This window comes from Sphingomonas sp. J315 (assembly GCF_024666595.1).
Taxonomy (GTDB): domain Bacteria; phylum Pseudomonadota; class Alphaproteobacteria; order Sphingomonadales; family Sphingomonadaceae; genus Sphingomonas.
The window spans coordinates 2736692-2794362 of sequence record NZ_CP088296.1 but is presented as its reverse complement, the minus strand read 5'-3'; the positions used below and the strand labels follow the sequence as shown (position 1 = coordinate 2794362).

General features: G+C 66.5%; 48 protein-coding genes and 6 pseudogenes (2 of these 54 running past the window's edge). 20 read left to right on the top strand and 34 right to left on the bottom strand.

The annotated features are described in order from the left end of the window. The 7 genes and pseudogenes from LRS08_RS14210 to LRS08_RS14180 form a co-directional block, all read right to left on the bottom strand. Positions 1-289: the 5' end (the start) of a TonB-dependent receptor gene (locus LRS08_RS14210; protein ID WP_257843073.1), read on the bottom strand. It extends 419 nt beyond the left edge of the window; the window shows 289 of its 708 coding nt (coding positions 1-289); the start codon lies at positions 287-289; its stop codon lies beyond the left edge, outside the window. A gap of 74 nt (positions 290-363) precedes the next feature. Then, positions 364-1473: an energy transducer TonB gene (locus LRS08_RS14205; RefSeq protein WP_257843074.1), complete on the bottom strand. Its 1110-nt coding sequence runs from the start codon at positions 1471-1473 to the stop codon at positions 364-366. A gap of 39 nt (positions 1474-1512) precedes the next feature. After that, complete coding sequence (locus LRS08_RS14200; RefSeq protein WP_257843075.1) at positions 1513-2313, bottom strand: SDR family NAD(P)-dependent oxidoreductase; 801 nt, start codon at positions 2311-2313, stop codon at positions 1513-1515. Further along, positions 2313-3078, bottom strand: a pseudogene (locus tag LRS08_RS14195) (SDR family NAD(P)-dependent oxidoreductase). Before LRS08_RS14195 ends, LRS08_RS14200 begins: the two are co-directional and overlap by 1 nt. A 115-nt stretch (positions 3079-3193) precedes the next feature. Then, positions 3194-4255, bottom strand: coding sequence for a phosphotransferase family protein (locus LRS08_RS14190; protein ID WP_257843077.1), 1062 nt, complete (start codon positions 4253-4255; stop codon positions 3194-3196). Further along, positions 4252-5337, bottom strand: a complete 1086-nt coding sequence (locus LRS08_RS14185; protein ID WP_257843078.1) for a Zn-dependent alcohol dehydrogenase — start codon at positions 5335-5337, stop codon at positions 4252-4254. Before LRS08_RS14185 ends, LRS08_RS14190 begins: the two co-directional genes overlap by 4 nt. A 139-nt stretch (positions 5338-5476) precedes the next feature. After that, positions 5477-6760: an acyl-CoA dehydrogenase family protein gene (locus tag LRS08_RS14180; protein WP_257843079.1), complete on the bottom strand. Its 1284-nt coding sequence runs from the start codon at positions 6758-6760 to the stop codon at positions 5477-5479. 248 nt (positions 6761-7008) lie between these two features. On the opposite strand from LRS08_RS14180, the gene LRS08_RS14175 reads away from it, so the two are divergent. Then, positions 7009-8160 (top strand): TetR/AcrR family transcriptional regulator, encoded by a 1152-nt coding sequence (locus tag LRS08_RS14175; RefSeq protein WP_374580120.1) that lies wholly within the window; start codon positions 7009-7011, stop codon positions 8158-8160. 17 nt (positions 8161-8177) lie between these two features. Here the strand turns inward: LRS08_RS14175 and LRS08_RS14170 are convergent, their stop codons facing one another. The 5 genes from LRS08_RS14170 to LRS08_RS14150 form a co-directional block, all read right to left on the bottom strand. After that, positions 8178-9488, bottom strand: a complete 1311-nt coding sequence (locus LRS08_RS14170) for a spinster family MFS transporter (RefSeq protein WP_257843080.1) — start codon at positions 9486-9488, stop codon at positions 8178-8180. A gap of 99 nt (positions 9489-9587) precedes the next feature. Further along, complete coding sequence (locus tag LRS08_RS14165) at positions 9588-12545, bottom strand: TonB-dependent receptor domain-containing protein (RefSeq protein WP_257843081.1); 2958 nt, start codon at positions 12543-12545, stop codon at positions 9588-9590. A gap of 277 nt (positions 12546-12822) precedes the next feature. Then, entirely contained in the window at positions 12823-13893 is a 1071-nt protein-coding gene (locus tag LRS08_RS14160; RefSeq protein ID WP_257843083.1) for an acyl-CoA dehydrogenase family protein, read from the bottom strand. A 118-nt stretch (positions 13894-14011) separates the two neighbouring features. Further along, positions 14012-15217 (bottom strand): acyl-CoA dehydrogenase family protein, encoded by a 1206-nt coding sequence (locus LRS08_RS14155; protein WP_257843084.1) that lies wholly within the window; start codon positions 15215-15217, stop codon positions 14012-14014. 190 nt (positions 15218-15407) lie between these two features. Then, positions 15408-16922 (bottom strand): MFS transporter, encoded by a 1515-nt coding sequence (locus LRS08_RS14150; protein WP_257843085.1) that lies wholly within the window; start codon positions 16920-16922, stop codon positions 15408-15410. A gap of 254 nt (positions 16923-17176) precedes the next feature. On the opposite strand from LRS08_RS14150, the gene LRS08_RS14145 reads away from it, so the two are divergent. Further along, on the top strand, positions 17177-18394 hold the full coding sequence (locus LRS08_RS14145; protein ID WP_260480862.1) for a TCR/Tet family MFS transporter: 1218 nt from the start codon (positions 17177-17179) through the stop codon (positions 18392-18394). Between the two features lie 48 nt (positions 18395-18442). After that, a complete protein-coding gene (locus LRS08_RS14140) occupies positions 18443-19147 on the top strand; it encodes a glutathione binding-like protein (RefSeq protein ID WP_257843086.1) in 705 nt (234 codons plus the stop codon). Positions 19148-19319: 172 nt separating this feature from the next. Here LRS08_RS14140 and LRS08_RS14135 read toward each other — a convergent pair whose 3' ends face one another. Together LRS08_RS14135 and LRS08_RS14130 are read right to left on the bottom strand one after the other, a co-directional pair. Further along, positions 19320-19577 carry a hypothetical protein gene (locus LRS08_RS14135; protein WP_257843087.1) on the bottom strand — a complete coding sequence of 86 codons (258 nt, stop codon included), beginning with the start codon at positions 19575-19577 and terminating at the stop codon, positions 19320-19322. A gap of 79 nt (positions 19578-19656) precedes the next feature. Next, the gene (locus tag LRS08_RS14130; RefSeq protein WP_257843088.1) at positions 19657-20451 is read right to left on the bottom strand and encodes an SDR family NAD(P)-dependent oxidoreductase; all 795 of its coding nucleotides are present in this window, start codon (positions 20449-20451) and stop codon (positions 19657-19659) included. Positions 20452-20578: 127 nt separating this feature from the next. Here LRS08_RS14130 and LRS08_RS14125 point away from each other — a divergent pair, with 127 nt between their 5' ends. Further along, complete coding sequence (locus LRS08_RS14125) at positions 20579-21070, top strand: hypothetical protein (RefSeq protein ID WP_260480861.1); 492 nt, start codon at positions 20579-20581, stop codon at positions 21068-21070. A 15-nt stretch (positions 21071-21085) separates the two neighbouring features. Here the strand turns inward: LRS08_RS14125 and LRS08_RS14120 are convergent, their stop codons facing one another. Continuing rightward, on the bottom strand, positions 21086-21700 hold the full coding sequence (locus LRS08_RS14120) for a glutathione S-transferase family protein (protein ID WP_257843091.1): 615 nt from the start codon (positions 21698-21700) through the stop codon (positions 21086-21088). A gap of 86 nt (positions 21701-21786) precedes the next feature. Here LRS08_RS14120 and LRS08_RS14115 point away from each other — a divergent pair, with 86 nt between their 5' ends. The 6 genes from LRS08_RS14115 to LRS08_RS14090 all read left to right on the top strand — a co-directional run bounded on the left by LRS08_RS14115 (position 21787) and on the right by LRS08_RS14090 (position 28027). After that, on the top strand, positions 21787-23328 hold the full coding sequence (locus LRS08_RS14115) for a class I adenylate-forming enzyme family protein (protein WP_257843092.1): 1542 nt from the start codon (positions 21787-21789) through the stop codon (positions 23326-23328). After that, positions 23325-24095 (top strand): thioesterase family protein, encoded by a 771-nt coding sequence (locus tag LRS08_RS14110; protein ID WP_257843093.1) that lies wholly within the window; start codon positions 23325-23327, stop codon positions 24093-24095. Before LRS08_RS14115 ends, LRS08_RS14110 begins: the two co-directional genes overlap by 4 nt. A gap of 256 nt (positions 24096-24351) precedes the next feature. Further along, positions 24352-25074, top strand: coding sequence for an EF-hand domain-containing protein (locus LRS08_RS14105; protein WP_260480860.1), 723 nt, complete (start codon positions 24352-24354; stop codon positions 25072-25074). Between the two features lie 83 nt (positions 25075-25157). Next, positions 25158-25880 (top strand): response regulator, encoded by a 723-nt coding sequence (locus tag LRS08_RS14100; RefSeq protein ID WP_257843095.1) that lies wholly within the window; start codon positions 25158-25160, stop codon positions 25878-25880. After that, positions 25877-27229 carry a sensor histidine kinase gene (locus LRS08_RS14095; RefSeq protein ID WP_257843096.1) on the top strand — a complete coding sequence of 451 codons (1353 nt, stop codon included), beginning with the start codon at positions 25877-25879 and terminating at the stop codon, positions 27227-27229. The genes LRS08_RS14100 and LRS08_RS14095 overlap by 4 nt, the downstream gene beginning before the upstream one ends. Before the next feature lie 252 nt (positions 27230-27481). Continuing rightward, a complete protein-coding gene (locus tag LRS08_RS14090) occupies positions 27482-28027 on the top strand; it encodes a hypothetical protein (RefSeq protein ID WP_257843097.1) in 546 nt (181 codons plus the stop codon). Between the two features lie 97 nt (positions 28028-28124). Here the strand turns inward: LRS08_RS14090 and ndk are convergent, their stop codons facing one another. The 3 genes from ndk to LRS08_RS14075 all read right to left on the bottom strand — a co-directional run bounded on the left by ndk (position 28125) and on the right by LRS08_RS14075 (position 30550). Next, a complete protein-coding gene (gene ndk, locus LRS08_RS14085; protein ID WP_257845413.1) occupies positions 28125-28547 on the bottom strand; it encodes a nucleoside-diphosphate kinase in 423 nt (140 codons plus the stop codon). Positions 28548-28629: 82 nt separating this feature from the next. Then, positions 28630-29067, bottom strand: a complete 438-nt coding sequence (locus LRS08_RS14080) for a DNA polymerase III subunit chi (protein WP_257843098.1) — start codon at positions 29065-29067, stop codon at positions 28630-28632. Between the two features lie 7 nt (positions 29068-29074). Continuing rightward, positions 29075-30550: a leucyl aminopeptidase gene (locus tag LRS08_RS14075; RefSeq protein WP_260480859.1), complete on the bottom strand. Its 1476-nt coding sequence runs from the start codon at positions 30548-30550 to the stop codon at positions 29075-29077. Between the two features lie 175 nt (positions 30551-30725). Here LRS08_RS14075 and LRS08_RS14070 point away from each other — a divergent pair, with 175 nt between their 5' ends. The 4 genes and pseudogenes from LRS08_RS14070 (at position 30726) to rsmA (ending at position 36385) form a co-directional block, all read left to right on the top strand. Then, positions 30726-32984, top strand: a complete 2259-nt coding sequence (locus LRS08_RS14070; protein WP_374580130.1) for an LPS-assembly protein LptD — start codon at positions 30726-30728, stop codon at positions 32982-32984. Between the two features lie 214 nt (positions 32985-33198). Next, complete coding sequence (locus LRS08_RS14065) at positions 33199-34545, top strand: peptidylprolyl isomerase (protein WP_257843100.1); 1347 nt, start codon at positions 33199-33201, stop codon at positions 34543-34545. Positions 34546-34581: 36 nt separating this feature from the next. Continuing rightward, positions 34582-35572: pseudogene (gene pdxA, locus LRS08_RS14060) on the top strand (4-hydroxythreonine-4-phosphate dehydrogenase PdxA). Further along, positions 35569-36385, top strand: a pseudogene (gene rsmA / locus LRS08_RS14055) (16S rRNA (adenine(1518)-N(6)/adenine(1519)-N(6))-dimethyltransferase RsmA). The pseudogenes pdxA and rsmA overlap by 4 nt, the downstream one beginning before the upstream one ends. 27 nt (positions 36386-36412) lie before the next feature. Here the strand turns inward: rsmA and LRS08_RS14050 are convergent. The 7 genes and pseudogenes from LRS08_RS14050 to LRS08_RS14020 form a co-directional block, all read right to left on the bottom strand. Next, positions 36413-36919 (bottom strand): tetratricopeptide repeat protein, encoded by a 507-nt coding sequence (locus LRS08_RS14050; RefSeq protein ID WP_257843103.1) that lies wholly within the window; start codon positions 36917-36919, stop codon positions 36413-36415. A gap of 32 nt (positions 36920-36951) precedes the next feature. Continuing rightward, positions 36952-38137 (bottom strand): annotated as a pseudogene (locus LRS08_RS14045) (RsmB/NOP family class I SAM-dependent RNA methyltransferase). A gap of 9 nt (positions 38138-38146) precedes the next feature. Beyond that, the gene (locus LRS08_RS14040; protein WP_257843105.1) at positions 38147-38680 is read right to left on the bottom strand and encodes a DUF4136 domain-containing protein; all 534 of its coding nucleotides are present in this window, start codon (positions 38678-38680) and stop codon (positions 38147-38149) included. An 18-nt stretch (positions 38681-38698) separates the two neighbouring features. Next, positions 38699-38908: a hypothetical protein gene (locus tag LRS08_RS14035; RefSeq protein ID WP_260480858.1), complete on the bottom strand. Its 210-nt coding sequence runs from the start codon at positions 38906-38908 to the stop codon at positions 38699-38701. Then, a complete protein-coding gene (locus LRS08_RS14030) occupies positions 38905-42222 on the bottom strand; it encodes a PAS domain S-box protein (RefSeq protein WP_260480857.1) in 3318 nt (1105 codons plus the stop codon). The genes LRS08_RS14035 and LRS08_RS14030 overlap by 4 nt, the downstream gene beginning before the upstream one ends. Before the next feature lie 118 nt (positions 42223-42340). Further along, complete coding sequence (gene guaB / locus LRS08_RS14025; RefSeq protein ID WP_257843109.1) at positions 42341-43798, bottom strand: IMP dehydrogenase; 1458 nt, start codon at positions 43796-43798, stop codon at positions 42341-42343. A 63-nt stretch (positions 43799-43861) separates the two neighbouring features. Next, positions 43862-44683, bottom strand: coding sequence for a CoA ester lyase (locus tag LRS08_RS14020; RefSeq protein ID WP_257843110.1), 822 nt, complete (start codon positions 44681-44683; stop codon positions 43862-43864). 46 nt (positions 44684-44729) lie between these two features. Between LRS08_RS14020 and LRS08_RS14015 the strand changes: the two genes are divergently transcribed. Genes LRS08_RS14015 through LRS08_RS14005 form a run of 3 tightly spaced genes read left to right on the top strand, consistent with a single transcriptional unit; the run spans position 44730 to position 46986 of the window. Then, on the top strand, positions 44730-45716 hold the full coding sequence (locus LRS08_RS14015) for an SPFH domain-containing protein (RefSeq protein ID WP_257843111.1): 987 nt from the start codon (positions 44730-44732) through the stop codon (positions 45714-45716). A 10-nt stretch (positions 45717-45726) separates the two neighbouring features. Beyond that, a complete protein-coding gene (locus tag LRS08_RS14010; protein WP_257843112.1) occupies positions 45727-46224 on the top strand; it encodes an NfeD family protein in 498 nt (165 codons plus the stop codon). 39 nt (positions 46225-46263) lie between these two features. Then, on the top strand, positions 46264-46986 hold the full coding sequence (locus LRS08_RS14005) for a hypothetical protein (protein ID WP_260480856.1): 723 nt from the start codon (positions 46264-46266) through the stop codon (positions 46984-46986). 4 nt (positions 46987-46990) lie between these two features. Here LRS08_RS14005 and LRS08_RS14000 read toward each other — a convergent pair whose 3' ends face one another. Both LRS08_RS14000 and LRS08_RS13995 read right to left on the bottom strand, forming a co-directional pair. After that, a complete protein-coding gene (locus tag LRS08_RS14000) occupies positions 46991-48556 on the bottom strand; it encodes a sulfatase (protein ID WP_257843114.1) in 1566 nt (521 codons plus the stop codon). Between the two features lie 45 nt (positions 48557-48601). Further along, positions 48602-49798 (bottom strand): alginate lyase family protein, encoded by a 1197-nt coding sequence (locus tag LRS08_RS13995; protein ID WP_260480855.1) that lies wholly within the window; start codon positions 49796-49798, stop codon positions 48602-48604. 96 nt (positions 49799-49894) lie between these two features. Here LRS08_RS13995 and LRS08_RS20115 point away from each other — a divergent pair. Both LRS08_RS20115 and LRS08_RS20110 read left to right on the top strand, forming a co-directional pair. Further along, positions 49895-50566 (top strand): annotated as a pseudogene (locus tag LRS08_RS20115) (DUF885 family protein); the annotation flags it as partial. 37 nt (positions 50567-50603) lie between these two features. Then, on the top strand, positions 50604-51710 hold the full coding sequence (locus tag LRS08_RS20110; RefSeq protein WP_312026687.1) for a DUF885 domain-containing protein: 1107 nt from the start codon (positions 50604-50606) through the stop codon (positions 51708-51710). 134 nt (positions 51711-51844) lie between these two features. Here LRS08_RS20110 and chrA read toward each other — a convergent pair. The 7 genes and pseudogenes from chrA to LRS08_RS13955 all read right to left on the bottom strand — a co-directional run bounded on the left by chrA (position 51845) and on the right by LRS08_RS13955 (position 57241). Continuing rightward, positions 51845-53205: pseudogene (gene chrA / locus LRS08_RS13985) on the bottom strand (chromate efflux transporter). Further along, positions 53202-53999 (bottom strand): chromate resistance protein ChrB domain-containing protein, encoded by a 798-nt coding sequence (locus LRS08_RS13980; protein ID WP_257843119.1) that lies wholly within the window; start codon positions 53997-53999, stop codon positions 53202-53204. Before LRS08_RS13980 ends, chrA begins: the two are co-directional and overlap by 4 nt. A gap of 126 nt (positions 54000-54125) precedes the next feature. Further along, the gene (locus LRS08_RS13975; RefSeq protein WP_257843120.1) at positions 54126-54482 is read right to left on the bottom strand and encodes a hypothetical protein; all 357 of its coding nucleotides are present in this window, start codon (positions 54480-54482) and stop codon (positions 54126-54128) included. A 40-nt stretch (positions 54483-54522) separates the two neighbouring features. Next, positions 54523-54972 carry a hypothetical protein gene (locus LRS08_RS13970; protein ID WP_257843121.1) on the bottom strand — a complete coding sequence of 150 codons (450 nt, stop codon included), beginning with the start codon at positions 54970-54972 and terminating at the stop codon, positions 54523-54525. 51 nt (positions 54973-55023) lie between these two features. Continuing rightward, positions 55024-55299: a DUF2384 domain-containing protein gene (locus LRS08_RS13965; protein WP_257843122.1), complete on the bottom strand. Its 276-nt coding sequence runs from the start codon at positions 55297-55299 to the stop codon at positions 55024-55026. Beyond that, positions 55293-55469, bottom strand: coding sequence for a hypothetical protein (locus tag LRS08_RS13960; RefSeq protein WP_257843123.1), 177 nt, complete (start codon positions 55467-55469; stop codon positions 55293-55295). The genes LRS08_RS13965 and LRS08_RS13960 overlap by 7 nt, the downstream gene beginning before the upstream one ends. A 158-nt stretch (positions 55470-55627) precedes the next feature. Next, positions 55628-57241, bottom strand: a complete 1614-nt coding sequence (locus LRS08_RS13955) for a phosphoenolpyruvate carboxykinase (protein ID WP_260480854.1) — start codon at positions 57239-57241, stop codon at positions 55628-55630. A gap of 230 nt (positions 57242-57471) precedes the next feature. On the opposite strand from LRS08_RS13955, the gene LRS08_RS13950 reads away from it, so the two are divergent. Then, positions 57472-57671 carry the beginning of a response regulator transcription factor gene (locus LRS08_RS13950; RefSeq protein WP_257843124.1) on the top strand. The gene runs 517 nt beyond the window's last position, so the window shows 200 of its 717 coding nt (coding positions 1-200); its start codon is at positions 57472-57474; the stop codon falls past the right edge of the window.

Sequence of the window (57671 nt, the reverse complement as noted above, 5' to 3'; positions counted from 1 at the left end):
CGGTCGCCAGCTCGACGCCGTGCCTGCCCGCCTGCTCGATCGCGCTGCGGACCATCGCATAGATTTCCTTGCGGCGCGTCGCCTCGTCGCGCGTGTCGCCGGTAATCGACACCCGCTGCACCGCGAAGTCGGCGGTGCGCCGCATCGTGATGATCGGGATCGACGTGCCCTGAAACCCGTCGCGATTGCTCGCCGAGCGGGTTGCGGTGACCACCACTTCCTGCGCGGGAGCGGGAAGGATGCACGCCACCATCAATGTAGCCGCCGTCAGTGCCCGAATGATCCGCATCGTTGCGCTCCTACTTGGTGTCGGGCGCAGGGTCGGCCTTCGGACGGCGTCGGTCAATCGCCTGTCAGAGCGCGTCAGAAATCGCCGTCTGCGCCTTCGACCGCGTAATCGTCGACCCGGGCAGGCATCCGGAATGTGACCTTGAGCACACAGCCTTGTGCTCCGCCCGATGGCGCATTGGCGCGGGCCGTAGCGAGCGACTGACGCGCCTGCGCCCCGAACGCCTCGGCGGGCTCGCTGGCGAGGACCTTGATCTGGCCAGGCTCGCCCCAGGGCGCGAGATCGAAGCTGAGCATCGCCCACCCCTCGATCGCGCGTCGCCGGAAACCATCGGGATAGTTCAACGCGATGGGGCGCGTCCATGTCAGCTTGTCCGGACAAGTCGAGTCCTGTGGCCGAAACGCCGACCTGTCGGGGGCGGGCGGCGCCGGGATCGGGTCGCCGGGCCCGAGCAGCACAGGCACGGTGCAGCGCGTGCGGGGCGCGTTACCGGCAAAGCGCGAACGCCCGGCGGCATCGACAGCAGCGCGATCGAGCCCCGCATTTCCACTGCTTGTCGCAATCGCAACATGGGCCGGCACCCCCGCCGGATCGATGTCGAATTCGACGATGCTGTAGGCCGGTGCGCCCGGCTCGCGGGCGATGCGCGACTTGTCGGGATAGGCACGCAGCAGCACCTGAGGCGGACGCTGACCGCCGCAATCGATCTTGCGCAGGCGCGTCGCCAATGCGGCCTGGTCGCCCATGACAGGCCGACGGAGCGCGATGACGCGGAACAGGTCGGACTTTTCCGCCTCGTCCACCGGCTTTATCCGGGGCGTGAAGACGATACTGCACGACGTTCCCGGGCGTCCCCCGGCAAAGCGCCACAGGCTGAGCGCGGGGGCGAGATCGGCGGTCGGCGTGAAACCAAAGGGCGGAGCGCTATCCTCGACCCGCTGGGTGATTCCCGCAGGTCGTCCGTCCCGATCGAGCGCAAAGGTCATCCGCACCGCGCGCGGAGGCGCGGCACCAAGCCGCGCGACCTCCGTAAACGGCTGAACCGCTCTCAGCACAGCGACCGAGCGCCCGTCGCAGTGCGCCTCGCCGGCGTCGAAATCGACCAGATGGGGCCGGTACGCCCGCGCCGACGACGGAGCCTGAAGCGTGGCGGTTTGTGCGACGGCGACGAGAAGGGTGAGCATCTGCGGATGCTCCCGCTTTTCCGTTACCGGATCAAGACATTACACCGCCGTCTTGCCATATTCCTGCCGCGTCACCGGATGGCTGGACGACAGGCCGCCGTCCACCGCCAGCGCCTGTCCGTTGACATAGCTGGCATCGTCCGACGCAAGGAACAGCGCCGCGCGCGCCAGTTCCTCGGGCTGGGCGCCGCGGCGGAGCGGATTCAACCGGCCGACGCGATCCATCTTCCCCGCCTCGCGCGCATAGTCGAAGGTCGGCTTGGTCATGCCGGTCTCGGTAAGGCCGGGGCACAGCGCGTTGACGCGGACATTGGAGCCGGACAGCTGCTGCGCGGCGACTGCGGCGAGGTTGATGACCCCCGCCTTGGACGCCGAATAAGCCGGACTGCCCGCGCCCGAACGGATGCCGGCGACGCTGGCGGTGAGGACGATCGCGCCCTTCCCGCGCTCCGCAATCGTCGGCGCGCCATGCTTGATCGCGAGCAGCGGCCCGATCAGGTTCACGCGCAGCACTTCCGCCATCAGCTCGGGCGTGGTGTCGAACAAATTGGCCATCCCGCCCGAAATCCCGGCATTGGCGAAGAGCACGTCGAGCCCGCCGAATTCGGCGACGGCGAGATCGACCGTGGCGATCACGTCCGGCTCACTGCCCGCATCCATGCGGATTGCCTGGGCCGTGCCGCCCGCCGCGGCGATCAGCGCGACGGTCTCGTCCGCGCCCTCGCTCTTGTCGGCGACGATCACCCGTCCCCCTTCGGCGGCGAACAGGATTGCGGCGGCGCGGCCGATACCGCTGCCTGCGCCGGTGACGATAACCGATTTGTCGGTGAAGCGTGCCATCAGATCGTCACCCCGCCATCGATCACCAAAGCCTGCCCGGTGGTGTAGCGCCCCGCCGCCGAGGCGAGGAACACGACGCCCCCCGCAATATCCTCCGGCTCGCCCAGACGACGCAGCGGGGTCTGCTTGTTCACCCGCGCCTCGGCTGCGGGGTCTTCCCACAGCGCGCGGGCGAAGTCGGTCTTGATCAGCCCCGGCGCGATGCAGTTCACGCGGACATTGTCGGGACCATATTCGACCGCATAGTTGCGCGCGAGCTGGAAGTCCGCCGCCTTGGACACGTTGTACGCCCCGATCACCGGCGACCCGCGCAGTCCCCCCGATCGAGGAGATGATGACGATCGCCCCGTCCTTGCGCTCGCGCATCTCGGGCGCGACCATCTGGATCAGCCAGTGGTTCGACAGGACGTTGTTGTCGAGGATCTTGCGGAACTGCTCGTCCGCAATGCCCGCCAGCGGCCCGTAATAGGGGTTGGACGCAGCGTTGCAGACCAGGATGTCGATCCGCCCGAACACGCGGCGCGTCTCGTCCACCAGATGCTGGAGCGCGTCCTTGTGCGAGATGCTCGCGGCAATGGCGATCGCGGTGCCGTCGCCATGCTTCGCATTGATCGCGGCGGCAACCTCGTCGCACGCATCCTGGTTGCGGCTGGAGATCACCACCTTAGCGCCCTGATCGGCGAGCGCTTCGGCCGAGGCTTTGCCGATCCCGCGCGAGGATCCGGTGACGATGGCGACCTTACCGGTCAGGTCGAACAGGCTCATCTAAAACTCCCCTCCCGCTTGCGGGGGGGGCCGGGGGAGGGCCTGTCCGCACACGTTGTATCTGACTGAGAGGGACAGGCCCTCCCCTAACCCCTCCCGCAAGCGGGAGGGGGACTTACGCCCCCGCCTTCCGCGCAAATTCCCAAGCACTCGCCGCCAGCCCCGGCACCCGCGCCGCTGTCTCCTCGGCATGCGCATTGCTGGCATTGCCGTCGAGCAGGCGGCGCTTGATCCCCTGGACGATGCTCATCAGCCGGAACTGGCCGAACGCGAAATACCAGTTGAGGTCGGGAATGCCGTCGCGCCCGGTCGCGGCGCAATAACGCTCAACCATCGCCTCGACGGTCGGGATGCCCGTCTCCGCCCCGGTAATCCCGCCAATGCCCGACGCGCCATTGGCCGGGATCATCCAGTTCATCAGCAGATAGCTGAAATCCGCCATCGGATCGCCCAGCGTCGACAGCTCCCAGTCGAGCACCGCCTTCACGCGCGGCGCGTCGGCGTCGAAAATCATATTGTCGATGCGATAATCGCCATGGACGATGCTGGTGCGCGTCTGCGGCGGCAATGTGCGCGGCAGCCACTCGATCAGCTTTTCGACATCCTCCAGATCGTCGGTCTGGGCCAACCGATACTGCTTGGTCCAGCGCCCGACCTGCCGCTCGAAATAGCTGCCCGGCTTGCCGTAATCGCCCAGCCCCGCCGCCGCGTAATCGGTCTCATGCAGCTGCGCCAACCGGTCGCAGATTTCGTAATAGATCGCGGTGCGCTGCGCCGGCGTTTTGTCGGGCAGCGACCCGTCCCAATAGGTCGCCCCCGCGACCAGCTCCATGATGTAGAAGGCCGATCCGACGACCCCATCGTCCTCGCATAGCCCATAGGGCTTCGCGACCGGGAAGCCGGTCGGATGCAGCCCGGCGATCAGCCGATATTCGCGATCCACCGCATGGGCCGAGGGCAGCAGCGGCCCGAACGGCTTGCGCCGCAGGACATAGGCGCCGCTCGCCGCGTCGATGCGGTACGTCGGGTTGCTCTGCCCGCCGGGGAATTTGGCGTAGCTCAGCGGCCCCTCGAAACCCGCGACATTGGCCTCCATCCATGCGGTCAGGCGCGCGGTGTCGAGATCGTCGACCTGCTCCATCGGCTGCCCGCCGCGATGTCCCGCCGGCGGGGTCATGCGAACTCGATCACGGAGCGCACCGCGTCGCCCGTGCGGAGGTTGTCGAAGGCGTGGTTGATGTCCTCCAGCCGGATCCGCTCGGCCACCATCGTGTCGAGGTCGAGCACGCCGTCGAGATACATCTGGACAAGGCGCGGGAGGTCGATCGGGAATTGCATCGACCCGGCAAGCGACCCCTGCAGCTTCTTGCCCGACAGGAAGGTCGGGCCGGGAATGCTGACCGACTGGCCCGGCGCGATCATGCCCAGGATCGTCGCGGTCCCGCCACGGCGCAGCACGTGCCACGCCGTCTCCGCCGTCTGCGGCCGCCCGACCGCCTCGATCGCATAGTTCACGCCGCCATCGGTGAGCTTCAGCACCTGCTTGACCAGATCGGGCGCCATCGCATCGAGATCGTGCGTCGCACCCATCTTCCGCGCCAGCGCGCGCTTCTCCGGCACCGGGTCGATCGCGATGATCTTGCCCGCGCCCGCGATCTTGGCGGCGTTGATCGCCGACAGGCCGATCCCGCCGCACCCGATCACTGCGACCGTCTCGCCCGGCGTCACCTTGCTGTCGCGGAAGATCGACCCCGCCCCGGTCAGCACCGCGCAGCCAAGCAACGCCGCACGGTCGAGCGGCATATCCTTGCTGATCGCGACACAGGCATTTTCATGGATCAGCATCTGTTCGGCAAACGCCGACAGGTTGAGGAAATGATTGACCGGCGTGCCATCGGCGAGCGTCAGCTTGGGGCTGGCATCGGCCGGGCGGCGCGTCGAATTGTCGAGACACAGCGACGGACGGCCCGAGATGCAGAACTCGCACGACCCGCAGAACACGGTGAAGAAGGTGATGACATGGTCGCCGGGCTTCAGCCGCGTGACCTCGCTCCCCACCGCCTCGACCACGCCCGCCGCCTCATGCCCCGGCACGGTCGGCATCGCGTGTGGATAGGCGCCGTCGACGAAATGCAGATCCGACCGGCACACGCCGCACGCCGCCGTACGCACCAGCACCTCGCGCGGGCCGGGCTTGTCGATGCGGATGTCGTGGATTTCGAGCGGCTTGCCGGCCTCGAACAGGACTGCTGCTTTCACCTGATCTCCCCAAAAACCTCAATCGTCACCCCCGCGAAAGCGGGGGCCCATCTCCTGCGCTATCCAAACACCTCACCGGGCGCAGCTGCCGCACGTCCGGGAGATGGGCCCCCGCGTTCGCGGGGGTGACGGCAAAGGCTTACCGCGTCACCGCCATATCGCCGCTGCTCGGCCGATCCGCCTTGAACTCACCATACTTGCCAAACTCCGACCGCGCGATCGCCCGGTTGTGGACCTCGTCCGGCCCATCGGCAAAGCGCAGCGTGCGCATGCTCGCCCATGCACTCGCCAGCGGCGTATCGCCCGATACGCCTGCGCCGCCGAACGCCTGAATCGCGTCGTCGAGGATCTGCAGCGTCATGCGCGGACCCATCGCCTTGATCATCGCGATCTCGCCCTGCGCCGACTTGTTGCCGGCCTTGTCCATCATGTCCGCCGCCTTGAGGCACAGCAGGCGCATCATTTCGAGGTTCGACCGCGCTTCGGCCACGCGCTGTTCCCAGATCGAATGATCCGCGATGCGCTTGCCGAACGCGACACGGCTCAGCAGGCGCTTGCACATCAGCTCCAGCGCCATTTCGGCAACGCCGATCGATCGCATGCAGTGATGGATGCGGCCCGGCCCGAGCCGGCCCTGCGCGATCTCGAACCCGCGCCCTTCGCCCAGCAGGATATTCTCGACCGGCACACGGACATTCTCCAGCACCACCTCGCCATGGCCGTGCGGCGCGTGATCATACCCGAACACCGAAAGCATCCGCTCGATCCGCACGCCCGGCGTGTCCATCGGCACCAGAATCTGGCTCTGCTGCGCGTGGCGCGAGGCGTCGGGGTTGGTCTTGCCCATCACGATCGCGACCGCACAGCGCGGATCGCCCACGCCCGACGACCACCATTTCCGCCCGTTGATGACATAATGATCGCCATCGCGGACCATCGAGGTCTGGATATTGGTCGCATCCGACGAGGCGACATCGGGCTCGGTCATCAGGAATGCCGAGCGGATCTCGCCATTCATCAGCGGCTTGAGCCAGCGCTCCTTGTGTTCCCGCGTGCCGTAGCGGTGGAGCACCTCCATATTGCCGGTATCGGGGGCCGAGCAGTTGAACACCTCGCTCGCCCATCCGGCGCGGCCCATTTCCTCGGCGCACAGCGCGTATTCGAGGTTGGTGAGCTGCGTCCCCTCAAATTCGAACGTGTCGTCGACATGGGTCTGGCCCGAATGCGGCGGCATGAAGAAATTCCACAGTCCCTGCGCCCGCGCGACCGGCTTCAACTCCTCGATCACCGGCAGCACCTTCCAGCGCTCGCCGGTATAGACCTGTTCGCGATACTCCTTCTGGCGCGGGGCGATATGCTGGTCGATGAACCCGCGCACGCGATCGCGGAAATAGGTCTCGCGCTCGGTCAGCGTGAAGTCCATCGGCTCTCTCCTTGTCCAATCCGTTTCGAGTCGATTAGGCCATACCCGATATTCGGTAAAGTGGGCAGCGCAGCATTTTTCGGCTACGGTTCCCTGTAGATCGCATTGCTACGCTTTAGGACTGTTCGTTCGAATCAAATTTGCTAATCTAAACGGATGAACGCCGAAGACGCAGTGCCCGAAGAGGCACGGGGGAAACAAAACGGTTCCGTGCCAAGCGCGACGCGATCCTCGCGGCGGCGGCGGACGTGATCAACGATCAGAGCGCGAAGGGCATGACCTTCGCCGATGTCGCGCAGCGCGTCGGCCTCAACACCACCAGTGTTACCTACTATTTCAAGCGCAAGGAAGACCTTGCCGCCGCAGCATTCGAGGTCACGCTCGACCGGCTCGACGCGATGCTCGACGAAGCGCATCGCGAGGCAACCCCCGAGGCCCGCGTCGCCCGTTACCTGGCGATCAACATGGAACGGCTGGCACGGATCGCGACCGGCGAGGAAAAGGCGTTCGCCATCCTGTCCGACCTGCGCGCGATGGAGGGCGAGGTAAAGGCCGCCTTGCTCAAGCGCTGGCAGCAGATTTTCCGCAAGACCCGCGCGCTGTGGGGCGAAGGCGGCACCCGCGCGGAGACCGACCTGCGCGGCGGACGCGCGCATGTGCTGCTCGAAAACACCTTCTGGCTCCCCGCCTGGATCACGCGGTACGAGGTCGACGAATATCCGCGCGTCGAGAGCCGCCTGATGGACGTGTTCCGTCACGGCATCGCCACCCCGGGCGATGTGTGGAAGCCCGAGATGCTCGACCTCACGCATGACGAGGCCGAGCCGGGCCGCGAGGCATTCCTGCTGGCGGCGACGCGGTTGATCAACGAACTCGGCTATCGCGGCGCATCGGTGCAGAAGATCGCGAGCGAGCTCAACGTCACCAAGGGCAGTTTTTACCACCATCTCGACGCCAAGGACGAGCTGGTGATCGAATGCTACAAGCGCAGCTTCGACCTGATCGCCGACGCGCAACGGCTGGCCGAGGAAGGTCCCGGCGACCATTGGCGCAAGTTGACCAGCATCATCGGGACTTTGCTCGACGTGCAGTTTTCCGAACGCGGGCCGCTGCTGCGCACCACCGCGCTGTCGGGCCTGCCGCCGCGCGTGCGCACCGCGTTGATCGACCGTTCGAACCGTATCGCGCGCCGTTACGCGGGCATGCTCTCCGACGGCATCGCCGAGGGTTCGATCCGCGCGATCGACCCGCTGGTCGCCAGCCAGACGATGATGGCGCTGCAGAATGCCGCGTTCGACATGCGCAAATGGGCCAGCACCATGCCGCGTGATCGGGCGGTAGCGTTCTACGCCTCGACAATCGTGTTCGGGCTGTTCGACGATCGCGTGCTGGAGTTTTAACCCGGCGGGAGCGCTGCTCAGACGGCCGCTTCGCGCCGCTTAAGCCACACTCCCGCGCGCCAATAGTGGAAGATCGCCCAAGGAGTGATCGCCGCGAAGATCAACATCGCATAGCGCAGCGAATCCTCGCCATAGGTCGGGTTGAGCGCATCGCTGAGCCGCCCCACCGCCACCGGACCGATACCAAGGCCAATCATGTTGATGACCAGCAATGTGATCGCCGCCCAGAGCGCACGTACCTTCTGCGGAGCGAGGCTCTGGATCATCGCGAAGCTGGGTCCGAGATATGAGTTCTGGAACAGCAGTGCGACGACATAGGCGCTAAGGGCCAGCTGCCAGCTGTCCAGCCAGTAGAACATCAGTGCGAAGGGCAGCGCGATCACCTTGAGCAGCGCGACCATATAGCTTTGCGCGTGCATTCCGCGAGTCTTGGCTAGCCAGTCGGCCAACCTGCCGCCGAGCACCGCAGACAGCGCGCCGACCACGCCCAGGATGGGCGCCACGATCCACGCGATCTGAAGCAGGTTCATGTCGAGCGAACGCTGCATGTAGCTCGGCCCGAATGCCGCCAGTCCATATCCGATCATGGAGGTGAGCGTGACACCGAGCACGACATGGACCGCGGCCTTGTTGCGCCACATCCCCGCAAATGCCTCGCCCAGCGACGGCATTGCTTCGCCTTCGGCGACCTTGACCGCGTCGGACAGGCCACGGCGCGGCTCGACCACGAGCTTCCATACGAAAAAGGCGAGCAGCACGCCGGGCAGGCCGACCGCGAACAGGGCGACGCGCCAGCCATAATAATGCGCGACCGTCCCGCCGATCATCGTTCCAAAGGCCGTGCCCAGCACGACGCCCAGCGAATAGATCGCCATCGCCCCCGCGCGCTTTTCCGGCGGGTAGAGGTCGGCGATGATCGAGTGGCTCGGCGGGCTCGACCCCGCCTCGCCAATGCCGACACCGATGCGGAACAACAGCAGCTGGACGAAGTTCTGCGCCAGCCCGCACGCTGCGGTAAAAGCGCTCCACACCGTCAGGCTGATCGCGATGATGTTGCGCCGGTTCATGCGGTCGGCCAGCCGCGCGACCGGGATGCCAAGCCCGGCATAGAAGACCGCAAAGGCAAGGCCCGTCAGCATCCCCAGCTGGGTGTCGCTGAGCCCCAGATCCTTCTTGATCAGCTCTTGCAGGATCGCGAGGATCTGCCGATCCATATAGCTGAAGAAATAGGTCACCGTCAGCAATGCGAGCGTCAGCCCGCGTCGCCGGATCGCGCGGTCGTCGGCCCCCTCGGGAACAGGGTCGGCCGGTGCGGAAATCATCGCCATGTCAACCTGCTCCTTCATACGCATCGAGTATACCCGTCAGACAAAAATCGAGGCTCCGCCGCGTTCCCCGCGCGACGGAGCCCCGAAAAGGTACCGGCTTCAGAACTTGGCGGAAACGCCAACCTTGAAGTTGCGGCCCAGAGGATTCCCGACAAAAGGTTCGTAGTTATAGTCTTCGCGGGCGAAGGGCGGATCCTGATCGAACAGGTTGTAGACGCTACCCGACAGGGTCACGCTGTCGGTAATCGCGAACTGGATGGTGAAGTCCACCGTGGTGAAGCTGTCGATGAACGCCCCCTGGGTCACCCGTGCGCCGCCCAGCGCCGGGTTGGGGCCGAACACGCCCGCCGTGGTCGTGTCGGCGCGCTGATCGTACAGCCCATCGATATAGGTGGCCGTCAGGCGCGCATCGATCGGACCCGCGCCAAATTCCAGGAAGCCCTGCCCCTTCCACTCGGGAACCGGATAGAGCGTCGTCTGGTAGTTGAGCAGCCCGACGCCGTCATAGCCCCCCTGCACCAGCGCGCCCGCGACGAAGATGTCGCTGATCCGGTTCTGAAGCGTGTAGGTGACGTTGCCGCCGATCGCGAACCGCGTGCCGCTGCCCAGCATGTCGGTTCCCCGATAGCTGGCCATCACGTCGATGCCCTCATTGGTGATCGACGCGCCATTCTGGGTCTCGGTCCGCACGCGCGAGATGGCGGTGCGCGCCGTCGTGGCGGTGCAGGGTCCGGTCGAGAAGGTGAAACGCGCCGCCAGCGCCGCATTGGTGGCGCAGGTATTGCCACCGGTGCTGGGGAACAGGGTGTTGACCATCGAGATCAGCGGGTCGGAGACGATCGCATCCTCGATGTCATAGCGGTAATAATCGATGCTCGCGCTGAACCCGCCGGCGCTGAGCAGCACGCCCGCGCCGTAATTCTTCGAGCTTTCGGGCACCAGGTTCGGATTGCCGAACACGTCGATCGGACGGAAGGTCGTGTCGATGATCTGGAGTGCGGTGATCGATCCGGGTGCCAGCTGGTTGAGCGTTGGGGCGCGGAAGGTGGTACCGAAGCCGCCGCGAACCGCGAGCCAGTCGGTGACCTGCCAGCGCGCGCGAATCTGGGGATCGAAGGTCGATCCGGTGGCCCCGCCATAGTCCTCGAACCGCGCGGCGAGCTGAAGGTTGAGCGTGTCGAGGATCGGCAGCTGAGCCTCTGCGAACAACGCCCAGACATCGCCCTGAAGGTCATAGTCGAGGTTGGTGCCAAGGAAGCCGAGCGCACCCGCAGCAGCGCGTCCCCCCGAACAGGCGGCAGCATTGGTATTGCCGTTCAACGGCGTCTCCCGGCACGGATTTTGCGCCAGGTTGTTGTTCGCGCCGTAGCGACCGGTGATCGAGGTATCGCGATATTGCGCGCCGACGCCGAACTGCACCTCGCCGCCCGGCAGGTTGAACCCGGTGCCACCGCTGAGCGATCCTTCGAAAACCAGCAGGTCGGTGGTCACTGCGCTGTGCGATTTGACAAAGAACCAGTCGGTCAGCTCGGCGCTGTTCGTCGGGCCATTGGCGCCCGGGTTGGTCTGGCCGGTTGCCGGGTTGACCGATACCGCGTTGCCGAACGGATTGAGCCACAGACAGCCATTGGCACCCGGCGTCGTGCCGGTGCAGCTCGCCCCGCCAAAGCCGAGGAGCGCGCGCTGGACGCGGTCACCGAATGAGTCGTATCCGTCGATATAGCGATAGTAATTATGGTAGGTCGCGTTGAGGTTGTAGTTCAGCCCGTCGGCGACCTCGCCGCGAAGCTCGGCGGTGAAGCGGGTCGATTCGCCCTTGCGCAGTCCGGTGGCCGACCCCGGCGCGAATTCATTGTCGAGCGTGGAGGGATTGCCGCCCAGCAGATGCGGACGGAACAGCAATGTCGGGAACAGCACGCCCGCACCCGCCGGCGTCGTATTGGCCGCGCGATAGGCGACCAGGCCGGGATTGGCACTGGGCACGAAGAACCCGCTGTTCAGCAACGCCGCGAAGGGCGCAAACGGCGTCCCGGCAATCGCGACGCCCGAGGGCGGCTGGGTCAGCAAATAGGAAGGCGAGCTGAGATAGTTCGGGACGGTGGTCCGACCGTACAGCGCGGTCATCTGGAACGTCGTATTCTCACCCACATCCCATTCGAAATCGATGAACGCCTGCCCGCGCATCTCCTTTTCGACCAGATTGTCAAAGGTCGAATATTGATTGTAGCAGCGCGCATCCGCGCCCACATAGCCGCCGAGCGGGGCGCACGCGGTGTCCGCCACGATGCCGGTGACCGGGGATCCGGTCGCGCCCAGGAACAGGAAGTTCGCGGGGTTGCCGCCGCCGGTCCAGCCGCCTTGGGGATTTTCGGGATAGGGCCGGACCGCCCAGTCGCGGTCCTTGGCCATCAGCTGGCCGCGCTGCTGGTATCCGCCCGCGACCAGCAGGCGGAAATTGTCGCCGACATGGCCAAAGCTGAGCGAGACGTCGAAATCGCCGTCCGACCCCTCGATAAAGCGGTAGCTGCCCGAACCCTGGAACCCGCGCTGATTAGTGCGGGTGATGAAGTTCACCACGCCCGCAATCGCTTCGGAACCGTAGGTTGCGGCGGCACCGTCCTTCAGCACCTCGACTCGGCCGATCGCGGCCTGGGGAAGGAGGTTGATGTCGACCGAGGGCACGCCGTTGCCCGACGTGGCGAGACGCTTGGAATTGAGCAGCACCAGTGTGCGCTGCGGGCTGAGACCGCGAAGGTTCACGGTGGCGATGCCTTCCGCCCCCTGCGATCGGCTGTCGAACTGGTTGGCGTCGCCCAGCGACGCGCTCGAGCTCGGCAATGCCTTGACCAGATCGAGTACGGTCGGATTGCCCTGCTTGGCGAGTTCCTCGGCACCGATCACGTCGACCGGCAGCGCCGCGTCTTCCGGCGTGCCGGCGATGATCGATCCGGTGATGACGATTTCGGTTTCGCCATCGCTGTCCTGCGCAAAGGCGGGCGCCGCGCCGCCGAGGACGAGCGCCGAAACCCCGCACGCCGCCAAAAGCTGCTTCTTCATAAGATCCCACTCCCGTTCGGCCGGAACGCTGTTCGGCTCCATACCGTAAACTCGAATAGATCGACTCTCTAGAGATCGGTCAAGAGTGGAAAACCGTTGCGAAACGCCACTTATCCGTAGCTGTTACATGGAGGACACGGTTCGAATCGGTACCGTGGAAATATCTGCGAGTATGCTGAACCGATCTTCTAAAGACAAAAATTCATGCCGCAGATGCGAAAAGGGGCGCTTCCGCCTGTCGCGGAAGCGCCCCTTTCAATTTCAGCCGCTTGACGGATCAGAACCCGCTGAGCCGCGCGAAGCGCTCGCGATGCCAGGCAGTGTTGCCCCACATCTGCTCCAGCACGCGCATCCGCTTGAGGTAAAAGCCGGCGTCATATTCATCGGTCATGCCGATACCGCCATGCAGCTGGATCAGTTCGCGGCTCATCAGATGCCCGACCTCGTTCGCCTTGGCTTTGGCGAGCGATGCCGCCTGGCGGGTATCCCCGCCGCGGTCGATCGCCGCCAGCCCGGCCTCGACCGCCGAGCGCATCAGCTCGATATCGCTGAACAGGTTCGCCATGCGGTGCTGGAGCGCCTGGAAGGTGGCGAGGATCTGTCCGAACTGAACGCGCTGCTTCAGATAGGCGAGCGTGGTGTCGAACGCCTGTCCCGCCATGCCCAGCATCTCGGCCGCGGCGAGCACGGCAGCGCGATCGAGCACCGCGTCGAGCAGCGTATCACCCCCGCCCGCGAGCTTGTCGGCGGGCGCGCCATCGAAACTCACCTGCGCATGGCTACGGAAATCGACGAGGTGGCGGCGATCGACGGTCACGCCCTCCCCCGCCTCGACCAGATACAGGCCATCGGTCGCGGCAACCACCAACAGCCCGGCGCTGTCGCCCTCGGCGACGAACGCCTTGGTGCCGGTCAGCTTGCCGTCCGAAACGCTGGCGGTGATCGCGGAGGGATCGTGGCGCGGCCCTTCATCGACCGCGAGCGTCGCAATCAGTTCGCCGCTGGCGATGCGCGGCAGATACTTGTCCTTCTGCGCGTCGCTCCCGCCGAGCAGGATCGCCGATGCGGCTGCGGCGCTGGCCGCGATCGGACTGGCGGACAGCGTCTTGCCCAGCTCCTCGATCACCAGTCCCAGGCTCAGCCACCCGAAATCGCTGCCGCCCTGTGCCTCGGGGATAATCACCCCGGTCCAGCCCATTTCGGCCATCGTCGCATAGGCGGCGGGGTCGTAACCCGTCGCGCTGTTCGCATCGCGGATCTTGCGCCACGCGGTCACCGGGCTCTCATTGCTCGCCCAGTCGCGCGCCATGTCGCGCAGCATCGTCTGTTCTTCGGTCAGAACGGCCATTGTTCAGTTCCTTACGTCCGTCCCATCTAGGCCGTCATCCCAGCGAAAGCTGGGATCTCGCGCGGCGAGGGAAACCCGTGTGGTGAAAGACCCCAGCTTTCGCTGGGGTGACGGTCAGCTATTGGTGGTCCAGCATCCCCAGGATGCGCTTGGCGATCACGTTGTTCTGGATTTCGGTCGATCCGCCATAAATGGTCGTCGCCTTGCCGAAGAGCCACGCACGCACGCCGTGAATCTGCGCCTCGGTAAAGCCCTCGCCTTCCCAGCCGAGACCTTCCATCCCCTGAATCTCGATCATCAGTTCGGCGCGTTCCTGGCCCAGCTTGGTGCCCACGGTCTTGAGGATCGACGAGACTTCGGACACGCCGCCCACCGCCTTGCTCTCCGCCTGCACGCGCATCGCGGTCAGCAGGAAGGCGCGCCAGTCCATCTCGAACTTGGCGATGCGCGCGCGCAGATCGGGGTCGGCGATCCGCCCCTCGGCATCGACGCCGCGATATTTCTTCGCCATATCGGCGAGCGAAGGCCCGCTCATGCGGAAGGCGGAACCGCCGCCCGACAGGTTGGTGCGCTCATGCTGGAGCAGTCGCTTGCCGATGGTCCAGCCCTGCCCCTCCGCGCCGACGCGGTTTTCCTTGGGCACCTTCACATTGGTGAAGAAGGTCTCGCAGAAGGGCGACATGCCGCTGATCATCTGGATCGGCTTCACCTCGACCCCGGGCGAATCCATGTCGATCAGCAGGAAGGTAATACCGCCCTGTTTCTGGGTCTTGTCGGTGCGCACGATGGCGAAGCATTTGTGCGCCCATTGCCCGCCGCTGGTCCAGGTCTTCTGGCCGTTGACCAGATAATGGTCGCCCTTGTCCTCGGCAAAGGTCTGCAGGTTGGCGAGATCGGACCCGGCGTTCGGCTCCGAATAGCCCTGGCACCAGCGCACCTCGCCGCGCGCGATTGCCGGGATATGCTCGCGCTTCTGCGCCTCGTTGCCATATTCCAGCAGCGTCGGGCCGAACATCATCACGCCCATGCCGCCGATCGGATTCCACGCCCCGGCCCGCGCCATCTCCTCCTGCAGCACCTTGGCCTGTGCGCGGCTCAGCCCGCCGCCGCCATATTCGGCGGGCCAGGTCGGGACGCCCCAGCCCTTCTCGCCCATCGCCTTGCGCCAGGCAGCCTGTTCGGGGGTCTCCTGCGTCGGCCCCTCGACCGCCGACATCGCATTGTCCTTGCCCTTGAGCGAGGCGGGGAAATTCTCCGCCAGCCAGTCGCGGACTTCGGTGCGGAAGGTGTCGAGATCGACCCTTACATCCTCCATTACAGACATCTTCTCTCCTCAAAATTCACAGCGGGCTGCGGCTCGATGGCGCATTCTCCCGCGACATGTTCGCTTGTGTTCACGTTGCGCGAATTTCCTCGACATGTTCGCTTCCGGTCGTTTGCCCGCATCGTACAAGCGACTCCCGCGACCTCCAATTTGAATTTGCGGTATGGGCCGAGTCGCGTCAATCGCCTTTTCAGCGCGCCGAACCGAGCAGCGCCGAATTGTCCATCTCCACCGCGCGCGCTTCGGCCTCGCGTGCCTTCAGCGCCGCGACATTGGCCTCGTGCTTGGCGCGGGTGATCGGGTAGAAGAGCAGGATCAGCGCGCCGAGCGTCCACAGGCCGATCGAGCACGGGATGTAGTGGATGACGAGGCTGCGGATCGCCTCCTCGCTCACCTGTCCCGGCGCGGGCTTGGCGGGGAAATCGGACCAGACCAGCAGGCGGCCGGCCAGGAAGATGCCGATCGCGGTCGAGCATTGCTGCATGAAGCTGGACGCGGCGAAGAAGGTTCCCGCCTCGTGCCGACCGGTCTTGAGCGCGCTGTCCTCCACCACGTCGGCGAGCATCGAGCTGGTGTTGATCAGCGAGATCGCGACCATCGCGCCATAGATCGCGCCGATCGCGAACAAGGTCGGCACCAGCAGCGTGTCGCCCGGCACAAAGAACCAGCCGAGATAGGACAGGACCAGCGGCGACAGGCCGATCGACACCCCGACCACGGCGAAGATCATCGAGCTCGCGCGCTTGCCGATCCACGCCGACATGACCGGCGCGAGCGGCGCGGCGATGGTCGCGGCGACCAGGCTGTCGATCGTCAGGATGGCGAGCTGGGTCGCGTTGAGCTGGAACAGATAGGTGCCGAAGAACAAGTTGGTCGCGGCATACAGCCCGATCGCGGAATATTTGAGCACGCCGAAGCCGAAGATCGCGAGGAACGCGCGGTTCCGCAGCGCCGTCCCCATCTCGCGCAGATGGCCGAGCAGAGGGGTGGGCTCGGTCCGCACCTCGGCCTGCCGCAGATAGGGGATGCGGTTGTGCGTGCCGATGCCGCAGATCAGGATCACCGCAAAGATCGTCAGCGCTCCGGCGATGGCAAAGCCGGGATAGCCCGCCGGATTGAGCTGGCCGCGCGGATATTCGGGCGTCGCGGCGAAGAAGGTCAGCAGACACAGGGTGGTGAAGCCATAGGTGCCGGCATAGCCGAACCACCAGCGCAGGCTGAACAGCCGGGTGCGCTCACGATAATCGTCGGTCAGCTCCGGCGTCATCGCGGAGATATTGATCTCGAACGCGCTGATCGCGACGCGGGTGAGCGACGCGGTGGCGAAGATCCACACGCCCATCTGGAAATCGCTCAGCCCCTGCGGCGGGAACCAGGCGAGCAGGAAGAACAGGGCCGTGGGCAGCGCCGCGCCATAGATGAAGGGGTGACGCCGACCCCAGCGGCTGCGCGTCAGGTCCGACCAGCGCCCGATCAGCGGATCGGCAACCGCATCGACCAGCAGGGTCAGCGCGACCGCAGCCGAGACGATCCCCGCCGGCACGCCGATGATCTGGCTGTAGAAGAACAGCAGATAGGTGGTGAAGGCAGCGTTCTTGATGCCATTGGCGATCGCCCCCGACCCATAGCTGACCCGCGTGCGCAGCGTGATTGGCGGGGTACCACGCACCGCATCCCCAACGACTCCATCCAGCGCCGTCGCCATCCGCATCTCTCCTGTCACCGTCTATCGCGGCCGTTTCGAAGTTGCGGTATGGATGACGCTACGTCAAGCGCTTGCGGAAAGATGTTGAACGAAGCGAACATGTCGCGGAACAACGCGCCCCGCGCCCCATAGCGCGTTGGACATTGCGCCTCGCAATTGTCGACAGAAGGCGCACGCCGCGCGATCGAAGCGCGAATCCTGTTGACCTGCGCAATTTGTGCGCGAGTCTGCGCGCACTTCATCCGGGGGCGGGCATGACATTTTCCCATCGCGCAATTCCCATCGCGCTCGCCGCCGTGCTGATCGACGCGATCGGGTTCGGGATCGTGTTGCCCGTCCTGCCGTCGCTGATCGTCGAGCTGACCGGGCAGACACTGCCCGAGGCGACGCGGATCGGCGGGTGGCTGATCATCGTGTTCGCGGTCGCGCATTTCTTTGCCGGGCCGATCCTCGGCAATCTGGGGGACCGTTATGGACGGCGGCCGGTGATCCTTGCGGCGATGCTGATCTTTGCCATCGACTATGCGCTGATGGCGTTCGCGCCGACAATCGCGTGGCTGTTCGCGGGACGGCTGATCGCGGGGATTGCGGGGGCAGTCTATGGTCCGGCGAACGCAATCATCGCCGACGTCACCCCGCCCGACAAGCGCGGCGCGACATTCGGCCTGATGGGCGCGGCGTTCGGGATCGGGTTCATCATCGGCCCGGCGATCGGCGGCCTGCTCGGCGAGTTCGGGCCGCGCACGCCATTCATGGTCGCGGGCGCGTTGGCCGCGCTCAACGCCACATGGATCTTCTTCGTGCTGCCCGAGACGCTCGCGCCCGAGAATCGGCGCAAGTTCGAATGGAAGCGCGCCAATCCGCTCGGCACCTTCGGGCCGTTGTTCGCGATGAAGGGCGCGCTGCCTTTGCTCGTCGTCGCGTTCATCTGGCAGCTGGCGCATCAGGTCTACCCGGCGACCTGGGCCTTCTATGCCGAGCTGGCGCATGGCTGGGACAGCCGCGCGATCGGCTGGTCGCTGGCGGCGTCGGGCACCGCGATGGCGCTGACGCAGATTTTCGTCACCGGCCGCGCAATCGCCGCGCTGGGCGAAACGAAGACGCTGATGATCGGCCTGATCGTCGGCACGCTGGCCTATGCCGCCTATGCCTTCGCCACCGAAGGCTGGCAGGTTTACGTGATCCTGATGTTCGGCGCGTTGCAGATGCTGGCCTATCCCTCGCTCAACGCGATGCTGAGCCGCCGGGTCGATGCGTCCAATCAGGGCGCGTTGCAGGGCGGGATGGCGAGCATCGCCAGCGTTGCGGCGATCCTGGGGCCGCTGAGCCTGACCCAGACTTTGGCTTACGGCGCGGAACATGGCTTTGCCGGTGCGGCGTTCGCGCTGGCGGCGGCGCTGACATTGGTCGCGGTGGGGATCGTGCTGGTATTCCTGTTGCGGCGCGGGGGCGAACCGGCACCGGTTGCGTAAGCGACGCTCGACCCCATTTGTGCGGCTCCCCCGCTGGAGCGCGCACCCATGATCGACCTGCATTACTGGCCCACCCCGAACGGCCACAAGATCACGATGTTTCTGGAGGAGGCCGGCCTCCCCTACACGATCCACGCGGTGAACATTGGCCAGGGCGACCAGTTCAAGCCCGACTTCCTGAAGATCGCGCCCAACAACCGGATGCCGGCAATTGTCGACCATGACCCGGTCGATGGCGGCGAGCCGATCAGCGTATTCGAGAGTGGCGCGATCCTGCTCTACCTCGCCAACAAGACCGGCAAGTTCTTTGGCCCCGAGCAGCGCGACAAGATCGTGCAGATGCAGTGGCTGATGTGGCAGATGGGCGGGCTCGGCCCGATGGCAGGGCAGAACCACCATTTCAACCGCTACGCCCCAGAGCCGATCCCCTATGCGCAGAAGCGCTATATCGACGAGACCAACCGGCTGTACGGCGTGCTCGACCGGCAGCTGGCGGGCAAGCCGTTCGTCGGGGGCGAGGACTATTCGATCGCCGACATGGCAATCTATCCGTGGATCGTGCCGTATGAAGCGCAGAGCCAGAATCTCGATGATTTCCCGCATGTGAAGCGCTGGTTCGAGGCGGTGGCCGCGCGGCCCGCGACGGTGCGCGCCTATGCCAAGGGTGAAGAGGTGCGGCCGGGGACTCCGGCGATGACGGACGAGCAGAAGAAGGTGCTGTTCGGGCAGACTGCGGCGGTGACGCGGGGGTGAGCCGATCCTTCTTACCAGCCCCTCCCGCCTTCGCGAGAGGGGTTGGGGAGGGTCTTCCTCTTTTTGTCTGGTGAGCGGGCAAGAAGAAGAGAAAGAAGGAGAAGACCCTCACCCAACCCTCTCCCGCAAGCGGGAGAGGGCTAAGAAGAAGAAGCGGCCTTGCCCCGGCCTGTCATAGCCCGGCCTTTTCGATCGCGTCGGCAAGTTCGCTGGCGGCCGTCCGGTCGTCGGTGGGGCGCAGCCGATTCAGAGCCGTTTGCACCCGCGTCTGTGCCACCTGGAACGTCTTGTGCCGCACCTCGCGCGCGAGATTGGTGCGCCATGCGCTGCTTTTGCCCAGTAACGGCGACCATTTCGCTTCCTCGGTCGCCAGTATCGCAAGGGCGAGGCGCAGGCCGTCGCGCCTGCCCCGCTCATAATCATCGGCCATTCATCGCCTCCACTGTGCGTGGGACTGGCAGATCGCGGTCGCGCGGAACAGGGCTAACGATGCGCTCGAACGGTCGCCCCTAGCCTTTCCCCGGCCTGCGCGACAGGCCGATGTCGAGATGCGCGCCCGCGTCGAGCAGGATCACTTCGCCGGTAATGACACGACTGGCGGGGTCGAGCAGGTTGACGATCGGGCCGGCGATGTCTTCGGCGTGGGCGGCCATTTGCATCGGGGTCTGGCCGGCGATGAAGGCCTCGAACTTCTCGAACGCTTCGGCCGTCATGCGCTCGCTGAACCAGCCGGTGCCGACATAGCCGGGCGCGACGGCGTTGACGCGGATCGCGGGGGCGAGGACGCGGGCGAGACTCTTGGTCATCGTCGCCAGCGCGCCCTTTGACGCGGCATAGGCGACCGAGGAGCCGTTGCCGAACACACCGGCGACCGATGCGATGTTGACCACGGCGCTGGCCGGGCCTTCACGCATCGCCGGAGCGCAGGCGCGGATCATCTGGAACGGGGCCACGGTGTTGAGGCGGTAGATGTCGAGGAAATCGTCCGCCGACAGCGCCTCAAGGTCTTCGTGATTGGCGAATTTGGTCTTGCCGGCATTGTTGACGAGCAGGTCGATGCGGCCGAACGCCTCCGTCGCCGCAGCAGCGAGCGCGCGGCACTGGGCGTCGTCGGCGATATCGGCCTGGACCGCGATCGATCCGTTGCCGACCTCCGCCGCCAGCGCCTCGGCCGCGTCGCGGCTGTTGGCGTAGTTGATCACGCAGCGCACGCCGCGCTCGGCCAGCCGCCGCACTACCGCAGCACCAATGCCGGTGCCGCCACCTGTGACGATCGCCGCCATGCCATGCATCGTTTCAGTCATTCTTCCGCTTTCTCCTGACAGCGAGGTGAAACCCATTCTGGCGGATTACAACTTTGCTGGCTCAATCGCCCAACCCGTGAGATCATGACACCCGCGCAATGGTCACCTGTTTTCGAGAGGGGATGCAATGATGCGACACGGAATCTGGACGGCGATCACCCCGGCATTGATCCTGGCCGCGTGCGGACCAGGCGGCGACGGCGGCAACGACACCCAGGCGGCTGCAACGACCTCCGAAGCCGATATCAGGGCCGCGCTCGTCGCTGCAGACGCGACGCAAGCCGGCTATGCGCCCGACCCTGCCTTTAGCGATGTCGTCCGCGCAGTGGCGGGCGAAGCCGATATCGACATGGCGGTCGCCTTTGAACCCGGCGCGAAATACCGGTTGATAGGCAGGTGCGGCACGGGATGCGACGAAATCGCCATCATCGCCAGCGGTCCTCCGGCATCGGGCAGCGGCCAAGCAATCTATGGCAGCAGCGACGAAGGTGCGGGAGCCGAGGTTTCGATCGATTTCACCGCGCAGCATGAGAAGGGTCGCCTGACGCTGACGATGTGGAAATGCACGGCCCCGTCCTGCCTGGCAGGAATGCGGCTGTACAAATTGAAGGTGACATAGCGCGCCTGTCGCCGATCAGGCCGCGCTACTCGGTCGCGCGGTGACGCGGCGGTGCCAGTCGTTGAGGCGAGCATGTTCCTCGGCGATGGTCAGGCCGATGAAGGTGCCGAAATCGATGGTGGTGAGGAGGAGGATGTCGGCCATCGTGTAACGCTCGCCCGCGAGATACGGGGTTTCGCCGAGCGCGGCGTCGAACAGAGCATGGGCGCGGGCGACGAGCGGGCGGTTGCTCTCGCCGAAGTCCTTATACTGGTGCGGCACGACGCGCGCGGTGAAGGGGTGGGTGTGGATCCAGATCATGCCGGTCGGGACCATCAGGCGCAGCTCGACGCGGCGGCTCCACATTTCGATCTGCGCGATTTCGGTCGGGGTCGTGCCGAACAGCGGGGGTTCGGGATGCAACGCCTCGAGATAGCGGCAGATCGCTACGCTTTCGGAGAGGCAGGTTCCGTCGTCGAGCTTGAGCGCCGGGGTCTGGCCGAGCGGGTTGATCGCCTTGAATTCGTCGCTCTTGTGCTCTCCCTTCAGGATCGACACGTCCTGTCGCGGCAGGTCGATCCCCTTCTCTGCGGCAAAGATGCGCACGCGGCGCGGGTTGGGGGCGGGCATCGCCGAATCGTAGAAGATCATTACCCTCTCCAGATCGTTTTTAGAAGATCACGTATGGCAGCGGATGGCGGTTTCGCATAGCTATCGAAACGAATAGAGGAGAGAGAATGCAGACGGCGCGCGCGATCCTGGACCAGTCCTTTGGCACCGTCCCCGACCTGATCGCCGCCCATGCGCGCGAGCGCGGGGACAAGCCGGCGGTGGTGCATGGCGACGATTCGCTGAGCTATGGGCAGCTCGATGCGCGGATGGACCGGGTCGCGGCGGCGTTGCAGCGCGACGGGCTGGCGCGCGGGCAGGCGGTGGCAATCGTCGGGGCGATGAGCGTCGACTATGCGGCAGTGTTTCTGGGCGCGATCCGCGCGGGCGGGGCGCCGGCGCCGATCGCGCCGTCCTCGACCGGCGAGCAGATGGCGGCGATGATCGCGGACAGCGGCGCTGGCGTGGTGTTCCTCGATGCCGATGCCGCGGCGACATTGGGCGAGCGTGCGGTGGCGGCGCGCCGGGTTGCGCTGGATGCGAGCGATGCGGGTCTGGCGCTGGACGCGTGGCTGGAGGGCGCGGGGTCGCCCTCCCCCGTCGCGCTGCGGCCCGAGGATCCGTTCAACATCATCTATTCGAGCGGGACCACCGGGACGCCCAAGGGGATCGTCCAGCCGCATGCGATGCGCTGGGCACATATCGCGCGGGGCGATGCGGCGGGCTTTGCCGATGCGGTGACGATGATCGCGACGCCGCTCTATTCGAACACGACTTTGGTGAGCTTTATCCCGACGCTCGCCTGGGGCGGAACGGCGGTGCTACTCGGCAAGTTCGACGCGCGCGGCTTTCTGGAGGCGGCGGAGCGGCATCGCGGCACGCATGCGATGCTGGTGCCGGTGCAGTATCAGCGGATCATGGCGCTGACCGATTTCGATATCTTCGACCTGTCGAGCTTTCGGTTGAAGACCTGTACCAGCGCGCCCTTCTCCGCCGCGCTCAAGGCCGATGTGGTGGCGCGCTGGCCGGGGCTGCTGGTCGAATATTACGGGATGACCGAAGGGGGTGGCACCTGCATCCTCAATGCGAGTGCGCATCCCGACAAGCTGCACACGGTGGGCCAGCCCGCGCCGGGGCACGACATCCGCCTGATCGACGAGGAGGGCCGCGAGGTCGCTCAGGGCGAGATGGGCGAGGTGGTCGGGCGCAGCGGGGCGATGATGTCGGGCTATCACGGGCGCAAACAGGCGACGTCGGAGGCGGAGTGGTTTTGTCCTGAAGGCAATCGCTTCATCCGGCATGGCGATGTCGGGCGGTTCGACGCGGACGGATTCCTGATCCTGATGGACCGCAAGAAGGACCTGATCATCTCGGGCGGGTTCAACCTCTATCCGAGCGATCTGGAGGCGGAGTTGATCAAGCATCCCGGCGTGCGCGATTGCGCGGTGGTGGGTGTGCCGTCCGAGGCTTGGGGCGAGACGCCGGTGGGATTCTACGTCCCTGCCGATGCGACCCCGGCTGGGGAGATACTGGCAGCGGTCAATGCGACGCTCGGCAAGACGCAGCGGCTGGCCGACCTGATCGCGATCGATGAACTGCCGCGCAGCGTGATCGGCAAGGTGCTGAAGCGCGAATTGCGTGACCTGTATGTGGAGAAGAGTCCGGCATGACGTCGCTTATCGAGTTGCTGACATCGGCACAGCGGAACGAGACCGGTTTCACGACCGAAATACCGTCCAACTGGCTGCAGGGGCGCACCGCCTATGGCGGGCTGTCGTCGGCGCTGGCACTGGCGGCGGCGAAGCAGGTCGAACCGGACCTGCCGCCGCTGCGGTCGGCGCAGGTCGCGTTTGTGGGGCCGCTGGCAGGGCCGGTGACGGTGAGTGCCACGAAGCTGCGGCGAGGCCGGAACGCGGCATTCATCCAGGCGGATGTCAGCAGCGAGGCGGGTCTCGGGCTGCGGACGAACTTCGTGTTCATGGCGCGGATGGAGTCGGCGATCGACCATGACGCGACCGCGCGAGCGGCGCATGCGCCGCCGCCTGCAGATGCCGAGCTTTATACGGGGCCGAAGGAGTTTTTTACCGGCAATTTCAACTTCTTCGACCTGAAGGGCGCATCGGGGCCGACACAATGGCTGCGCTGGGGGCGGCTGATCGACCGGGCGGGGCTGGACCCGGAGGTCGAGTTGATGGCGCTGGGCGACGCGCTGCCGCCGGCGGCGTTCAAGCTGTTCGCGAAGATGACGCCGCTGTCGTCGCTGACCTGGCAGGTCAACATCCTTCGGCCTGCGCCGGTGACGCAGGACGGCTGGTGGTTGCTGGAGGCGGAGACCGACAGCGCGCGCGGCGGCTATTCGAGCCAGACGATGCGGATGTGGGCTGCGGACGGGACGCTGGTGGCCGAGGGGATGCAGGGCGTGGCGATTTTCGGGTGAGGCACGCCAATCCTCCCCGGAACGGGGAGGTGGCAGCGCGCAGCGCTGACGGAGGGGGCCCGAGGCACCGGATTCCGTTGCCTCGGGCCCCTCCACCACCGCCTTCGGCGGCGGTCCCCCTCCCCGTTCCGGGGAGGATTTTCTGACTCCGACACAATTTGCGACAAACTCCTGTCACGCTGACAAATGGCTGCGACAGGCGGGGTTCAGAAGGGCATCACTGCGGCGCCCCCTGCCGCGTGTGACAGGAGCCCTTATGAAGACGTTTCTCACCACGGCGGCAATCGGCGCGATGCTGACTGCGGGTGCCGCAATTGCCATGCAGACGCAGGCCCCGACCGCACCCAAGCAACCGATTTCGAAGGCCGAAATGCTCGCCCGCGCCGATGCGCGGTTCGACCGGCTCGACACCAACAAGGACGGCCAGCTGAGCGCCGAAGAGCGCAAGGCGGGTGCCGAAGCCGCGCGCAAGGCGATGGCGGAGCGCAAGGGCGGCGAACTGCAGGACTTTGTGCCCGGCGCACGTCGTGGCGGTACCGCGATTGGTGGCCGAATGCTGGCGCGCGTCGACACCAATGGCGATGGACTGATCAGCAAGGCCGAACACCGCGCCATGGCCGAGGCGCGCTTTGTCCGGATGGACGCCGACAAGGACGGCATGGTCGAGGCGGGCGAAGCCCGCAAGGGCTGGGGCAAGCGCGGTGAAGGCCGTGGCGGCAAAGCCAAGGCGATGCGCGACGGTCGTGGTGGTGGTGCGGGCATGATGATGGCCGACACCAACAAGGACGGCGCGATCAGCAAGGCCGAGTTCGACGCCCAGTCGGCGCAGCGCTTTGCCAAGCTCGACACCAATAGCGACGGCAAGATCGATGCCGCCGAGATGAAGGCGCAGCGCGACAAGGCGCGCGACGCGATGAAGAAGATGCGCGCGCACCGCGGTCACACGCCGCCGCCACCGCCTTCCCCCCAGGGCGAGTGACGGCGATGCCGGGCGGGTTTGACGACCTCCTCCGTGCCCGCCCGGCACTTCCCGAGCGGGTGGAATCTGCTAACCAAAGCGAGATGACCAACGAGACCCCGCATTTGCTGCTCGTCGATGACGAGCGCTCGATCCGTGAGCCGCTGGCGCAATATCTGACCAAACAGGGGTTTCGCGTGACCCAGGTCGGCGATGCCGAGGCGGCGCGGACGCGGCTGTCGGCCTATGCGATCGACCTGGTCGTGCTCGATATCATGATGCCGGGCGAGGATGGGCTGAGCCTGTGCCGCCATATCCGTGCGACCAGCGAGGTTCCGGTGATCCTGCTGACGGCAAAGAGCGAGGAGACCGACCGCATCGTGGGCCTTGAGATGGGTGCCGACGATTATGTCGTGAAGCCCTTTTCCCCGCGCGAGCTGGCGGCGCGGATCAAAGTGGTGCTGCGCCGGATGCAGGCTGGCGGCACGCGCCTGTCCGCGCCGGAAACCGGCAGCTACGCCTTTTCGGGCTGGGTGCTGAAGACCGGCGAGCGCGCTTTGGTCGATCGCGACGGCGTTTCGGTGCCGTTGTCGACCGGCGAATACAGCCTGTTGCTGGCACTGGTGATGCGCCCGCGCGCGGTGCTGACCCGCGATCAGCTGCTCGACCTGACGCAAGGGCGCGAGGCGGCGGCGTTCGACCGTGCCATCGACAATCAGGTCAGCCGGTTGCGCAAGAAGATCGAGCCCGATGCCAAGAACCCGACGCTGATCAAGACGGTGTGGGGCGGCGGCTACACGCTGGCGAGCGACGTTACCAAGCTGTGAGAAGGTTCGTTCCCAGCAGCCTGACCGGCCAGATCGCATTGCTGGTTGCGCTCGCGCTGTTCGTGGCGCAGGCGATCAACTTCGGCCTGATCCTGCGCGAGCGGCGCTCGCTGCGCTTCGAACAGGTTACCGCGCCGGCCATCACGCGCGTGGTCGATGCCGCCGAACGCATCCGCGACGGCCGCTTCCGCGACCATCCCGACGGACGGCGCGCGCGGCTGCGGATCGAGCCGAGCAACCCGATCCCGCCCGGACTGCGCAGCAAGCCCGAGGTCGAGGAAGGCATCCGACTGTCGCTGGCCGAGGCGGGGATTCCGGTCGGACAGATCGTCACCGGGGTGCGCAGATTGTCGGCGACCGACCCGCGCTTTGCACGGATGAACGCGCTGCGCGCCGAGCGGATGAAGCGGCTGGGCGGCGAGCTGATAGTCGCGGTCGAACTGCCCGGCAAGGGCTGGCTGGTGCTGACATCGGCCTGGCCGCGCAGCGATGGCGACATCATCTGGCGGCTGATCCTGCAGACGCTGATCATCTATGCCGTGGTGCTGGTGCCGGTACTGTGGGTCGGGCATCGCGTCGCGCGACCACTGCGCTCCCTGGCCGTTTCGGCGCGCGAGTTTCATCCCGCCTCCCCGGGAGATCCGATCGAGGAACGCGGACCGGGCGACGTTCGTGCGGTGATCGCGGCGTATAATCTGATGCGCGACCGCGTGACTGCGATGCTGGACGAAAAGGACCAGATGCTCGGCGCGATCGGGCATGATCTGCGCACCCCGCTGGCGGCGCTGCGGGTGCGAATCGAGTCGGTGGAGGACGAGGAAGACCGCGCGCGGATGGCGGACACGATCGACGAGATGAACCGCACGCTGGACGACATCTTGTCGCTGGCGCGGCTGGGCCGACCGAGCGAGCCGCCGACCGAGACCGACCTGTCGGCACTGATCGACGCGGTCGTCGACGATTTCCGCGATCTGGGTGCGCCGGTCGAGTATGAAGACGGCCACCGGCTGATCCGTCGCATCCGTCCGTCGCTGATGCGGCGCGCGGTGCGCAACCTGATCGAGAATGCGGTCAAATATGGCGGCGGCGCGGAGGTGAAACTGATCCAGGACGCGAGCGGCGTGCGGATCGAGGTGGGCGACCGCGGCCCCGGCATTCCGGAAGAGCAGATCGCGGCGGTGTTCGATCCCTTCACCCGGCTCGACCCGTCGCGCAACCGCACGACTGGCGGGGTTGGCCTCGGCCTGACGCTGGCGCGCGCGATCGTGCGCGAGGCGGGGGGCGACATCACGCTGGCCAATCGCGAGGGCGGCGGGCTGTGCGCGACGATCACGCTGCCGGGGCGGTAGGCTCACCCGCAATCTTATTCCCCTCCCTGAATGGGAGGGGCTAGGGGTGGGTCTAGTGGCAAGCGAGGCTCGATGCCTCGATTGCCGCTGTTTTGCCGAACGCTTGGTTTGAGTCTCTTCGGCGCGCAGACGCGCGCACCCACCCCAGCCCCTCCCTTTCAGGGAGGGGAAAAGGAGGGCTGAATGTCGAACGCCCCAAGCGGTTGACAGGAAAGCGGCTTCCCCCGACCAAGCAAATCAGGGGGACGTGGTGTGAGCGGGTTCGAGTTCATCTTTTCGCTGTTCGGGCTGATGCTCGGCCTGTCGCTGGCCGAGGGGCTGGGCGGACTGACGCGGGCGATCAAGGTGCGCGGGTTCCGCGCGATCGGCTGGCCGACCGCCCTGCTCGGCCTGTTCGTGTCGTGCGACGTGGTGACATTCTGGATGTATGGCTGGGCGATGCGCGACCAATTGCCGCTGAGCTGGCCGGTGATGTTCGGCGGGTTCGTGGTGACCGCAATCTATTATGTCGCGGCGTCGCTGGTGTTTCCCGATGCGGTGGATCGCGACAGCGATCTCGACGCGCATTTCGACCGGAATTACCGCACGGTGATCGGAGCGGTGCTGTTGTGCAATGTGGCGCTGATCGCCACCGCCTTTGCACTGCTCGACTTCGCGTTCGACCTGCGCACGATGGTGCTGACCTTCTCCTTCTTCCCGGTCAGCCTGATCGCGGTCCTGGTGCCCCGGCGAGCGGTGGTGATCGCGTGCCTGATCTGGCTGATCGCGCTCTACCCACTGTCGGCGGTGTGGCACTAGTTTGTCGGCTTCGCCGAGGGGTCACCGGCCCACCCGAAACCAAAACGGGCCGGGGTTGCCCCCGGCCCGCTTCGCAATGTTCAGATGATCGGGTCGATCAGCCGACAATCTCTTCCGGCTTGAAGAAGTAGGCGATTTCGATCGCGGCATTCTCGTCGCTGTCCGAACCATGGACGGTATTGGCTTCGATCGACTCGGCCAGCTCGGCGCGGATCGTGCCCGGCTCGGCGTTGGCGGGGTTGGTCGCGCCCATGATGTCGCGGTTGCGCTGCATGGCGTTCTCGCCCTCGAGCACCTGCACCACGACCGGGCCGGAGATCATGAATTCGACCAGTTCGCCGAAGAAGGGACGCTCCTTGTGCACCGCGTAGAAGCCCTCGGCCTGTTCGCGGGTCATGTGGATGCGCTTGCTGGCGACGACGCGCAGGCCGGCTTCCTCAAGCATCTTGGTGACCGCGCCGGTCAGGTTGCGGCGGGTGGCATCGGGCTTGATGATCGAAAAGGTACGGGTCACGGCCATGGCCATGCGGCTCCTGTCATATGGGGGATGGGATTGCGCGCGCCCTTAGAGGGGCGCGGGCGTGGTGGCAAGGGGGCGGACGTTACGCCGCCTGCACCCAGCCGCTCTCGCCCTGCCTCCAGTAGCGGCGCTCGACGCCGTCGCGGTCGGCCAAGCCCTTCCACGCGATCCGGGCCGCGCCGATGCTGTCTTCGCCGAAAAAGTGGAAGGCGCGGTCGAAGGTCAGCGCTTCGTCGCGCCATTCGCCGTCGATCAGCGCGACGTGGCGCGCGCCGTTGCCGGGCGCGACCGCTTCGCCGATCAGGACGGGCTGGAGGCTGTCATCCCCTGCCCCGGCCTGGGCGTGGGGGAGGAAGCTGTCGGGGCGGAAGGTCCACAGCAGCTGGTCGATCCGGCGGCGCTGTTCGGCATCGGCGGAGACGATCAGCAGGCGCTGGCCGGTTTCCACCACCTTCGCCGCAATCTGCGGGAGCGCGCGCTCCAGCGGGGTCGCGGTGAGGTGGTAGAAATCGACCTGCATGGCCCGATCAGCGCTCGAAATTGTCGCGGATATAGCGGTCGAGCAGGCGGACGCCGTAGCCGGTTGCGCCCTTGTCGTAATTCGGGCCGGGCTTGTCGGCCCACACCATGCCGGCGATGTCGAGATGCGCCCAGCGCACGCCGGGGTCGACGAAGCGCTGGATGAACTGGGCCGCGGTGATCGACCCGGCTCCGCGCGGGCCGACATTCTTCATGTCGGCGATCGGACTGTCGATCAGCTTGTTGTAAGCGTCGCCGAGCGGGAAGCGCCACAGATGGTCGCCGGTCGCGCGGCCCGCCGACAACAGTTCCTCGGCCAAACCATCGTCGTTCGAAAACAGCCCGCCATGCTCGTTGCCCAGCGCAATGATCATCGCGCCGGTCAGCGTGGCAAGATCGACGATCGTCTTGGGGCCATGCGTGCGCTGGACCCAGGTGATCGCGTCGCACAGCACCAGCCGCCCCTCGGCGTCGGTGTTGATGACCTCGATCGTCTGGCCCGACATCGAGGTGACGACGTCGCCGGGGCGCTGGGCGTTGCCGTCGGGCATGTTCTCGACCAGGCCGCACACGCCGATGACGTTCGCCTTGGCCTTGCGGGTGGCGAGTGCCTTCATCGCGCCCGCGACGGCACCTGCACCGCCCATGTCCCACTTCATATCTTCCATGCCGGCGGCCGGCTTGATCGAGATGCCGCCGGTGTCGAAGGTCACGCCCTTGCCGACCAGGGCGACATCGACGTCACCCGATCCCTTGCCGTTCCAGCGCATCGCGAGCAGGCGGGCCTCACGGCGCGAACCCTGTGCGACGCCGAGCAAAGCCCCCATGCCGAGCTTTTCCATGTCGGCGCGGTCGAGCACGGTGATTTCGACGCCCAGCTCCGCGAGGTGGCGACAGCGTTCGACAAAGCTTTCCGGGTAGATGATGTTCGGCGGCTCCGACACCAAAGTGCGGGTCAGCTCCATTCCCTGCGTCACCGCGTCGAGGCTCGCCCAGCTCGACTCGCTGTCGGCGGGGGCGTTGGCGAGGGTGAGGGTGGCGAGGGTCGGCTTCTGCTTGTCGGCAAGCTTGGTGCGATAGACATCGTGACGCCAGCCGCGCTGCACGGCGGCGGCGGCGAAGCGGGCGACGGCGCGGGCCGTCGGAGCACCGCCGAGCGCGGCGAAATCGACCGTGATGGCGGTTACGCCCGAGACAAGGAAGCGCGCGGTCAATGCTCCGCCGGCGCGTTCATAGTCCACCTCGCTGCCGGATCCGACGCCGAGCAGGAGGATGCGCTTCGCCGCCTCGTCCCCCGGCACGAAGATTTCGGCGATGCCGCCCGCCTCGCCCTCGAACCGGCCGGCACGGGCCGCACCACGGACCAGCGCGAGCGTCGCATCGTCGAGCGTGCCGGCAGGCATCCGATCCAGCCCGTCCTTTTCGACCGGGAGCGCGAGCACCGCCGCATCGGCGGGGCGGGTGGCGGAAAAAATGACCTGCATGAAGCTTCCTGTTCCTCTGGGCGTTAGCGGATCTCTTGGGCCGCGATTCACGCCTATCTAGGGCGGTGCTCCAGACGGGGCAACGCCGGGCGATTGCGAAGCGGGCCATGCGGTGCGATAGGGCAGCTTCAGCCCTGCGCGGGGCGATGTTGGGTACAAAGGGGTTTCGAAGAACGTGACGCGCAAGGCTCTGCTGCTCGCCGGGGTCGTCCCGCTGGCCCTGTGCCTGGCTCCGGGTGCCGCCGCAACCGGCGGCCAGGATTTGCAGGACCGCGCGGTCGAGCCACCGCCGCCGTCCGAAACCCCGCTCCCGGACGATCCCAACCAGATCCAGTTTTCCGCCGACCTGGCCGAATATGATTCGCAGGGCGATATCGTCACGGTCAGCGGCGATGTGCGCCTGTTCCGCGAAGGCAACCGGCTGCGCGCGGACAAGGTGGTATGGAACCGCAAGACCGGACAAGTGGTGGCCGAGGGTAATATCGCCGTCACCAATCCGGAGGGCGACACCGCCTATGGCGACAAGATCGAGCTGACCGATTCGCTGAAGGACGGGGCGATCGAGAATATGCTCGTCGTGCTGGAGCAGGGCGGTCGGATCGCGGCCGAGCGCGGCACGCGCGGTGCCGATGGCGTGATCCGGGTAGATCGCGCCGCCTATACCCCCTGCGCGGTGGTCGATTCTGGCAATTGCCCCAAGGAACCTTCGTGGAAGATCACGGCGGTGCGGGTCGTCTATGACCCGGCGAAGCAGCGCATCCGGTACACCGGCGCGCGGGTGTCGCTGTTCGGGATCGCTTCGCTTCCACTTCCGGTATTTTCGCATTCGGTGGGCGATGGGAACGCCAGCGGCCTGCTCGCGCCCGAAATCCGGTACGATGCGGTCAATGGGTTCGAGGTCGCCCTCCCCTATTATTTCAGTCTGGCACCCAATCGCGACCTGACGATCACGCCGCGCCTGTTCACCGATGCGTTGCCTATGCTCCAGGCCGATTATCGCCACCTGCTCGACAAGGGCGCGTTTCGCGTGACCGGCTATGCCACCTATAGTCGGCGCAGCGACGACTTCATCTCCCCCACTCCGGGCGTATCGAGCGAGAATGCGTTCCGCGGCTATCTGGACGCAGTCGGTCGCTATCAGTTCGACGAGAACTGGAGCACCAGCGGATCGGTGCGCCTGGCGAGCGACCGCACCTTTCTGCGGCGCTACGACATTTCGAGCGACGACCGGCTGCGCAACAATCTGCGCGCCGAGCGGATCGACCGCGATTCCTATTTTTCGATCAATGGCTGGTTCGTCCAGACGCTGCGCCCGACCGAGAATCAGGGGCTTCAGGCGGTGGCGCTGCCCGAGATCGACTACCGGCTGCGATTCGGCCAGGGCCTGATCGCGGGCGGGCGCTTCGAACTCCAGGCCAATACGCTGGCGATCGGGCGCAGCGCCGGACAGGATACACAGCGTGCCTTCACCTCACTGCGCTATGACCTGCGCAAGCTGACTTCATGGGGGCAGGAGGTGACGCTGACCGGCTATGCCCGCGGCGACCTCTACAACACCACCCAGACCGCAGCGACCAGCGTCGTCAGCTATCGCGGGCTGGAGGGGTTTCGTGGCCGCGCGATCGGCGCGCTGGCGCTCGACGTCAAATGGCCGCTGATCGGCGATGCGTTTGGCGGGACGCAGCGGATCACCCCGCGCTTCCAGATCGTCGCCGCGCCACGCATCGACAATTTCGACGTACCGAATGAAGACGCGCGCTCTGTCGACCTTGAGGATTCGAACCTCTTCGCGCTCAATCGCTTTCCCGGATACGACCGGTTCGAGGATTCGACCCGCTTTACCTTTGGCGTCGATTACGCGCTCTACCTGCCCGGCCTGTCGATCGAGGCGAATGTGGGGCAAAGCTATCGCCTGACGTCGCGCCCGGCGATCCTGCCCGACGGCACGGGACTCGACGACCGGCTGTCGGATATCGTCGGCCGGACGGTGGTGCGCTATCGCGACTTCCTGTCGTTCACGCACCGATATCGAGTCGACAAGGACAATTTCGCGGTGCGCCGCAACGAAATCGACGCGACGGTGGGATCGCGCACGACATTCGTCACGCTCGGCTATCTGCGGCTCAACCGCAACATCCCGTTCGCGCTGGAGGATCTGCAGGACCGTGAGGAAGCGCGGATCGGCGCGCGGGTCCAGATCACGCGCTTCTGGTCCGCATTCGGATCGGCGGTGGTCGACCTGACCGATGCCGAGGAAGATCCCGCCTCGCTCGCGGATGGGTTCGAACCGGTGCGGCACCGGCTGGGCGTCGAATATGAGGATGACTGTATCCGCATCGGCCTGACCTGGAAGCGCGATTATCAGACCACCGGCGACGCGCGGCGGGGGAGTTCGTACCTGTTCACGCTGGCGCTGAAGAATCTGGGGCGTTAGTTTGAGGCTGCGGCACCGGCCCGCTCCCCCGCCCGGCCACCCACAAGGTATCTTCAAAGGGTGGCCGGGTGGGGGGGGCCGGCGCCGCAACACAAGGCATCCGATGATGACCATTGCGGCGACAGATTACAGGCCGTAAGCCCCAGTTCAGGCACAATTGGCTAGTACACGGCCCCGATCACGAAAATCGGACAGGTTTCAGGCACAGGTGAAGATGACCTCGAAAGTCGCGCGTTACGGCCGGATTGCGGCCCTTGTTCTGGGTATTGCCGGCAGCACCGCCATTGCGGCGCAAACCGTCGCCGATGGTGACGTCCCGTCGACGGCGAACCTCAACCTGCCGGAAAACCTGCAGCTGTTCGCCAAGGCCGACCCCAATGTGCGCAAGCCGACGGCGATCGTGAACGGCCATGTCCTCACGCGCACCGATGTCGACCACCGCGTCAACCTGGCCATCGCGCTCAACCAGTGGCAGCTGAGCGTCGAGGAGAAGGACCAGCTGCGCATGCAGGTGCTGCGCCTGCTGATCGACGAGACGATCCAGATCCAGCAGGCCAAGTCGGAGGATATCTCCATCGCCGCCGACCAGATCGAGCGCAGCTTTGCCGGCATTGCGCGCCGCTATGGCCGATCGCCGGATCAGATGCGTGCGTGGCTGCGCGAGATCGGGTCGTCGGAACGATCGTTCCGCCGCCAGATCGAGGGCGAGCTGGCATGGCAGGCAGTGATCCGACGCAAGGTCAACCCGTTCATCAATGTCGGCGACTATGAAGTCAGCGAGATCATCAAGTCGATCGAGGCCGCCAAGGGCACCAACGAATATCACCTGCGCGAAATCTACATCTCCGCGACGCCGGAGCGCGCGGGCGAGGTGTTCCAGACGATGCAGCAGATGATCCAGCAGATGCAGCAGGGGCGCCCGTTCGAATATTTCGCACGCTTTTCCGAAGCGACCACCAGCTCGCAAGGCGGCGACCTTGGCTGGGTGCGCACCGAGATGCTGCCCGGGCCGCTGGCCCAGGCGGCACAGCAGATGCAGGTCGGTCAGGTCGCAGGCCCGGTCGAAGTGCCCGGCGGCTTTTCGATCCTCTATCTGGTCGACAAGCGTCAGGTCGGCATGCCCGACCCGCGTGACGCGCGCCTGAGTCTGCGCCAGCTGACCGTCAAATTCCCGGCCGACATCACCCAGGCGCAGGCAACCGCCAAGGTCGCCGAGTTCGCCGCAGTGCTCAAATCGACCAATGGCTGCGGCGCGGTGGGCAAGGCCGCCGAGACGCTGGGTGCCGAAGTCGTCGACAATGACTCGGTTGTCGCGCGCGATCTGCCGCCACAGCTGCAGGACCTGATCCTGGCGCTTCAGGTCGGTCAGGCAACCCCGCCCTTCGGATCGCCGACCGAGGGCATTCGCGCGCTGGTCCTGTGCGGCCGCGACGATCCCAAGACCGCATCGGCCCCATCGGCCGATGCGATCCGCGACGGCCTTGAGGAGCGCCGCACCAATTTGCGCGCCCAGCGGTTGCTGCGCGACCTGCGCCGCGACGCGATCGTCGAGTATCGTTGAGCCGTGAGCGGCGCTTTGCGTCCGCTCGCGATCGCGATGGGAGATCCCGCAGGGATCGGTCCGGAGATTATCGGCAAGGCATGGTGCGGTCGCGCGTTGCACGCACTTTCCCCGTTTTTCGCAGTCGGTGAACCGGACGCGATTGCGGCGGTGTGGGACGGGCCGTTGGCACGGATCGGCAGCCCGGATGAGGCGCGAAGTGCGTTTGACGACGCGCTTCCGGTGCTTCCGGTCGACTGCTCGGCAGCGGTCCAGCCGGGGGTCCCCGACGTCGCGGGCGCGCGCTGTGCGCTGAGCAGCCTGGAGCTTGCCACCGGCCTCACGCGGTCGGGCGCGGCGGGGGGGCCTGGTGACCGCGCCGGTGTCAAAGGCGCAGCTTTACAGCATCGGCTTTACCCATCCGGGGCAGACCGAGTTCGTTGCGGAGCGATGCGGCGTTGCGCCCGAGAATGCGGTGATGATGCTGGCCGGGCCGACGCTGCGCGTGGTGCCGGTGACGACGCATATCGCGCTGGCGGAGGTCGCGCCGACGATCACGATTCCCTTGATCCTGGCCAAGGCGCGCGCGACCGCGCGGGGACTCGCGCGCAATTTCGGGATCACCGCACCCCGCCTCGCCTTTGCCGGCCTCAACCCGCATGCCGGCGAAGGCGGGGCGATCGGGCGCGAGGAGATCGAGCTGCTGATCCCGGCGATCGAGCAGTTGCGCGCCGAGGGGATCGACGCGACCGGGCCGTTCGCGGGCGACACGATGTTCCATGCGCGCGCGCGGGCGACCTATGATGCCGCGATCTGCCTCTATCACGATCAGGCGCTGATCCCGCTCAAGACGCTGCATTTCGACGAGGGGGTGAATCTGACACTCGGCCTGCCGATCGTGCGCACTTCGCCCGATCACGGCACCGCGTTTGGCATTGCGGGCAAGGACATGGCGGAACCGGGCGCGATGATCGCGGCGATCCGCATGGCGGCGCAGGCGGCCGAGCATCGCGCCGCCTATGACGCCGAGCAGGCCGCGACCGCGTGATCAAGCTACCCCCGCTGCGTGAGGTGATTGCGAAACACGGGCTCTCCGCCAGCAAGGCGTTGGGCCAGAATTTCCTGTTCGATTCTGCAGCTGCTCGACCGCATCGCGCGCGTGCCGGGCGATCTCAATGGCGCGGAGGTATTCGAGGTCGGCCCCGGTCCCGGCGGTCTGACCCGCGCATTGCTCGGCGCCGGGGCGAAGGTGACCGCAGTCGAACGTGACCGGCGCTGCATCCCCGCGCTCGAGGAACTCGGCGAGGCGTTTCCGGGACAGTTGCGCGTGATCGAGGGCGATGCGCTTGAGGTGGATGCGCCCGCGCTGTTCTCGGGGAAGCCGCATATCGCGTCGAACCTGCCGTACAATGTCGGCACCGCGCTGCTGGTCGGCTGGCTGTCCGCCGAATGGGAGCCGTGGTGGGCGAGCCTGACGCTGATGTTCCAGAAGGAGGTCGCCGAACGGATCGTCGCGACGACCGACAGCGATCATTATGGCCGCCTCGCGGTACTGGCGCAGTGGCGCAGCAGCGCGCGGATCGCGATGCCGGTCCACCGCAGCGCGTTCACCCCGCCGCCCAAGGTGATGTCGGCGGTCGTGCATATCGTGCCAGCCGACGAGCCGCCGGGGGTGAAGTTCAAGGTTCTGGAGCGCCTGACCGCTGCTGCATTCGGCCAGCGACGCAAAATGCTACGGCAGAGCTTGAAGGCGGTGCCGGGTGCGGTCGAGGCGGCAGAGGCGCTGGGGATCGACCCGACACGACGCGCCGAGACGGTGAGCGTGGCGGAGTTTGTAAGCCTGGCGCGGGCGTTGTCCTGATCTCCCCTCCCGCTTGCGGGAGGGGACTTAGTTCTTCTTCTCGTCCGCCTTGGGAGGCGGAACTACCTGCGCCGTTGCGGTGGCGGGCGGGCCCTTGGCGATCGCCGCCGCCAGCTGAGTCGCGTCGGCGCAATTTCCGCACAGCGTCTTCAGCCGCGCGAGATTTTCCTTGGCGCGTTCGACAGCGCCCTTCTGCACCATCGCCTCGCCCTGCCCGCGCAGCGCGGCCTGATCGTTCGGCTCCAGCGTCAGCGCTTCGCGATAGAAGCGGATCGCCTTGCCCGGCAGGCCCTGCGCGCGCGCAATTTCGGCGAGCACCAGATAGGCGGCACGGTTGCGCGGATCGACCGCGAGCGCGCTTTCGATCAGGCCATTGGCCGTGTCGAGGTCACCGGCGGCGCGCGCAGCCTTCCCCTTATCGAGCAACGCGACCGAGCGGGCGTCGATCTGGTCGTCGGCGCGCTGGGCGTTGATCGAAGTCGAAACGCTGAGCAGCGTGAGCGCTGCGGCGGCCGACACGAGCGAGATACGCATGACAGTCTCCGGACGTGGAATGGCAATCGCTATCACGCGCGCACCATCCGCGCGACAAAAAACCCGTCGGTCGCATCGCTGAGCGGGGTGAGACGCATGCCCGATCCATGCGGCGTGCCGAGCGGAAGCGCAAGCGGATCGGCGCGGAAGGCCGGGTTGCGGGCGAGGAAGGCGGTGACCTGATCCGCCCCTTCGGCATCGAGCAGCGAACAGACGATATGGATCAGCGCGCCGCCGGGGCGGATCAGCGCCGCGCCGACATCGAGCAGGCGCGCCTGCGTCTCGACCAGCCGGGCGAGCCGCGCCGGGGTGAGCCGCCAGCGTGCCTCCGGGTTGCGACGCCAGGTTCCGGTGCCGGAGCAGGGCGAATCGATCAGCACCACGTCGGCGCTGTCGGCCCAGTCAGCCAGCGCCTCCGCCTCCCGGTTCGGGTTGAGCAGGCGCGTCTCGACAATGTTGACACCCGCCCGCTGCGCACGCGGGGCAAGGCGCGAGAGGCGGGCGCGGTCGCTGTCGCTGGCAAGGATCGCCCCCTGCCCCGCCATCGCGGCGGCGAGCGCGAGCGTCTTGCCCCCCACCTCCCGCGCACAGGTCGACGACGCGCATGCCCGGTGCGGCGGCGGCGGCGAGGGTCACCGCCTGGCTGCCGGCGTCCTGGACCTCGAACCAGCCTTGGGCGTAGGCGTCGCTCTTTTCCACCGGCGTATCGCCGGGGAGGCGTAGCGCGAGCGGAAGGCCGGGGAGCAACGCCGCATCGGGGAAGGCGGCGGCGAGCTGGTCGCGGGTCGCCTTGAGCGGGTTCACCCGCAGGTCGAGCGGGGCGCGGTCGAGCAAGGCTGCGGCCTGTTCCCCATCGACGCCCGATGCGGCGAGCGCGTCGATCAGCCAGGCCGGGGCGACGCCCGGCGCGGCAACCGGCTCATCCGCACCGATCGGCGCAGGGCCATAGGGCGAGCCGTCGAAGGTTGCGGCCAGATCGGGATCGCGCGCCGCCAGCGCCAGCATCGCCGCGCGCCCGGTCGCCGGAATCTCGCCACACAGCCGGATCGCGTCATAGACCAGGGCGCGGATCGCGCGGCGGTCCTTCGACCCCGCATAGCGGCGCGCGGCAAGCTCGCGCGCGATCAGCACGTCCGCCGATGCCCCGCCATCCCGCGCGGCGGCGATGATCGCGTCGAGCAGTTCGATAGCAGTACGGGTACGTGCGGCTGGGGTCATCGAGGCGCTTTAGGGGACCGAAAGCGGCTCGGCCAGCGTGGCGGGGAAGGCGCGGATCACCGCAGGGGCGAGCTTTGCGGCCAGCGCGGACGGGGTGTCATTGCGCGTCCCTTCGGCCTGGGCGGTCAGCGCGCTGCCGCTCCAAACCAGTCTCTCGTCCGCACGGCTGACCAGCTCGACCTTGAGCGTGGTGACGATCAGGCCACGCAGCTGGCGCTTGTCCGAGGGCAGCGTGACGCTGACCGCTCCGCCCCAGTTGCCGAATCCGCCCGACGCGCCCTGCTCGCGCCCATTCGACGCGACCGCGCCGCGCTCGGCCCGGGTGAGGCTGATCCGTGCAATGTAGCGACCGCGCGCCTGACGCGGGAGAGCGATGAAGCGCGCATCGAGCAGCGCCTGTTCCACCGCGTCGGCGAAGACCTGACGGACCGCAACGGGGGTGGCTTCATCCGCCACCGCCTCGACCGTCACCGTGCCCGGGGTCAGCGCCGGGCCGTCCTGAACGCCCGAAGCCAGCATCGCGAGCGCTGCAATCCACATCATCGCCATTCCTTCCACACTTTACTCGGCACGCACCGAATCGAGTCCATAGTCGATCCGGATGCGGACCCATTCGCCGACCTGATACTGCCCGCGCAACCGGGGCGGGCGCACGCGAAACTGCCACGCGGCGGCGAGCCACGCGCGCCCGATCTGCGCGCCCTCGGGATATTCGTCGAGCAGTACGCAGCTGTCGACGCGATAATCGGCCACCGTCCGGCATGCGATCATCGCCCAGCCCGGCGCGCGCGCGGTCGACAGATAGCCGCGAATCTCGCTGTCATAGGGCTTGCGGAACCACGACGCGGCGTAGAGCGGCTCACCATTGGGTCCGCGCCCCTCCACCCGACGCGAATCCCCGGGATTGGGGCCGGGCGCCGGTGGCCCGGCGACACGGCGCGGGGGGCGGCGGGCTCTGCCGACGGGCGGCGCGGCAGCGCGGCGATATCGGGCATGCGACCGAGCGGGATGTCGAGGAGTACCGGCGGCTCGGGCGCAGGGTCGACGACCACCGGATCTGGGCGCGGCGGGGTGTCCGCCTCACGCGGTCGGGGCTGCACGGTCGGCTGGGGCGCCGCATCGGCGGGGCGCGCGTCGGACGGTGGCTCGGGCGCAGGCTCCGGCTCCGGACTGACGCCGAACGTCGCCATCGGCACCGTCTCATCGGGCGGGTTCAGGATCTTCGGCGCGATGGTGAGCAGCAACAATGCCAGCAGCAGTTCGACCAGCAGCGCGAGCGCAATCGCAATCGCACGCGCGCCAAACCGCTCGCGCAGGCGCGGCAACAGCGCGCGCGGCGCTTCTGGCGGGGGCAGGACGGCAATACTCGACAAGGCGCGGACGAATTGCCCGCGCATTGCGTCGAAATGATGTCGGCAACCCGCCGTTCTCCGCAAGGAGGAGGAGGCGGATAGTCTGCTCCCTACACCCGCTGCATCATTGCGTCGGCTACCGCGCGTTGGAGATCGGCCTGGGTAAAGGGTTTGTTGAGACGAAGCAGCTGCGCGGCGGCGTCTGCGGGGGGTCTCGCCATAACCGGTGGCGAGGATGATCGGCAGTTCGGGGTACTGCGCCCGTGCCCGTGCGATCAGTTCGGTGCCGGTCATGCCGGGCATAGCCTGATCGGTGATCAGCAGCGCGATATCCTCCCGCGCGTTCAACTGGTCGAGCGCGGCAAGGCCCGATTCCGCCTCGATCACCCTATGGCCCAGATCGGTGAGCAGGTCGGCGGTGTTCATCAGCACCAAGGGATCGTCATCCGCGACGAGCACCACCAGCGATCGCATCGCGGCGCGGGTCGCAACGTCGGCGCGCGGTGCCGCGACGACCGCGCCGGAGCCATCCGAAGCGACCGGCAACCAGATATGGGCATGCGTGCCGTGACCAGGCTCGCTCTCGATCTCCAGCATCCCGCCATTCTGGCGCGCGAAACCGTGGATCATCGACAGGCCAAGACCCGTGCCCTTCCCCACCCCCTTGGTCGTGAAAAAGGGTTCGGTCGCGCGCGCCAGCGTCGCGGCGTCCATGCCCGAGCCCTCGTCATGCACCGACAACCGGACATAGCGACCCGAGGTCAGGCCGCGGACCTCTCCGATCACCTCCTGCTCGATCCCCTCGATGCAGATGCGCCCGCCATCGGGCATGGCGTCGCGCGCATTCACCGCCAGATTGACCAGCGCCATTTCGAGCTGGTTGGCGTCGGCGGACACCACCGGCAGGCGATCGGGGAAATCGACATCGATCCGCCACGACGGACCGATCGTGCGTTCCAGCAGCCCGCGCATGTCCGCGACGAGCGCGGGCACGTCGATCCGTTCGGTCTTCAGTTCCTGTCGCCGGGCAAAGGCGAGCATCCGCTGGGTCAGCGCCGCGCCGCGATCCGCCGCCTGCATCGAATTGTCGATCAGGCGCGTGATCTGGGGATCGTCATCGGGCAGGCGTTTGCGCAGCAAAGTCAGACCGCTGATGATCGCCATCAGCAAATTGTTGAAATCATGCGCCACGCCACCGGTCAGCTGGCCGATCGCCTCGATCTTCTGCGCCTGGAACAACGCTTCACGCGCAACCTCCAGCTCGCGCTGCGCCTCTTCGCGTTCGGTGATATCGCGGGTAATCTTGGCAAATCCGATCAGCCGCCCGTCATCGTCATGGATCGCATCGATCACCACGCTGGCGCGGAAGCGGTGACCACCCTTGCGCAGTCGCCAGCCCTCCGCCGCAAAGCGCCCCTGACGCCGCGCGGTTTCGAGCGCGTGCTGCGGCTCACCGCGAGCGCGCTCTTCCTCAGTGTAGAAGGTCGAGAAATGCGCGCCCATGATTTCGTCCGGGGCATAGCCCTTGATCCGTTGCGCCCCTGCATTCCAGCTCGCGACGACGCCCTGCGGATCGAGCATGTAGATCGCATAGTCGGTCACGCCCTGAACGAGCAGTCGGAACTGCGTCTGGCTCTGTTCGAGCGCCGCGGCGCGCTCCATTGCGCGCGATTCGAGTTCGGCGTTGAGCTGACGCAGCTGTTCCGCCGTCTTGCGCAGTTCAGCCTCCGCTGCGGCGCGCTCGACATGCGCCCAGCTGCGGTCGGTGACCTCACGGATCAGCGCGATATCTTCCGGGCTCCACACATGGGGTTCGGCATGGTGCGCCGCCATCAGCGCGGTCAGCCGCCCGTCCTTCACCAGCGGCACGCAGCAGGTGGCTGCAAGCCCGATCGCGGCAAAGGTCGCGGCTTCGTGCGGGGGTAGCTCATGCGCGATGTCGTCAAGGATCAGCGGGCGGGCGGCATTGAGGTCGCGCACCGCCTGTTCGCCGAACGCGGCCAGGCTGTAATGGCCGACGATCGATTGTGATCCAGGCTGCGCCCAATCGCCGCGGATGGTGAAGCCGTCGCCATCGGCGTCCATATCGGCATAGGCGCAATTGGCGGCACCCAGGCGTTCGGCGAGCTTGCGGGTCGTGATCGCCAAGATCTGAGCGGGGTCGGTCGCGCCACCGGTTTCGCGATCGAGGGCATCGAGAAAGCGCAGCCGCGCTTCGCTCTCTCGCAACGCCCGCTCGCTCCGCACCGATTCTGTTGTCTCGACGACCACCGCCATGACCCCGGCGGGGTGGCCATCATCGTCAAAGACCGGGGAGTAATCCAGATCGAGCCAACAATCCTCGAATACTCCCGTGCGATTGAGGGTCAGCTTGTGGTTGCGATAGGCGAGCGTGCCGCCAGCAAGCCCGACGCGCATGACGTTGGCGTTGAAGTCGGCGACTTCCGGCCACGCCTCAACGACCTTCATTCCAAGCAGCCCCGGATGCCGCTCGCCCGCGAAGACCGAATAGCCGTCGTTGTAGATCAGATGCCCGTCCCTGCCCCACAGCATGACCAGCGCGACCGGCGAATTGACGAGGAAGGCGACAATGCTGCACAGGCTTTGCGACCAGCCTTCAATCGGCCCGACGCCGGTTGCGGCCCAGTCGAACGCAGCGATGCGCTGTCCCATCTCGCCGCCATTGGCCAGAAATGCCGGGACGTTGACCGCCCGCGCCGCACTTGCTCTCACGCCTGCTCCACTACCTGCCCAAACGGCGCACATGCACCGCCCCACATCGCTCAACGCGCTGGCGTAACGAAGGTTCCAGTAGAGCTAAATCACTGAGAAAAGCTATTTTATACGAAGTTTACCGCGTCGGATAATTCGGTGCTTCGCGCGTGATCGTCACGTCGTGGACATGGCTTTCGCGCAGGCCGGCATTGGTGATGCGGACGAACTTGCCCTTTTCGCGCAGCTCGGGGATGGTCGCGGCGCCGGTATAGCCCATCGCCGCCTTGATGCCGCCGATCAGCTGGTGGATCACGTCCTTGGCCGGCCCCTTGAACGCGACCTGGCCCTCGATCCCCTCTGGGACCAGCTTCAACTGGTCCTTGATATCGCCCTGGAAATAGCGGTCGGCCGAGCCGCGGCCCATTGCGCCGACGCTGCCCATGCCGCGATAGGATTTGTAGGCGCGGCCCTGGTAGAGGAAGGTCTCGCCCGGCGCTTCCTCGGTCCCGGCGAGCAGCGATCCGACCATGCAGGTCGAGGCCCCAGCGGCGAGCGCCTTGGCGAGATCGCCCGAGGTGCGCAGGCCGCCATCGGCAATCACCGGCACGTCCGACTTGGCGGCTTCGTTGGCGGCGTCCATCACCGCGGTGAGCTGGGGCACGCCGACGCCCGCGACGACGCGGGTGGTGCAGATCGATCCGGGGCCGATGCCGACCTTCACCCCGTCCGCGCCCGCGTCGATCAGCGCGCGGGTGGCCGCGGCAGTGGCGACATTGCCGGCGACGACCTGGACACGGTTCGACAGCTTCTTCACCCGCTCGACCGCGCGTGCGACGTCCTTGTTATGGCCGTGCGCGGTGTCGATGACGATCAGGTCTACCTCGGCATCGACCAAAGCCTGGGTGCGTTCGAAGCCCTTGTCGCCGACCGTGGTCGCTGCGGCGACGCACAGGCGGCCTGCGCCGTCCTTGGTCGCGTTAGGATAGTTCACCGCCTTTTCGATGTCCTTGACGGTGATCAGGCCGACGCAGCGGTAGTTTTCGTCCACCACCAGCAGCTTTTCGATGCGGCGGGCGTGGAGCAGACGGCGCGCCTCTTCCTGCCCGACCCCGATCGATACGGTGGCGAGATTGTCGTGCGTCATCAGCTCGCTGACCGGCTGACCCGGATTCTCGGCAAAGCGCACGTCACGGTTGGTGAGGATGCCGACCAGCTTGCCGTTCTCCTCGGTCACCGGAATACCGCTGATCTTGTGCCGCGTCATCAGCGCCTGTGCCTCGGCCAGCGTGCCGCTGGCGCGGATCGTGATCGGGTTTACGACCATGCCGCTTTCGAAGCGCTTGACCGCGCGCACTGCCTCAACCTGCTCATCGACTTCCAGATTGCGGTGCAGGACGCCGAGCCCGCCGAGCTGCGCCATAACGATCGCCATGTCCGCTTCGGTCACCGTGTCCATTGCGGAGGAGAGGATCGGGATGTTGAGCGCGAGCGACTTGGTCACCCGGGTGCGGGTGTCGGCCATGCTCGGCAGCACCTCGCTCTCGCCCGGATAGAGCAGGACGTCGTCGAAGGTGAGGCCGAGAGGGATATCCATGGGATGCGCCAAGTTCCTGAGTCGAGAATTGGCGGCCCATGTAACGACGCTTTGTGACGGGCGCTAGTGGCCAGCCCGCGCCAGCAGCGCCTTCGCCTGATCGACGTGCATCTCCTCGATCATCGCGTCCTTGTAGCGTTCGGCGCCGCCGGTCGCGGCTGCCACCAGCGCGCGGGCTTCTTCGAGTTCCGCTTCGGTCGGGTCGAAAGCAGCACGGGCGATGTCGATCTGGTTGGGGTGGATCAGCGATTTGCCGTCGAAGCCGAGCAACCGGCCCTCGGCGCATTCGGCGGCCAGTCCCTCGGGATCGTCGAGACGGTTGAACACGCCGTCGAATACCCATAACTCGCGAGCCCGCGCCGCCAGCACCACCAGTTGCAGCGAAAGCGCCATCTGGGCGCGGCCCGCGGCGGGCGGCAGTTTGAGCGACGCGGCAAGATCGTTGGTGCCGACGATCAGCCCCGCCAGCTCATAGCCCCAGCCGCTGGCCGAGGCGATCGGGCCGACATTCATCACGCCCGCGGGAGTCTCGATCATCGCGAGCACGGGCTTCCCTGAATAGATGCCCGCAGTGATGATCGTCTCCACCTTTTCGACCTTGGGGATGACGACATGGGTCGCGGCGGATTTCTTCACCGCCTTCAGATCCTTCGACCAATGCTCGCTGTGCTCGCCATTGACGCGGACGCCGAACGGCCGGTCGCCGAAGCCATCGATCGCCTTCACCGCCTCGCGCGCGGCTTCCTTGTCCTGCGCCTTCACCGCATCCTCGAGGTCGAGGATGATCATGTCGGCAGCCAGCCCCTTGGCCTTTTCGATCGCGCGCGGGTTCGACGCGGGCAGGAACAGCGCGGTGCGCGGCGGGGCGTAAATCGCTTTGCTCATGCCATCGCTATGCTAGAGTCAGGGCCGAAATGCGAGGGGACTAGCGATGGAACTGACGATCGGCACCTTCTTCATCCTGATGCTGCTGGTGCTGATGTACCTGTTCGCCAGCATCAAGATCGTCCGCCAGGGCTATCACTACACGATCGAGCATTTCGGCCGCTTCACCACCGTCGCCCAGCCGGGGTTCAACCTCTATCCGGCGTTCTTCTATCGCGTCGGCCGCCGCGTGAACATGATGGAGCAGGTGATCGATATTCCGGGTCAGGAAATCATCACCAAGGACAACGCCATGATCTCGACCGATGGCGTGGTGTTCTTTCAGGTGCTCGACGCCGCCAAGGCCGCCTATGAGGTGTCGGACCTCTATGTCGCGCTGCTTCAGCTGACGACAACGAACCTGCGCACGGTGATGGGGTCGATGGACCTCGACGAGACGCTGTCGAAGCGCGACGAGATCAACGCACGGCTGCTCTCGGTGGTCGATCATGCGACCACGCCCTGGGGGGTCAAGATCACGCGCGTCGAGATCAAGGACATCCGCCCGCCCGCCGACATCGTCAACGCGATGGGCCGCCAGATGAAGGCCGAGCGTGAGAAGCGCGCCAATATCCTTGAGGCCGAAGGCTCGCGCGCCTCTGAGATCCTGCGCGCCGAGGGCCAGAAGCAGGCGCGCATCCTTGAAGCCGAAGGCCGGAAGGAATCCGCCTTCCGCGACGCCGAAGCGCGCGAGCGTGCGGCGGAGGCCGAGGCCAAGGCGACCGAGCTGGTCAGCCAGGCGGTCGAGAGCGGTTCGGCCCAGTCGCTCAACTATTTCATCGCGCAAAAGTATGTCGAAGCGGTCGGCAAGTTCGCGACCAGCCCCAACGCCAAGACGATCCTGTTCCCGGTCGAGGCGACGCAGCTTATCGGAACGCTGGGCGGGATCGGCGAACTTGCCAAGGAGGCTTTGGGCGGGAAGGATACGCCGCCAGCGCCCCCTGCCCCGCCCGCGCGGGTGCGCCAGTCGCCGTTCGGTGGCACGCAGGAATAAGGGGGCAGCAATGAGCGACTGGTTGGCCGAGCAGGCAGGCTTCGTCTGGCTCATCGTCGCGGCGTTGCTCGCGATCTGCGAGTTGATGCTGCCCGGGGTGTATCTCACCTTCCTCGCGCTCGGCGCGGCGGCGACGGGCGTGCTGGCTTTGGTGTTCCCGGAGCTGGGCGCGATCGGCCAGTTCATCAGCTTCGCCGCCTGGTCGACCGTCGCGGTGCTGGTCGGCAAGCGCTGGTACGGCGCGAACCCGGTGCCGAGCGCCGACCCCGACCTCAACAACCGCGCCGCCCGGATGATCGGGCAGAGCGTGACCGTGGTCGACGCGATCGTCGGCGGCACCGGGCGCGTGCGGGTTGGCGACGGCGAATGGCCGGCGGAAGGACCGGACCTGCCAGTCGGCGCGAAGGCGCGGATCGTCGATGTCCGCGGTGGCGTGGTGGTGGTCGAGGCGGTGACGGCGATCGGGGCGACAGAATCCGGCGCGCAGTTCGACGAACGACAGGCGTAACCGCTTTCCCCCGCGTCCTCAGCGGATTATGAGGCGATCATGTATCGTAACTTTGTCACATCGCCGTCGCAGCGACTGTCGCGTGGCGCTGCAGTCTGGGTCGCGCTGTTCTGGGCCTTCAGCTACACTCTGCTGGCCTTGCGCTCGCAATGGATCGACGACGGCACGCCACCCTGGCTGGACGACACACGGTTCGTGGTGGTCGGCGTTGCCACCGCCTTCTTCGCCTGGACGCTCTGGTCGCTGCGCCAGCCGCGCACCGTCGCGCTGCGGCCCGGACTTTTTCTGTTCAACATCGTCGCCGCCGCAGTGGCGATCGCCGTCATCCGCTGCGCGATGGATCATGGCACACCCGACGACGCTACCACGCTCGACCGTCATGTCCGCTGGGTGTTGGTCTGGGCCGGCTATCTCACCTTGTGGATCGGCGCGTTCGTCGAGGTCACCCGCCGCAGCGCGCAGACTGCGGCTCAGGCGGCCCCGCGCGCGCGGAGCATCGAATTTGTCGATACTGCCCCGGCGGCCAAGGACGCCGCGACCGCGCAGGCATGGGAGTGGCTGGGCGAGGCGCTGGCCGACGAGATGCTACGCCAGCCCGACGGATCGCGCGAGGCAATCCTGCGCGCGGTGCGCCGCCGCGCCGGCTATCGCATCGCCGACGATCTCGACGGCAGCGCCGCCGCGCAAAATGCGCGAGTCGAGCTGACCGAGCGGCTGACCCAGCGGCTGATCGCCGAACGCACCCCCTGGCGCGCGGAGTGATATTTTATCGTGACGCCGCCCTTGGGGTGTCGTCGCGATACTGGGCGCGTAGCCGGGCCAGCTCGGCCTTCATCTTCGCGATCTTGCCCGCATAGCGCGGGTCGGCGATCGCGTTGCGCATTTCCTGCGGGTCGGTCTTGAGGTCGTAGAATTCCCACGTGTCAATATCGCCATAGAAGCGCATCAATTTGTAGCGGTCGGTGCGCACGCCATAATGCGGGCGCACCGCGTGGAAGGCCGGGAACTCATAATAATGGTAGTAGAGGCTGGTGCGCCAGTCGCGGACCTTCCGGCCTTCCGCGACAGGACGTAGCGAGCGGCCCTGGATCGCGTCCGGCAGCGGCACCCCGGCATAATCGAGGAAGGTCGGCGCATAGTCGATATTCTGCACCATCCGCGACACCACAGTCCCCGCCGGGATATGGCCGGGATACTGGATCAACAGCGGAGTGCGGAAGGATTCCTCATACATCCAGCGCTTGTCGAACCAGCCATGCTCTCCGAGGAAAAAGCCCTGATCTGAAGTATATACGACGATCGTATTCTTCGACAGTCCGCTGCTTTCGAGATAATCGAGCAGCCGCCCGACGCTGTCGTCCACCGCCGCGACCGTGCCCATGTAATCGCGCATGTAGCGTTGGAATTTCCAGATCGCGAGCTGCTGCGGCGACAGGTCGGCGCGGTTCATTGCGTCGTTGTCCGCCTGATACAGCCGGTCCCACTCGGCGCGCTGCGCCGGGGTCATCCGCTCGAACGCGCCCGGCCAGCGGTTATAGCGGAGTTCGTTCGATCCCGCCGCGACGGTCATCTTGAGGTCGTGGCCCTCATACATGTCGCGATAGATGTTCATCTCCTGCTTTCCGGCAGGGATGCGGCCCGCATAATCGTCGAAATAGCTCGCCGGGACCGGGAAGGTGACGTTGCGGTATTTCTGCACATGGCGCAGCGGCGGCATCCAGTTGCGGTGCGGCGCCTTGTGATGGACCATCAGCGCGAACGGCTTGCCTTTGGTCCGCTTGCTCTTCAGCCAGTCGAGGCCGAGATCGGTAACCAGATCGGTGGCATAACCCTCGGGCCGGGTGCGGCCTTCGGCGGTGATGAAATCGGGGTTATAATATTCGCCCTGATCGTCGAGGATCTTCCAGTAATCGAAATTGATCGCGCCGGGTGTCGGGCCGATATGCCATTTGCCGACCACCGCCGTCTGGTAGCCGCTCTCTTTCAGCGCGCGCGGCCAGGTCCATTGGCTTGTGTCGAAATGCTCGCCATTCTGATTGAAGCCGTTGATATGGCCGAACTTGCCGGTCAGCATCGCGGCGCGGCTGGGACCGCAGAGCGAGTTGGTGACGAAGCTGTTGTCGAACCGCGCGCCGTTGCGGGCGATCCGGTCGATATTGGGCGTGGGCGCGAGCCGCGAGACGGGGTGGCCATAGGCCGACAGCGCCTGAACCGCGTGATCGTCGGTCATGATATAGACGATATTGGGCCGCTGCGGTGCCTTGCGCTGCTGCGCGACCACCGGCGTCGCCACCATCGACATCAGCGCGACCCACAGCGCCTTGTTCCGCATCACTCTCTCCCGTTCCATCGTTGAAGCGGATGTAGATGAAACCGGTTACATCGTCCAGAGCAGCGGCTGTCGCAGCGGGAAGTTGCGGATGATCTCCGGAACCTGTGGGTCAGGATTCAACCGCTTCCACAAGGCAAGATAATCCGGGCGGTCCAGCGCCTGTCCCCCGAACAGCAGCGCGACCTGGCGCACAGGCAGCGCGTCGAAATATTCGACATCGGCTTTGTACGGCCAGCCGGCCTTGTCGGCGATATGGGGCGCCATGAATGCCAGCGCCCCGGCCAGCGACCGCCCGTCCGGCGTGGCGAAGCGCCACAGATCGCCGTTGTCCGAGGCGATATGCGCCAGCGCCGCGAGGACATCGAGGTTGAACAGGCTGTAGCTGTACGGCTTGGTCCGCGCGAGTTCGAGCGGCTGGCGCCCGTTCGGCGCGATCTGGTCGGGGATCAGGCGGGTGCGGAAGCGGTCGCGTACAGTGGCGCGAACCTGCCGATCTCCGACCAGCCGCGCAAACTCTGCCGCCTGCAGCGCCCAGCAGCTGCCGTGATTGTTCTTCTCGTCGCGCTCGTCGGTGCCGTTTTTCGAGGTCGTCAGCCAGCCCAGATAGGCGCGAAACCAATCGTGGATCGCCGCACCGCGCTCAAGACGCAACCCGGCATCGAGCACCGCGATCGCGCGCGCGACCTCTACCAGGTGCAGCGTGTCGATCACCCCGATCCCGCGCCCCGTGTTGATCCCGATAATCGCCTGCGCGTGGTCGAGATGGGGTGCCATCCGGGTCTCGGCATCGACGAACCACGCATCGAGATGCCGCTCGGCATGGCGCGCGTAGCGCGGGTCGCGGGTGAGCCGCCACGCCGCCACCAATGCGGGAACCTGCAAGCTCAGGCGGATCAGCGCCTGACGATGCGCATCGAACCGCGCCGGGTTGGAATAGCCGTCCCGGCGGACATAGGGGCCCTCCGGATCGGCGGGGTTGGGCCACCAATAGTCGCCTTCGGAATAGTAATCGTGGCGCGTTCCGGGACTGCGTTCGGCGCGGAAAGCGGTGATCGTGACTGGCGCGTCGGTGAGATAGCGGTTCGCTGCGCGCAGGATGCGGCGCCGGTCGATCGCCGCAATATCGATCCCGGTCGCGGCGATGCGCGTCGGCCAGACGGCCAGCGCTGTGCCGCCAGCCAGTATCGCGCGTCTGTGCATCGCCCGCTCCTCTCGTGCCGTAAAGCTGTCATACAACTTCATCAGGCGCGTGCAACCGCCCAGCCCGGGGTGGCATGCGTCGCGCGCTTCGCTAAGGTAACGCCAGCAACTAGTCCCTCCCGCGCATCCGGAGCCGCCATGATCGCCAGCCGCCGCCAGTTTCTCGCCTCGACCGCCACGCTCGCCGCCTTCCCCACGCTCCCCGCCTGTGCGCAGGGGGCACCCTCTGCGGATGCAGCGGCGGACAAGCTGTTGAGCGCGACTGCCGAGCAGTTGCTGACCAGTTCGCCCGAGAGCGCGACCTCGCTGGGCATCGACAAGGGCGAGCGCGCGCATCTGCGCTCGATGGTCGAGGATCGCAGCATCGCGGGCCGGCAGAAGGTTGCGGAGGGGCTGCGCGCGCGGATCGCGCAGCTCGACGCGCTCGATCGCGCCGCGCTGTCGCCGGTGATGCAGACCAATGTCGATGTCGTGCGCACCGCGTTCCAGGTCGGACTGGACGGCTTTGCGTTCGGCTATGGTGACGTCGCCGTGGGTGGGTGGCGCAATGCCCCCTATGTCGTGGTGCAGAATGTCGGCGCCTATCTCGACATGCCGCGCTTCCTCGACAGCGAGCACAAGGTCGAGAGCGCGGCGGACGCGGCAAGTTGGCTCGCGCGGTTCGAGGGCTGGGCTGGGCAGATCGACGGCGAGACCGAGCGGCTCAAGATCGCATACGACAAGGGCGTCGTCGCGCCCGACTTCCTGCTCGACAAATGCCTGCGTCAGATCGCGCTGACCCGCGGCACCGATGCGGGAAAGTGGGAACTGGTCGAGAATTTCACCGGCAAGAAGGTCGTGACCGGCGATCAGGCGGTGGCGGCGGCAAAGCTGGCGGCGGGCAAGATCGCCCCCCGCGCTCGACCGCCAGATCGCCGAGCTACAGCGCCACCGCGCCAAGGCCACGAGCGAAGCCGGTGTGTGGAAATTCCCCGACGGCGAGGCCTACTACGCCTGGGCCCTGCGCGCGGCGACCACCACGACGATAACCCCGGACGAGGTGCACAAGGCGGGGCGCGAGGAGCTGAAGGCGCTCCAGTCGGAGATGAACACGATCCTCAAGAAGCTCGGCTACAGCAAGGGCAGCGTCGGCGCGCGCATGACCGCGCTCGGCAAGGATCCCAAGTTCCTCTACCCCGACAATGATGCCGGGCGGCAGGAAATCCTCGCTTACATGACCAGGACGATCGAGGACATGAAGGCGAAGATGCCGCAGGCGTTCCACACTTTGGTGCGCGGTAATGTCGAGGTGAAGCGGCTCCCGCTCGCCGAAGAGCCGGGCGCGCCGGGTGCCTATGGCGGCGCGGGATCGATCGACGGGACGGTGCCGGGGCGGGTGTGGCTCAACCTGCGCACCACGCACCTCCACACCAGATACAGCCTCGCCACCCTCGCCTATCACGAGGGCATTCCGGGCCATGCCTGGCAGGGCGAATATACGTTCAAGCTGCCGCTGGTCCGCTCGCTGCTCGGCTTCAACGCCTATAGCGAGGGCTGGGCGCTCTATGCCGAGCAATTGGGCGCGGAGCTGGGGGCGTATGACAGCGACCCGGTCGGGCGGCTGGGCTATCTCCAGAGCCTCGCCTTCCGCGCCTGTCGTCTCGTCGTCGATACCGGGCTGCACGCCAAGCGCTGGACGCGGGCACAGGCGATCGAATGGTTCGCCACCGCCAACGGATCGTCGGTCGAGGAAGTCAGCGGCGAGGTCGACCGCTATTGCAGCTGGCCGGGTCAGGCGTGCGGCTACAAGCTTGGCCACACCGCGATCAATCGGCTGCGGACGAAGGCACAGCGCGAACTGGGGCCGCGCTACGATTTCCGCGCGTTCAACGACGCACTTGTGCTCGGCGGCGGCGTGCCGATGAGCGTGCTGGAAAGCGTCATCGACCGACATATCGCCAGCCGAAAGGGGTAAGGCCACGCGCTCCAAATAGCATCCCTACCCCGTTTGTGCTGAGCTTGTCGAAGCACTGTTCCTGCGTTCTGTGAGGCCGGGAGCGGCCCTTCGACAAGCTCAGGGCAAACGGGCGTTGGAGTAATCCAGTAGCCCTAGACCAACCCCGCCAGCCGCAGCGCCACCCCCGCGGCGGCGCAGAGTGCGAGCACGGTGAACAGGCCGAGCTTGAACCGGAACACCGCGACCAGCGCGAACAGGGTCAGCACCGCCGCCCAGGGGTCGATGCTCGTCAGCACGGGCGCATCGAACGCCACCGGTCCTGCGCCGACCGCCACGGTCGTGCGGAATACCGCGTGGATCGCGAACCACAGCGCCAGGTTGAGGATAACGCCGACCACCGCCGCCGTGATCGCGCTGAGCGCCCCGGCCAGCGCCGCATTGCCACGCAACCGCTCGATGAACGGCGCGCCGAGGAATATCCACAGGAAGCACGGCGCAAAGGTCACCCAGGTCGCGAGCAGCCCGCCCAGCGTCCCCGCCAGCATCGGCGAGAGCATGCCGGGATCGCGATACGCGCCGAGAAAGCCGACGAACTGGAGCACCATGATCAGCGGTCCCGGCGTCGTTTCCGCCATGCCGAGCCCGTCGATCATCTCGCCGGGTGAAAGCCAGCCATGATGCTCGACCGCCTGCTGCGCGACATAGGCGAGCACGGCATAGGCCCCGCCGAACGTCACCATCGCCATCTTGGCGAAGAAGGTCGCGATCTGGCTCATCACATGATCCGGGCCGCGCCAGACCAGCAAAGCCGCGATCGGCACCAGCCACAGCGCGAGCCACAGCAAGGTGTCGAACAGCACCGCGCGCCAACGCGGCCGCGCATGGTCGGGCAATTCCTCGCCGAGCACCGTGTCGCGGTCGGCAACGCCGCCCGCTGCCCCGCCATGCCCGCCGCCCACGAACGCCTTGCTCCCCGACCGTCCCGCGAGCCAGCCGATCAGGCCCGCGCCCAATACGATCAGCGGGAACGGCGCACCGAGGAAGAAAATCGCGACGAACGCCGCCGCCGCGAGCAGCCGCGCGGCGTTGGGCGCAGCGCGCGGCCGCCGATCCGCACCACCGCCTGCGCGACGATCGCCAGCACCGCAGCCTTGAGCCCGAAGAACAGGCCGCCGATCAGCCCGCTGGTGCCCCACAGCACATAGATCCAGCTCAACGCCATGATCGCGAGCGCGCCGGGCAGGATGAACAGCCCGCCCGCGATCAGCCCGCCGATCCGCTTGTGCAGCAGCCAGCCGATATAGGTCGCGAGCTGCTGCGCCTCCGGCCCGGGCAGCAGCATGCAGAAGTTGAGCGCGTGGAGGAAACGCTGCTCGCCGATCCAGCGCTTTTCGTCGACCAGCACGCGGTGCATCACCGCGATCTGCCCCGCCGGACCGCCGAACGACAGCGCGGCAATGCGCAGCCACACGCGCACCGCTTCGCCGAGCGGGATCGTCGCCGCCGCGCTCATGCCCGGCCTCCGCGCGGCTGGTGCGAGGTCCAGTCGTGCCGCTCGTCCTGCGCATCGCGCGCCCAGCGATAGAGCGCGTCGTAGAGGTCCATTCCTGCTTCCAGCTGGCGGTGATCGTCGCTGTACAGCCGCGACAGGCCGAGCGAGAGCGCGACCAGCCCTGCCGCTTCGGGCGCGAGGTCGAGCCGCGCGGTGTCCGCGCCGCGCACGATCGGGGCGAGCCGGGCGAGCGCGGGGATCGCCCCGAGCCCGAGATCGTCGAGCAATGCGTCGAAGGTGCAAGCCTCGCCCCGATGGCTCCAGCGCACCCCTTCTGCCGCTATGTCGAACGGGGCGGCGCCGGTCGCGGCGGCGACGCCCGCGACCTCGCCTGGCGCGACGAACAGGATGACCGCGTGCGGATCGACGAAGCGGCGGATCAGCCAGGGACAGGCGATGCGGTCGACCTTGGGCCGGCTGCGAGTCACCCAATGGGTGCGGTCATCGGCGTCGCGCTCCAGCGCCGCCTCCTGTAACAGCGGCAGTCCGGCGGCGGTCCAGCCGTTATGGCCGCCCTCCAGCACCTCGGCGGCGATGCCGTCATGGCGCAGCCGTGCGGCGGCGGCATGCGCCTCCGCCCCGCCTGCCGCGTCGATCACCACCACGGCGCGGGCGTCTGGCGCGGGCGCACGGCGGCTCGCGCCGGGAATACGGTTGGGGCTATCGGGCGGGCGCAGGTCATAGAGCGCCGGCGCTGTCGGCGTTCCGATCAGGCGCGCGAGCGTCGCAGGAGCGATGGAATCGGGTGCAGGCATGATGCGTCCTTGGATTGCAAGACTGGACGCGACACTTCGGCTGACGCCTCTTGGGGCGATCGCCGTCCCCATGCCGATTAATGAACCGCGCCGCGCCCTGACTGTCAAGCGCGCGGCGCGAAAGGATTATTTCTTGCCGAACAAGCCGCCAGCCATACCGGCGAGGTCGTTCAGCGGGTTGCCGTCGCCATCGCGGTCGAGCGCGCCGAGGATGCCGCCCGCGCCGTCGGTCTGGAGCATCGTCGCGAACTTGTCGAGCGCCCCTTCGCCGCCGATCTGCTCGATCAGTTCATTCAGCTTCGCCACCGGAAGGCCGGTCGCGGCGGCCGCGCCCTCGGCGGTGTCGCCCTGCATCTGGTGGTGTTTCGCCAGTGCCTGAACGGCTGATTCCACATGTTCGGGCGACAGCCCCACCTTGGCCGCCAGATTGGCGATGCCGTCATTACCGCTGACCTGGCCGAGGATCGAATCGAGGATGCTCATCTGCGTCGCTCCTTGATAGGGAAGTCCCGACGCGATCCTATCATGCGACAGGCAAGGGTGCGAGGTCGGGCGGCACGAATCCGCGCCGCGCGGCGACCGAGAACAGCAGGTCGTGGCTGTAGAAGCGCAGCGGCCAGTCGCGACTGCCCACTTCGCTGGACAGCAATGCGTTGACGTCGGCGCACAGGTCGCCGCTCGCCGACCCGTTCAGGAACCACCGCACGCCGGCGACATAGGCGTGGGTAATCGTGTCGTGATAGCCGTTCTGGTCGTCATTCACGCCGCCGACGCTCTCGTTGAAGCGCGCAATGATGCCCGCGATCTGCGCATCGACGTCCACGTCGGGGCGGCGCGCGAGCAGATAGAGGCACGCGGCGAGATGCGCCTCATGGGTCCAGTCGGCGCGGTCGAGCGCACACGCGATCAGGCCGTCGCCGATACGCACGATCTCGGCCTCGGTCTCGAAAAAGCGGATGGGGTGATCGGTCATGCACCGCGGGTAAGAGCCGGCAGCGCAGCGAGTCAATCACGCGCCCGGGCGCTAGCTCTGCGGGTGCAGCGCATCCAGTCGCGCAACGACCGCGCGAAACCCGTCATCGCCTGCAATGGCAAGGTCGATCGGTCGCCCGCCCAGCCCCGCGTCGTGCGCATTGAGAAACGAGGCAGCGGCGACACTCTCGCGCAACCGTTCCCAGACGAGCGTGGCGACGCGGCCCTGTCGTGCTGCGGCATCGGGGGAAAGGCGCGGCGTGTCGCTGCGGCGGCGGAACTGACGCGTGCGCGGCTTGTCGGTTTCATGCGGCGCGGGGGTCAGCATGACGCGCGCGTCAGCGAACCCTCTTCGCCCATGGCGCTGCGCAGCACGCGGATGCGCTCGGCATAGCCATGCGCCAGGCCACGGTGCGACCGGCTGGCGCACCGGCAGTCGGATGCCTTGGCGCGCATCAGCGACACCTGGTGGCGATAGAGGAGATAGTTGAGGTCCATAGAGCGGCTCCCTTTGTGTAAGCGGGAGCGCGAAGAATCTCTCAGTCGCCGGCGCCTACGAAGCATGTGCCGACGATGATCGGTATGTAGGGGCTCGACCCCAAAAAAGCCAGCACATAGCCCGCCGACGCGACCGGCGGCGGGGTATGTGCGACTGATCAGGCCGGTTCGGTCGCCTTGGGCGCCGCCTGGCGGACGCCCTCATCGACATGCTCGGCGAATTGCGCGAAGTTGGCGACGAACTCGTCGACCAGCTTTGCCGCCGTCGCGTCATACTCGCCCTTGTCCGCCCATGCGGCGCGCGGGTCGAGCATGTTGGGGTCGATATCGCCGACCGCGACCGGGACCATGAAGCCGAAATTGGGGTCCTGACGGAACTCCGCATCCTTCAGGCTGCCGTCGAGCGCAGCGTTGAGCAGCGCGCGGGTGACGCGGATCGGCATCCGCTTGATCCCCGGCATCGTCGCCTTGCCGCCGCTCCAGCCGGTGTTGACCAGCCAGCAATCGACCCCGCCCTTGGCGATCCGCTCCTTGAGCAGATTGCCATAGACCGACGGATGGCGCGGCATGAACGGCGCGCCGAAACAGGTCGAGAAGGTCGCGGTCGGCTCGGTCACGCCGATCTCGGTCCCCGCGACGCGCGCAGTATAGCCCGAGAGGAAGTGATACATCGCCTGTTCGGGCGTCAGCTTCGCGATCGGCGGCAACACGCCATAGGCATCGGCGGTGAGGAAGATGATGTTCTTCGGCACCGGGCCCAGATTCTTCTCGCTTGTGTTCGGGATGAAATCGAGCGGGTAGGAACCGCGGCTGTTCTCCGCGAGACTGTTGTCGTTGAAGTCGAGCTCGCGCGTTTCGGGGTCCATCACGACATTTTCGAGCACCGTGCCGAAACGCTTGGTGGTCGCGAAAATCTCCGGCTCGGCCTCGGGCGACAGGTTGATCATCTTGGCGTAGCAGCCGCCCTCGAAATTGAAGACCGCGGTGTCCGACCAGCCATGCTCGTCATCGCCGATCAGCGTGCGGCTGGCATCGGCCGACAGCGTCGTCTTGCCGGTGCCCGACAGGCCGAAGAACACCGCCGTGTCGCCGTTCGGGCCGATATTGGCCGAACAATGCATCGGCATGATGCCCTGCGGCGGGAGGAGATAGTTGAGCAGTCCGAACACGCTCTTCTTCATCTCGCCGGCATAGGCGGTGCCGCCGATCAGGATCAGCTTTTCGGTCAGGTTGACCGCGATCACCGTCTCGCTGCGGCAGCCATGTTTCGCCGGGTCGGCGCGGAAGCTGGGCAGATCGATGATCGTATATTCGGCGGCGAAGTCCTTGAGCTCATGCGCCTCCGGGCGGACCAGCAACGTGCGGATGAACTGGCTGTGCCAGGCATATTCGTTGACCACGCGCACGGTGACGCGATGCTCGGGCTGCGACCCGCCATAGAGGTCCTGGACGAACAAAGTGTCCTTGGTGCCAAGGTGCGCGAGGAAATCGGCCTTGAGCGCCGCGAAATGCTCCGGCGTCATCCCGACATTGGTGCTGCCCCACCACACGGTGTTCTCGGTCTCCGCATCGCGGACGATGAACTTGTCCTTGGCGCTGCGGCCGGTGTGCTTGCCGGTTTCAACGACCAGCGGCCCGTCCTTCGCCAGACGGCCCTCACCGCGGCGGACGGCATGCTCGACCAGTTGGGCAGGCAACAAGTTCCAGTGAATGGTGGTACCAGCCGCGACGCCCAGCGCGTCGAGGCCGATCTTCGGGGTACGATCGGTCACGTCTCTCTCCTCCGCCGCGCCTCTCCGCACGGCATTGCATTCGTATGCGTGGAGTCGCGCATAGGCAGCGGCGGAAACGGGGGTCAACGCCAGTAACCGGTGTCAAAAGCCTGGTAACCCTCTATTTTTGGGTGACAACGCTGACCTGTTGCATTCCCCCGTCTCGGCGCTGCGGAGCCCGAGTGTCCGCCGTGTTGAGCCTCGCCCCACATTCCGCTACCCCCTCCGTCATGACCGCAACGATTGCGCTGGTCGATGACGACCGCAACATCCTGACGTCCGTGTCGATCGCGTTGCAGGCCGAGGGGTTCGTGACGCGCGTCTATTCGGATGGGGAGGCGGCGTTGAAGGCGCTGGTCGACAATCCACCCGAGCTGGCGGTGCTCGACATCAAGATGCCGCGCATGGACGGGCTGGAGCTGCTGCGGCG

What these genes read in the sequence shown, in the direction of transcription:
- guaB (WP_257843109.1), bottom strand. Translation starts at nt 43,798, where the DNA reads ATGGATATCCCTCTCGGCCTCACCTTCGACGACGTCCTGCTCTATCCG.
- LRS08_RS14050 (WP_257843103.1), bottom strand. Translation starts at nt 36,919, where the DNA reads ATGCGTATCTCGCTCGTGTCGGCCGCCGCAGCGCTCACGCTGCTCAGC.
- LRS08_RS14150 (WP_257843085.1), bottom strand. Translation starts at nt 16,922, where the DNA reads ATGGCGACGGCGCTGGATGGAGTCGTTGGGGATGCGGTGCGTGGTACC.
- LRS08_RS14020 (WP_257843110.1), bottom strand. Translation starts at nt 44,683, where the DNA reads ATGAGCAAAGCGATTTACGCCCCGCCGCGCACCGCGCTGTTCCTGCCC.
- LRS08_RS13960 (WP_257843123.1), bottom strand. Translation starts at nt 55,469, where the DNA reads ATGGACCTCAACTATCTCCTCTATCGCCACCAGGTGTCGCTGATGCGC.
- LRS08_RS14065 (WP_257843100.1), top strand. Translation starts at nt 33,199, where the DNA reads ATGACCTCGAAAGTCGCGCGTTACGGCCGGATTGCGGCCCTTGTTCTG.
- LRS08_RS14010 (WP_257843112.1), top strand. Translation starts at nt 45,727, where the DNA reads ATGAGCGACTGGTTGGCCGAGCAGGCAGGCTTCGTCTGGCTCATCGTC.
- LRS08_RS14140 (WP_257843086.1), top strand. Translation starts at nt 18,443, where the DNA reads ATGATCGACCTGCATTACTGGCCCACCCCGAACGGCCACAAGATCACG.
- LRS08_RS13965 (WP_257843122.1), bottom strand. Translation starts at nt 55,299, where the DNA reads ATGCTGACCCCCGCGCCGCATGAAACCGACAAGCCGCGCACGCGTCAG.
- LRS08_RS14075 (WP_260480859.1), bottom strand. Translation starts at nt 30,550, where the DNA reads ATGCAGGTCATTTTTTCCGCCACCCGCCCCGCCGATGCGGCGGTGCTC.
- LRS08_RS14170 (WP_257843080.1), bottom strand. Translation starts at nt 9,488, where the DNA reads ATGGCGATGATTTCCGCACCGGCCGACCCTGTTCCCGAGGGGGCCGAC.
- LRS08_RS13975 (WP_257843120.1), bottom strand. Translation starts at nt 54,482, where the DNA reads ATGAGCATCCTCGATTCGATCCTCGGCCAGGTCAGCGGTAATGACGGC.
- LRS08_RS14080 (WP_257843098.1), bottom strand. Translation starts at nt 29,067, where the DNA reads ATGCAGGTCGATTTCTACCACCTCACCGCGACCCCGCTGGAGCGCGCG.
- LRS08_RS14005 (WP_260480856.1), top strand. Translation starts at nt 46,264, where the DNA reads ATGTATCGTAACTTTGTCACATCGCCGTCGCAGCGACTGTCGCGTGGC.
- LRS08_RS14040 (WP_257843105.1), bottom strand. Translation starts at nt 38,680, where the DNA reads ATGATGTGGATTGCAGCGCTCGCGATGCTGGCTTCGGGCGTTCAGGAC.
- LRS08_RS14165 (WP_257843081.1), bottom strand. Translation starts at nt 12,545, where the DNA reads ATGAAGAAGCAGCTTTTGGCGGCGTGCGGGGTTTCGGCGCTCGTCCTC.
- LRS08_RS14000 (WP_257843114.1), bottom strand. Translation starts at nt 48,556, where the DNA reads ATGCGGAACAAGGCGCTGTGGGTCGCGCTGATGTCGATGGTGGCGACG.
- LRS08_RS14100 (WP_257843095.1), top strand. Translation starts at nt 25,158, where the DNA reads ATGACCAACGAGACCCCGCATTTGCTGCTCGTCGATGACGAGCGCTCG.
- LRS08_RS14035 (WP_260480858.1), bottom strand. Translation starts at nt 38,908, where the DNA reads ATGATCGCATGCCGGACGGTGGCCGATTATCGCGTCGACAGCTGCGTA.
- LRS08_RS14115 (WP_257843092.1), top strand. Translation starts at nt 21,787, where the DNA reads ATGCAGACGGCGCGCGCGATCCTGGACCAGTCCTTTGGCACCGTCCCC.
- ndk (WP_257845413.1), bottom strand. Translation starts at nt 28,547, where the DNA reads ATGGCCGTGACCCGTACCTTTTCGATCATCAAGCCCGATGCCACCCGC.
- LRS08_RS13995 (WP_260480855.1), bottom strand. Translation starts at nt 49,798, where the DNA reads ATGAAGTTGTATGACAGCTTTACGGCACGAGAGGAGCGGGCGATGCAC.
- LRS08_RS14015 (WP_257843111.1), top strand. Translation starts at nt 44,730, where the DNA reads ATGGAACTGACGATCGGCACCTTCTTCATCCTGATGCTGCTGGTGCTG.
- LRS08_RS14135 (WP_257843087.1), bottom strand. Translation starts at nt 19,577, where the DNA reads ATGGCCGATGATTATGAGCGGGGCAGGCGCGACGGCCTGCGCCTCGCC.
- LRS08_RS14190 (WP_257843077.1), bottom strand. Translation starts at nt 4,255, where the DNA reads ATGACCCCGCCGGCGGGACATCGCGGCGGGCAGCCGATGGAGCAGGTC.
- LRS08_RS14200 (WP_257843075.1), bottom strand. Translation starts at nt 2,313, where the DNA reads ATGGCACGCTTCACCGACAAATCGGTTATCGTCACCGGCGCAGGCAGC.
- LRS08_RS14125 (WP_260480861.1), top strand. Translation starts at nt 20,579, where the DNA reads ATGATGCGACACGGAATCTGGACGGCGATCACCCCGGCATTGATCCTG.
- LRS08_RS14110 (WP_257843093.1), top strand. Translation starts at nt 23,325, where the DNA reads ATGACGTCGCTTATCGAGTTGCTGACATCGGCACAGCGGAACGAGACC.
- LRS08_RS14105 (WP_260480860.1), top strand. Translation starts at nt 24,352, where the DNA reads ATGAAGACGTTTCTCACCACGGCGGCAATCGGCGCGATGCTGACTGCG.
- LRS08_RS14120 (WP_257843091.1), bottom strand. Translation starts at nt 21,700, where the DNA reads ATGATCTTCTACGATTCGGCGATGCCCGCCCCCAACCCGCGCCGCGTG.
- LRS08_RS14180 (WP_257843079.1), bottom strand. Translation starts at nt 6,760, where the DNA reads ATGGACTTCACGCTGACCGAGCGCGAGACCTATTTCCGCGATCGCGTG.
- LRS08_RS14145 (WP_260480862.1), top strand. Translation starts at nt 17,177, where the DNA reads ATGACATTTTCCCATCGCGCAATTCCCATCGCGCTCGCCGCCGTGCTG.
- LRS08_RS14130 (WP_257843088.1), bottom strand. Translation starts at nt 20,451, where the DNA reads ATGACTGAAACGATGCATGGCATGGCGGCGATCGTCACAGGTGGCGGC.
- LRS08_RS13980 (WP_257843119.1), bottom strand. Translation starts at nt 53,999, where the DNA reads ATGCCTGCACCCGATTCCATCGCTCCTGCGACGCTCGCGCGCCTGATC.
- LRS08_RS13970 (WP_257843121.1), bottom strand. Translation starts at nt 54,972, where the DNA reads ATGACCGATCACCCCATCCGCTTTTTCGAGACCGAGGCCGAGATCGTG.
- LRS08_RS14205 (WP_257843074.1), bottom strand. Translation starts at nt 1,473, where the DNA reads ATGCTCACCCTTCTCGTCGCCGTCGCACAAACCGCCACGCTTCAGGCT.
- LRS08_RS14155 (WP_257843084.1), bottom strand. Translation starts at nt 15,217, where the DNA reads ATGTCTGTAATGGAGGATGTAAGGGTCGATCTCGACACCTTCCGCACC.
- LRS08_RS14160 (WP_257843083.1), bottom strand. Translation starts at nt 13,893, where the DNA reads ATGGCCGTTCTGACCGAAGAACAGACGATGCTGCGCGACATGGCGCGC.